Origin of the sequence: Methylophaga lonarensis MPL (assembly GCF_000349205.1) — a bacterium.
Lineage (GTDB): Bacteria > Pseudomonadota > Gammaproteobacteria > Nitrosococcales > Methylophagaceae > Methylophaga > Methylophaga lonarensis.
Genome location: NZ_APHR01000048.1, coordinates 1 through 41,346, shown reverse-complemented (window position 1 = coordinate 41,346; position 41,346 = coordinate 1). Strand labels below are relative to the sequence as shown.

At 49.7% G+C, this 41,346-nt stretch carries 37 protein-coding genes and 2 pseudogenes; 21 read left to right on the top strand and 18 right to left on the bottom strand.

The annotated features are described in order from the left end of the window. Positions 1–75: 75 nt before the first annotated feature. Complete coding sequence (locus tag MPL1_RS09090; RefSeq protein ID WP_009726832.1) at positions 76–453, bottom strand: PQQ-binding-like beta-propeller repeat protein; 378 nt, start codon at positions 451–453, stop codon at positions 76–78. A 210-nt stretch (positions 454–663) separates the two neighbouring features. Then, complete coding sequence (gene gltX, locus MPL1_RS09085) at positions 664–2,067, bottom strand: glutamate--tRNA ligase (protein WP_009726831.1); 1,404 nt, start codon at positions 2,065–2,067, stop codon at positions 664–666. Between the two features lie 77 nt (positions 2,068–2,144). Between gltX and MPL1_RS09080 the strand changes: the two genes are divergently transcribed. Both MPL1_RS09080 and MPL1_RS09075 read left to right on the top strand, forming a co-directional pair. Continuing rightward, complete coding sequence (locus MPL1_RS09080; RefSeq protein WP_161604018.1) at positions 2,145–3,080, top strand: quinoprotein relay system zinc metallohydrolase 2; 936 nt, start codon at positions 2,145–2,147, stop codon at positions 3,078–3,080. A gap of 13 nt (positions 3,081–3,093) precedes the next feature. Continuing rightward, positions 3,094–3,891 carry a quinoprotein dehydrogenase-associated SoxYZ-like carrier gene (locus MPL1_RS09075; protein ID WP_009726829.1) on the top strand — a complete coding sequence of 266 codons (798 nt, stop codon included), beginning with the start codon at positions 3,094–3,096 and terminating at the stop codon, positions 3,889–3,891. A 67-nt stretch (positions 3,892–3,958) separates the two neighbouring features. Here the strand turns inward: MPL1_RS09075 and MPL1_RS09070 are convergent, their stop codons facing one another. Beyond that, the gene (locus MPL1_RS09070) at positions 3,959–4,321 is read right to left on the bottom strand and encodes a hypothetical protein (RefSeq protein ID WP_009726828.1); all 363 of its coding nucleotides are present in this window, start codon (positions 4,319–4,321) and stop codon (positions 3,959–3,961) included. A gap of 227 nt (positions 4,322–4,548) precedes the next feature. On the opposite strand from MPL1_RS09070, the gene MPL1_RS09065 reads away from it, so the two are divergent. From MPL1_RS09065 to htpX, 5 genes are read left to right on the top strand one after another with little or no spacing between them, the layout of a single operon-like run. After that, on the top strand, positions 4,549–5,412 hold the full coding sequence (locus tag MPL1_RS09065) for an NAD(P)-dependent methylenetetrahydromethanopterin dehydrogenase (RefSeq protein WP_009726827.1): 864 nt from the start codon (positions 4,549–4,551) through the stop codon (positions 5,410–5,412). 6 nt (positions 5,413–5,418) lie between these two features. Then, the gene (locus MPL1_RS09060) at positions 5,419–6,462 is read left to right on the top strand and encodes a beta-ribofuranosylaminobenzene 5'-phosphate synthase family protein (RefSeq protein ID WP_161604017.1); all 1,044 of its coding nucleotides are present in this window, start codon (positions 5,419–5,421) and stop codon (positions 6,460–6,462) included. A 43-nt stretch (positions 6,463–6,505) separates the two neighbouring features. Next, entirely contained in the window at positions 6,506–7,414 is a 909-nt protein-coding gene (locus MPL1_RS09055; RefSeq protein WP_009726825.1) for an NAD(P)-dependent methylenetetrahydromethanopterin dehydrogenase, read from the top strand. Positions 7,415–7,418: 4 nt separating this feature from the next. Continuing rightward, positions 7,419–8,543 (top strand): ATP-grasp domain-containing protein, encoded by a 1,125-nt coding sequence (locus MPL1_RS09050; RefSeq protein WP_009726824.1) that lies wholly within the window; start codon positions 7,419–7,421, stop codon positions 8,541–8,543. A 42-nt stretch (positions 8,544–8,585) separates the two neighbouring features. Next, entirely contained in the window at positions 8,586–9,464 is an 879-nt protein-coding gene (gene htpX, locus MPL1_RS09045) for a protease HtpX (RefSeq protein ID WP_009726823.1), read from the top strand. 50 nt (positions 9,465–9,514) lie between these two features. On the opposite strand, the gene MPL1_RS09040 is transcribed toward htpX, so the two are convergent. From MPL1_RS09040 to glyQ, 5 genes are all read right to left on the bottom strand, one after another. After that, the gene (locus MPL1_RS09040; protein WP_009726822.1) at positions 9,515–11,599 is read right to left on the bottom strand and encodes an EAL domain-containing response regulator; all 2,085 of its coding nucleotides are present in this window, start codon (positions 11,597–11,599) and stop codon (positions 9,515–9,517) included. 1 nt (position 11,600) lies between these two features. Further along, positions 11,601–12,341: a lysophospholipid acyltransferase family protein gene (locus MPL1_RS09035; protein WP_235045565.1), complete on the bottom strand. Its 741-nt coding sequence runs from the start codon at positions 12,339–12,341 to the stop codon at positions 11,601–11,603. A gap of 5 nt (positions 12,342–12,346) precedes the next feature. Then, positions 12,347–12,886, bottom strand: a complete 540-nt coding sequence (gene gmhB / locus MPL1_RS09030; protein WP_009726820.1) for a D-glycero-beta-D-manno-heptose 1,7-bisphosphate 7-phosphatase — start codon at positions 12,884–12,886, stop codon at positions 12,347–12,349. A gap of 75 nt (positions 12,887–12,961) precedes the next feature. Continuing rightward, the gene (glyS, locus tag MPL1_RS09025) at positions 12,962–15,040 is read right to left on the bottom strand and encodes a glycine--tRNA ligase subunit beta (RefSeq protein WP_009726819.1); all 2,079 of its coding nucleotides are present in this window, start codon (positions 15,038–15,040) and stop codon (positions 12,962–12,964) included. Further along, entirely contained in the window at positions 15,037–15,975 is a 939-nt protein-coding gene (glyQ, locus tag MPL1_RS09020; protein WP_009726818.1) for a glycine--tRNA ligase subunit alpha, read from the bottom strand. The genes glyS and glyQ overlap by 4 nt, the downstream gene beginning before the upstream one ends. Positions 15,976–16,132: 157 nt before the next feature. On the opposite strand from glyQ, the gene gshB reads away from it, so the two are divergent. Genes gshB through MPL1_RS09005 form a run of 3 tightly spaced genes read left to right on the top strand, consistent with a single transcriptional unit; the run spans position 16,133 to position 19,178 of the window. Beyond that, a complete protein-coding gene (gene gshB, locus MPL1_RS09015; protein WP_009726817.1) occupies positions 16,133–17,077 on the top strand; it encodes a glutathione synthase in 945 nt (314 codons plus the stop codon). After that, complete coding sequence (locus MPL1_RS09010) at positions 17,074–18,120, top strand: FAD:protein FMN transferase (protein ID WP_009726816.1); 1,047 nt, start codon at positions 17,074–17,076, stop codon at positions 18,118–18,120. The genes gshB and MPL1_RS09010 overlap by 4 nt, the downstream gene beginning before the upstream one ends. Before the next feature lie 14 nt (positions 18,121–18,134). Beyond that, the gene (locus tag MPL1_RS09005) at positions 18,135–19,178 is read left to right on the top strand and encodes an energy transducer TonB (protein WP_009726815.1); all 1,044 of its coding nucleotides are present in this window, start codon (positions 18,135–18,137) and stop codon (positions 19,176–19,178) included. 22 nt (positions 19,179–19,200) lie between these two features. Here the strand turns inward: MPL1_RS09005 and MPL1_RS09000 are convergent, their stop codons facing one another. Further along, the gene (locus MPL1_RS09000; protein WP_009726814.1) at positions 19,201–19,815 is read right to left on the bottom strand and encodes a CYTH domain-containing protein; all 615 of its coding nucleotides are present in this window, start codon (positions 19,813–19,815) and stop codon (positions 19,201–19,203) included. Further along, on the bottom strand, positions 19,815–22,643 hold the full coding sequence (gene uvrA / locus MPL1_RS08995) for an excinuclease ABC subunit UvrA (RefSeq protein WP_009726813.1): 2,829 nt from the start codon (positions 22,641–22,643) through the stop codon (positions 19,815–19,817). Before uvrA ends, MPL1_RS09000 begins: the two co-directional genes overlap by 1 nt. Positions 22,644–22,747: 104 nt before the next feature. Here uvrA and MPL1_RS08990 point away from each other — a divergent pair, with 104 nt between their 5' ends. The 3 genes from MPL1_RS08990 to ppnN all read left to right on the top strand — a co-directional run bounded on the left by MPL1_RS08990 (position 22,748) and on the right by ppnN (position 26,147). Beyond that, positions 22,748–24,106, top strand: coding sequence for an MFS transporter (locus MPL1_RS08990; RefSeq protein ID WP_009726812.1), 1,359 nt, complete (start codon positions 22,748–22,750; stop codon positions 24,104–24,106). 36 nt (positions 24,107–24,142) lie between these two features. After that, positions 24,143–24,625 carry a single-stranded DNA-binding protein gene (locus MPL1_RS08985; protein ID WP_009726811.1) on the top strand — a complete coding sequence of 161 codons (483 nt, stop codon included), beginning with the start codon at positions 24,143–24,145 and terminating at the stop codon, positions 24,623–24,625. A 157-nt stretch (positions 24,626–24,782) separates the two neighbouring features. After that, the gene (ppnN, locus tag MPL1_RS08980) at positions 24,783–26,147 is read left to right on the top strand and encodes a nucleotide 5'-monophosphate nucleosidase PpnN (RefSeq protein WP_009726810.1); all 1,365 of its coding nucleotides are present in this window, start codon (positions 24,783–24,785) and stop codon (positions 26,145–26,147) included. Between the two features lie 31 nt (positions 26,148–26,178). Here the strand turns inward: ppnN and MPL1_RS08975 are convergent, their stop codons facing one another. Together MPL1_RS08975 and MPL1_RS08970 are read right to left on the bottom strand one after the other, a co-directional pair. Continuing rightward, on the bottom strand, positions 26,179–26,772 hold the full coding sequence (locus MPL1_RS08975; protein ID WP_009726809.1) for a hypothetical protein: 594 nt from the start codon (positions 26,770–26,772) through the stop codon (positions 26,179–26,181). Then, on the bottom strand, positions 26,769–28,316 hold the full coding sequence (locus MPL1_RS08970) for an AmpG family muropeptide MFS transporter (RefSeq protein WP_009726808.1): 1,548 nt from the start codon (positions 28,314–28,316) through the stop codon (positions 26,769–26,771). The genes MPL1_RS08975 and MPL1_RS08970 overlap by 4 nt, the downstream gene beginning before the upstream one ends. A gap of 212 nt (positions 28,317–28,528) precedes the next feature. Here MPL1_RS08970 and dinB point away from each other — a divergent pair, with 212 nt between their 5' ends. Together dinB and MPL1_RS08960 are read left to right on the top strand one after the other, a co-directional pair. Further along, on the top strand, positions 28,529–29,620 hold the full coding sequence (gene dinB / locus MPL1_RS08965) for a DNA polymerase IV (RefSeq protein WP_009726807.1): 1,092 nt from the start codon (positions 28,529–28,531) through the stop codon (positions 29,618–29,620). A 129-nt stretch (positions 29,621–29,749) separates the two neighbouring features. Continuing rightward, the gene (locus MPL1_RS08960; RefSeq protein ID WP_009726806.1) at positions 29,750–30,625 is read left to right on the top strand and encodes a hypothetical protein; all 876 of its coding nucleotides are present in this window, start codon (positions 29,750–29,752) and stop codon (positions 30,623–30,625) included. A gap of 695 nt (positions 30,626–31,320) precedes the next feature. On the opposite strand, the gene MPL1_RS08955 is transcribed toward MPL1_RS08960, so the two are convergent. Beyond that, positions 31,321–31,668 (bottom strand): cupin domain-containing protein, encoded by a 348-nt coding sequence (locus tag MPL1_RS08955; protein WP_009726805.1) that lies wholly within the window; start codon positions 31,666–31,668, stop codon positions 31,321–31,323. A gap of 161 nt (positions 31,669–31,829) precedes the next feature. Here MPL1_RS08955 and recQ point away from each other — a divergent pair. After that, a pseudogene (gene recQ, locus MPL1_RS08950) lies at positions 31,830–33,955 on the top strand (DNA helicase RecQ). 376 nt (positions 33,956–34,331) lie between these two features. Here the strand turns inward: recQ and MPL1_RS08945 are convergent. Next, positions 34,332–35,105 carry an exodeoxyribonuclease III gene (locus MPL1_RS08945; RefSeq protein WP_009726804.1) on the bottom strand — a complete coding sequence of 258 codons (774 nt, stop codon included), beginning with the start codon at positions 35,103–35,105 and terminating at the stop codon, positions 34,332–34,334. Between the two features lie 108 nt (positions 35,106–35,213). Here MPL1_RS08945 and rpsT point away from each other — a divergent pair. Then, a pseudogene (rpsT, locus tag MPL1_RS08940) lies at positions 35,214–35,475 on the top strand (30S ribosomal protein S20). Positions 35,476–35,533: 58 nt separating this feature from the next. On the opposite strand, the gene proB reads toward rpsT, so the two are convergent. The 4 genes from proB to rplU form a co-directional block, all read right to left on the bottom strand. Next, complete coding sequence (gene proB / locus MPL1_RS08935; protein ID WP_009726802.1) at positions 35,534–36,664, bottom strand: glutamate 5-kinase; 1,131 nt, start codon at positions 36,662–36,664, stop codon at positions 35,534–35,536. 3 nt (positions 36,665–36,667) lie between these two features. Continuing rightward, positions 36,668–37,717 (bottom strand): Obg family GTPase CgtA, encoded by a 1,050-nt coding sequence (cgtA, locus tag MPL1_RS08930; RefSeq protein WP_009726801.1) that lies wholly within the window; start codon positions 37,715–37,717, stop codon positions 36,668–36,670. Positions 37,718–37,823: 106 nt separating this feature from the next. Then, positions 37,824–38,081, bottom strand: coding sequence for a 50S ribosomal protein L27 (gene rpmA, locus MPL1_RS08925; RefSeq protein WP_009726800.1), 258 nt, complete (start codon positions 38,079–38,081; stop codon positions 37,824–37,826). Positions 38,082–38,109: 28 nt separating this feature from the next. Beyond that, positions 38,110–38,421: a 50S ribosomal protein L21 gene (rplU, locus tag MPL1_RS08920; protein ID WP_009726799.1), complete on the bottom strand. Its 312-nt coding sequence runs from the start codon at positions 38,419–38,421 to the stop codon at positions 38,110–38,112. A gap of 160 nt (positions 38,422–38,581) precedes the next feature. On the opposite strand from rplU, the gene ispB reads away from it, so the two are divergent. The 4 genes from ispB to MPL1_RS08900 all read left to right on the top strand — a co-directional run. Next, on the top strand, positions 38,582–39,550 hold the full coding sequence (gene ispB, locus MPL1_RS08915) for an octaprenyl diphosphate synthase (RefSeq protein WP_009726798.1): 969 nt from the start codon (positions 38,582–38,584) through the stop codon (positions 39,548–39,550). Between the two features lie 129 nt (positions 39,551–39,679). After that, positions 39,680–40,756 (top strand): HD domain-containing phosphohydrolase, encoded by a 1,077-nt coding sequence (locus MPL1_RS08910; protein WP_009726797.1) that lies wholly within the window; start codon positions 39,680–39,682, stop codon positions 40,754–40,756. 45 nt (positions 40,757–40,801) lie between these two features. Beyond that, positions 40,802–41,104: a (2Fe-2S) ferredoxin domain-containing protein gene (locus MPL1_RS08905; protein WP_009726796.1), complete on the top strand. Its 303-nt coding sequence runs from the start codon at positions 40,802–40,804 to the stop codon at positions 41,102–41,104. After that, the coding region (locus tag MPL1_RS08900) for a squalene/phytoene synthase family protein (RefSeq protein WP_009726795.1) at positions 41,101–41,346 on the top strand (246 nt) is incomplete at its 3' end. The genes MPL1_RS08905 and MPL1_RS08900, both read left to right, overlap by 4 nt.

The following is a 41,346-nucleotide window of genomic DNA, read 5'->3' as shown; positions in this document are numbered from 1 at the left end:
CCAGAGCACCAGCGTGGTGTCAGCCTGGTTCAGGAAGATTTACTTTGACCGTATGACAGACCACGGTAAACAGTGTCACAGCACATAACTGGCACAGTTTCGTCGTAGTTTTGGTTTGGCTTCATATTTCCACTTGATTGCGCCGTAGTTGTTCAGGTCCAGGGCGTAAACGATGTTCGGGAAAGGAGTGTGAACATACATGGTGCCGTCGATAACCAGAGCGTTACCTTCGTGACCACGCAATACACCAGTTGAGAACGACCAAGCCATTTTCAGGTCGGCAACATTGTCTTTGGTGATTTGAGCCAGACGGCTGTAACGCGTATTGGCATAGTCACCAGCAGGCATTACCCAGTTGTTTTCGTTTTGTTGCATTACCAGCAACTCGTCAGCGGCGACCATGCTTGGTACAGCCATTGACATCATTGCTAATGAGAGAGTTTTCAGCTTCATAAAGTTATCCTCTATTGCTTTTTAGTTATGGTACGACACGATTTTGTTCAAAGTTGAACCTCATGCGTAGGCAAAACCATAATCCTGAAAAAAACGATAGTCAAGCATCTTGCTGATCTTTTTTGTGAGTTTTTCCATAATTTTTTCGGGAAAAAATTCCCGAATACGCAAGCACTTGATTTTATTACATTTTATTTGTTTTGGCTGATTTCAGGCACGATCTTTGATCCACTCTGTTGCTTTGCTGATCGCAGACAATGTGCGCTCACGACCATACAGTGCAAGCGTCTGATCCAGAGAAGGAGAGACCGTATTTCCTGTAATTGCAACGCGGATAGGCTGAGCAACCTTACCCATCCCAACATCAAACTGACTTGCACAATTTTTGATTTCCGCATGAATTGGTTCGGCAGTCCATGTTGGCAATGCTGCTAGCCGGGTATGAGCGTTTTCGAGTATCGGTAACGCCTCACTTGTCAGATTTTTGCTTGCCGCCTTCTCATCATAGTCAGAAATTATCTGATAGAAATATCGGCAATTTTCGGCCATCTCTTTCAAGGTTTTTGCTCGCTCCTGAAGCAGGACGATCACATCAGTGATAGCAGGACCTTGTGTTGGATCAATGCCCAGCTGGCCCAAATGCCAACTCAGATGTTTGGCGATATGTTCTGCAGAGCTGGACTTGATGTAATGCTGGTTTAACCAAAGCAGTTTCTCAGTGTTGAAGCTTGATGCCGCCCGGTTGACATCCTCGATATCGAACAACTGAATCATTTCATCCAGCGAGAAGATCTCCTGATCGCCATGGGACCACCCCAATCTTATGAGATAGTTCAACAATGCCTCTGGAAGAAATCCTTCATCCCGATAGCTCATCACACTGACGGCCCCGTGTCGTTTGGATAATCGGGCACCATCGTCACCAAGTATCATTGGCACATGAGCAAACATGGGTGGAGTCGCGCCCAATGCTTTGAAAATATTAATTTGCCTCGGTGAGTTGTTGAGATGATCGTCACCACGAATCACATGGGTCATTCCCATGTCCATATCATCAACCACCACTGTCAGATTGTAGGTGGGCGTGCCATCAGGTCGGGCAATGACCAAATCATCAAGTTCTGAATTGTTGAAACTGACATCACCGCGAATCATGTCTTTGACCACCACTTGGCCTGTGGTCGGATTTTTGAAACGAATCACCGGCTGAATATCTGCAGGAATATCCTGACGATGACGACAGCGCCCATCGTATCTGGGCTTTTCCTTGTTCTGGCGCTGTTGCTCACGCATGACTTCCAGCTCGTCCTTGGAGCAGTAGCAATAATAGGCATCGCCCTGTTCGAGCAGTTGCTGAATTACCGCTTTGTATCGGTCAAAACGCTGCGTCTGATAAAAAGGCCCCTCGTCATAGTCAAGGCCAAGCCAGGTCATGCCTTCCAGGATGGCATTCACTGATTCAATTGAAGATCGCTCTAAATCGGTATCTTCAATTCTCAATACAAATTGTCCTCCATGCTTGCGAGCATAGAGCCATGAAAACAGCGCCGTCCGGGCACCTCCAACGTGCAAATAACCGGTTGGACTGGGGGCAAAGCGGGTACGAATTGTCATTAATATTTCTCAACTAGAATCAGCCAGCAAACTGCGATATTGTAACAGCATCGCCCCCGACAACGATGTTGGCCATTGTGAACAAGACATATTTCTTTACCCTGCTGTTACTGATTCCTGCACTGCATGGCTGTGCCGAAACAGAAGCAACTGACTATCCCTTAACGGCTGCCGCTGAAGGAATCTATTTCCACCAGGGAGCTCATGAAGAAGCCACCCCAGACAACCACGGCGCCATCGCCAACATTGGATTTATCGTGGGTGAATCATGTGTTGCTGTTGTGGATACCGGCGGCAGTTATCTTGAAGGACAACAACTGCGTAACGCCATTCGCAACATCACAGAAACCCCGATCTGCTATGTCATCAACACGCATGTTCATCCTGATCATGTGTTTGGTAATGCCGCATTTCTGGAAGACAATCCGGTCTTCATCGCACACCAGAGAGCACCTGCTGCTCTAGCCGGAAGACAGCCTTTTTACGAGGAAAGCTTTCAAGAGTTATTGGGCGATGCCTGGCAGGGAACAGAATTTATTCCAGCAAGCAAGCTAGTCAATATTGACCAGCCGCTTGAACTGGATCTCGGGGGCAGAATCATCAAGCTTGAGTCTTATCCCACTGCGCATACCGACCATGATCTGACAGTGCTGGATAAAAAAACCCGCACACTCTGGACTGGAGACTTACTTTTTGTGGATCGCACGCCGGCACTGGATGGCAGCATTAATGGCTGGTTGGATGCGATGCAACACTTGCTGAAAATAGATGTCGAAGTCATGATTCCTGGCCACGGACCTATCAGTTATCAGGGTGACAAAACAGCGCTTGAATCGCAGATACGCTATTTTGAAGCGATACGAGAGGGAGTCAGATCAATCATCAACGATCTTGGCACAATTGAAGAGGCCATTCGTGAGGTCGCGGTTGATGAGGCAGACAACTGGTTAATGTTTGAAGAATATCACCGACGCAACGTCACAGCCGCTTTTGTCGAACTGGAGTGGGAGTAGAGAGGAAACCATCATGAAACGCACACTAAAAGCCCTGCCTTTGTTCGGTCTCTTGCTGATGACTGTTGCAGCACCACTCAAGGCTGAGACCAGCGATACACCTGAATGGCAGGCACTTAAAGTCACTCACTTTGGCGACCGTCCTATTAGAGAAAACGCCACAGACTTGTTGGAGCTGGAAGCCCCCTTCCGAGCTGAGGACGCGGCGATTGTACCTATCTCTATTCGCTCCAAGCAGCCTCAAACAGCAGACAACTACATACAGAACATCCATATCATTATCGATCGCAACCCGATGCCTTACTCGGCAAATTTTCACTTGAGCCCATCACTGGGCACTGTTGACATCGCTACCCGCGTTCGGGTCGATAGATACACGCATATTCGAGCAATTGCAGAGATGAATGATGGCTCGCTGCACATGGTGGCAGAGCATGTGAGAGCTTCAGGAGGCTGTAGTGCACCCGCAATGAAAGATGCCGAAGCGGCCATGGCCAGACTCGGACAAATGCAAATGCGCATGCGCCAACCCACCATTGGCCAACCGGTACAGGCACAGGTGATTATCAGTCATCCAAACTACAGCGGTCTCCAGTTTGATCAGCAAAGACGAACTTATATTCCACCCCACTTCGTCAGAACGATAGATATCACATTCAATGATGAAGCTTTAATCAAGCTCGAGGCAGGCATTTCTGTCAGCGAAGACCCCAGCGTGCGCTTTGTCTTTACGCCTGAAACGTCTGGTGTGCTGAAAGCCACTGCAGAAGACAGCAAGCAAGACATATTCACCACTGAGCAGCAAATTTAATCGACGTCTAACAGACATAAAAAAAGCCGCGATGCGGCTTTTTTTATGTCTGTTAATGAAACCCGAGTTACTGAGGACCGTTGTTCGGTCTCATCTTGCAGGTTTCATAAGAAGTCAGCAGCACTTTTTCAAATTTGCTGACAGCTTCTCGCGAATTTTGACGCACAGTTCGGCCTCGGTCTGCCACCATGTTGCGGTATTTGTAGGATGCCGCAGCATCATCAAACTCAACCTGGTTGTATTCTTTAGCGATTTCATCAATCACGCAAGAACACTTGTTTGTTGACTCATACAGATTCATGTGCGGGTTTGACTGTACACATTCCTGGACATACTGAACGCGTGTCATGGTGGAAAAATCGTTGGCTGCGGCAAGGCTTGGGATGGCGATCATTGCGGCGGCAAACAGGCTGGTACTCAGTTTATTCATTCATGCTCTCCCTTAATTATTATGAAGGTGTTTGTTCAGACCCGGACCTTTATAATTAGTTCCTAGGAATCCATATATAGTGTTACATGACATATCAGGGTCGATGCAAGTCCAAGCAGAAACCTGATGATAGTTAAATTTTCATCATCAGGTTGACTTGGGGTAACATTGAAGGCTTAACATTTAAATAATTGCCCAGACACTGTGGCGCGGGCTGGAGACACTCAATGAAAAAACTATTACTTCATCTTGACACCGATTTGGTTGCAAGCACCTTTGATCAAGCGGTTGCTTACGATGCAGGTGTTGACAACATTATCGCTCATGGTGGTGCAACGCGCGATAATGTCACCGCTCATGTCCACGGCATGATTTTTACTCGCGGTGGCAAAAACCTGAAAAATAGCGCAATTTTCATCGGTGGCTCCAATGTTCCTGCCAGCGACCTGGTAGGCCAGGCTGTCAAAAAAGCCTTCTTTGGCCCGGTACGCGTCTCGGTGATGCTGGATCCAAATGGCTCCAATACAACCGCTGCCGCCATTGCTCGCAAGGTGATGACCAACTACGACATTACTGGAAAGAACGTCGTCATTATGGGCGCAGGTCCCGTCGGTCAAAGAACAGCCTTGTATCTCATTAAAGAAGGTGCTGCCAAAGTCACACTCACCTGCCGCAGCATGGAGCGTAGTAAAGCGACTGTTGCTCAAATGAAAAAAGCCTACGACGTTGATGTTGTTCCGGGTGAAACTCGCAGTGATGAAGCGGTTCAGGCCTTACTCAAGGACGCTCACGTTGCAATTGCAGCGGGACCTGCAGGCGTTTGTATCGTGCCTAAATCAAGCTGGGCGAGCAGTAAAACACTTGAAGTCATTGCTGATGTGAATGCAGTCCCACCGCTGGGCGTTGAAGGTATTGAAGTGATGGATAATGGCGAACAGCGCGATGGTGTTCGTTTCTATGGTGCGATTGCCATCGGTAATTTCAAAATGAAAGTCCATCGTGGTGCGATTGCGTCGCTGTTTGATTCCAATGACCTGTTCCTGGACGAAACCACCATCTATGACATTGCCTGCAAAATCGATAACGCCTAATTGTTCGTGAACAGTCCTGTATTTGCCTGCCAAACAACCACACCAGCCTTGGTCAGAGTCAGATCCCCAGCGCGTTTACACCTGGGGTTTCTGGATCTTAATGGCGGACTTGGCAGAAAATTTGGCAGCATAGGAATGGCTATCGACAGCCATTACACAGAGCTGCAAGTCAGTCGTAGTGCTCAATCGACAATCAGTGGCCTGACAGAGTCAGCTCCCCAATACCCAAGATTACTGCAGATACAATCAGACTTCTTTGCCAGCCTTGGCCAACATATTGAGGCCAAAGATCAAACACTCAGCATCCACATCCATCAGTTAATCCCAGAACATGCCGGCTTGGGTTCCGGCACACAGCTGGCACTGAGTCTGGGACATGCGCTTTGCCAGTTGTATGGAATTGACGCCACCGCTGAAGCAATCGCCCAAGCACTTGGACGGGGCAAACGTTCAGGCATTGGCATTTCCAGCTTCGAACACGGTGGTTTTGTCATTGATGCAGGCATCGACTCTCGCTCATCATCAATGCCTCTGACGCTGATGCGACTGCCCTTCCCTTCAGATTGGACAGTGGTACTGATTTTTGACAACAGTCAACAAGGTGTTCACGGTTCTGTCGAACGATCTGCATTCAGTGATTTACCTGCCTTCCCACGCCATGCTGCCGAAACGATTTGTCACAGAACACTGATGCAGCTTGCACCTGCGCTGCTGAGCAATAATCTGGACGATTTCTCGGAAGCTGTCACCGAGATTCAACGGCTGATCGGCAGCCACTTTGCCCCGATTCAAGGAGGTCAGTATGCCAGTGCTCAAGTAGCAAAGCTGCTTGACTATGCCCACTCTCTCGGCTTTAGAGGAGTGGCACAAAGTTCATGGGGTCCAACTGGCTGCATATTCACTACCAATCCAAAATCAGCTCAGGCACTGATACAACAATTAACAGAGTACTCGGCAACTCGAGCGGATGAATTCAATCACTTGTCGTTTGTGGCTGCACAATGTGATACTTCTGGTGCAATGACAACAACGAAGCAACAAAACATATAAACGGCTAATCCTAATTTAGACTCACTCTTAGAGGGACTTTCACATGGCAAAACGCTCCATCATCCACATGCTCAATCCAATGAAGTACAACAGTCCATTTGATATCAATATGGCCTTGGATGCAGGCTATGACATCATCATGCCTTACAACAATGTCGAGCTGAGTGAGGTGCCTGGTTTAACTCAGGATGCGGTCTTTTCCCGAGGTCCGGCTGGGGTGAAAAAAACGGGAATGTTCATCGGTGGACGTGACATTGGTGTCGCCATGGATATGCTCGAAGCTGCCAAAAAGTCCATGGAACCGCCATTTCAGATCTCAGTATTTGCCGATCCAAGCGGCGCATTCACCACAGCCGCAGCTCTGGTGGCCTGCGTTGAGCGTGAACTGAAAAAACATTTCAATCAGGATTTCAATGGCCTGCGTGCCGTCGTTTTTGGTGGTACAGGTCCGGTTGGTCTGGCAACCGCAGTGATTGCTGCTCAGCAAGGTGCTGATACCACTATCGTCGACCATTTCTCCATCGACACCGCACTTGAGTACGCGAAAGAAGCCGAACAACGCTACGGCGTCAAACTGCGCGCGACCACCGCGGCATCTGACGCTGACAAAGCGCGTCTTTTGTCAACGGCAGATGTTGTTTTCTGTACCGCCAAAGCCGGCGTACAGGTACTGAATGCACCAGTACTTGCCGATGCAACACAATTGAAAGTCGCCGGTGATGTTAATGCTGTGGCACCACTGGGAATTGAAGGCGTCGAGTTGATGCACAACGGCGAGCCTCTGAAATTCGCCACACAATCGCCAAATGCCGTGGGTATTGGTGCATTGGCCATCGGTAACGTTAAATACAAGCTTCAGCAAGCACTGCTGAGGGAAACCCTGGAGAGTGACGAGGAGCCTGTGTTCCTTGATTTCCGGAATGCTTTTGAGGGTGCCCGCAAACTCGTCTAAGCCCATGCTACAGCAGTCTGAGCGTCCAGCAGCATCGACACTGCTGATTATTATTGCCCAGAGTGCTCGATTTCTGATTCAGTCTGCTGCCCGTCACGGCTATCGTGTCAGGGCAGCAGACTGTTTTGCAGATAGCGACAGTGTTCAACATTGCGAGCGATTTATCAGGCTTGAGCCGATTACAACTGTCAGCCCACAGCAACTTCACGAGACCATCGAGCTGCTCGCAGAGGGTCAAACGGCCTATCTGATCATTGGCACCGGAATTGAGTATCTATACCCCGCCCTGACAGATTTACCTGAACACATTCATTCGACAGCTAACTCAGCAGAAGTCTGCAGCCAGGTCTGTCAGCCGATGCCATGGTTTACACTACTGGACTCGCTGCAACTGCCCCACCCGGAAGTCACTTACCAGCCACAAAGCACTGGTCAGTGGCTACTGAAAGATGCAGCAGGATGGGGAGGTTCACACATCAGCGCTGAGCAATCTATCAGCGACAAGTCACACTATTTGCAGCGGCACGTGCATGGCATCAGCTATTCAGCGCTGTTTGTCATAGATGCACAATATCAACCACGGTTATTGATGTTCAATCGACAGATTTGCGTTGATGCGGATAACGGTGATTTCCGTCTGCAAACACTGTATAACCATCCCGAGTTAGCCACACACCAGCAGCAGGCGGTGATGGATGCCATCATGCAAATTCAGCAACGACTGAATTTACGCGGTTTGAACAGCCTGGATTTCATGGTCAGTGACACAGGACAGCTGCTGTTACTAGAGTTAAACCCAAGACCCAGCGCCTCCTGCCAGCTGTTGCCAGAAACCGTGGACTGGCTGCATTGGCAGATAGCAGCACCACAGAATTTACCAGACATCAAAATGTCATATCGTTTGCTGTATCATTTTTTTGCTGAGCAAATGCTGACAATACCGCACGACCTCAATTGGCCTGCAGACTTTTGTGATCTTCCTGCACCAGGCACCATCCATGCAGAAGGAGATCCTGTCTGCAGTCTGTGCATTGAAGCACCAGATACAATCCAGCGCTTTGAAAGACTGGAGCAACAATGCGAGTTTTTCCGCAAAAAAGTTGCCCTGCGCTTGAAAAACCTGACCTGATTACCCATATTTGTTGTCGATTTAATTCAGAGGAAATTGTTTATGCAACGAATCATGCTATTCCTGGCGACCAACATCGCCATCCTGGTGGTCTTGAGTATCACCATGCGTTTGCTGGGGATCGAGAGCTTGCTGGATGAAACCGGCACAAATCTCAACCTGAACTCACTACTGGTTTTTGCAGCAGTGATTGGGTTTACAGGTTCGTTTATTTCACTGGCCATTTCCAAGTGGACCGCTAAACGTCTGACCGGTGCACAAGTCATCGAAACACCTCGAAACGAAACCGAACGCTGGTTAGTTGAAACTGTTCGTAGACAAGCCCAGCAGGCCGGAATCGGCATGCCAGAAGTGGCCATCTACAATGCACCGGATCCCAACGCCTTTGCCACAGGAATGAAACGTAACAACGCACTGGTCGCTGTCAGTACTGGCCTGATGCAAACCATGACCCGTGACGAAGTTGAGGCGGTATTGGCACATGAAGTGAGCCATGTTGCCAACGGTGACATGGTGACAATGGCCCTGATTCAGGGGGTTGTGAATACCTTTGTGATTTTCCTGTCACGCGTTATCGGCCATCTGGTGGACAGGGTGGTATTTAAAACAGAACGCGGACATGGACCAGCCTTCTGGATCACCTCGATCATTGCTGAACTTGTTTTGGGCATTCTCGCCAGTATCATCGTGATGTGGTTCAGCCGCCAACGTGAATTTCGCGCTGATGCAGGGGCTGCACGACTGGTCGGTCCAAACAAGATGATTGCTGCGTTACAAAGGCTTGCTGGAACCGCCAACGAGCCATTGCCTGATCAACTGCATGCCTTTGGTATTTCAGGCGGTCGAGGTGGCTTGAGTGCATTGTTCATGACACACCCGAAGATTGAAGATCGCATCAACGCGCTGCGTAACTTCCGCTAACTCTTCAACGAAAAAACGGGCCAATGTGATTTTCACGCATTGGCCCGTTTTTACATTTCATCATCATCAAAATTGTAGTCGAGCTGATCTGAAGGTTCGTGAATATAGTAGCCTTGGGCATAATCCACACCCAACTGCCATAAGATAGCCAGACTGCTAGCGTCCGAGACAAACTCGGCAATACACTTCTTACCCGCTTGCCGGGTCATATCAATAATGGCTTTCACGGCGGCCTGATTTTCAGAGTCAGTCGCCATGTGCTGCACAAAAGTGCCGTTGATTTTCAGATAGTCCACATTCAGCACATTCAGGCTGTGTGAAAAATCAATGCCCGAGCCAAAGTGCTCCAGACCGAACTCACAACCAATTTCTTGTAACTTCTGGATAGTCGCTTTTGACTGTTCGAGATCCGTCAAAGCCGCGGTTTCACTGATTTCAAATATCAGGCTGTTACCATCCAGATTATTTGCTTTGAGTGACGTGGCCAGCCAGGCGACAAAATCCTTTTCATGCATTGATTGCTCAGTCAGCTTGATGAAAAACCGAGTGCGTGGATGTGATTGTCTGTGCTGGGCTAACACATTCAGGGCATTTCGAATGACCCACTTGTCGATCTCAGCCATCATCGGCTGAACATTCGGATCGTGAATAAATTTGCCCGGATAGACCAGACTATCTTCCCCCCCTTTCAGGCGGAGCAAAACTTCATAAAACTCCTGCGTCTGTCCATGCAGGCTGACAATCGGCTGATAATGCAAGACAAAGCCATCATTCTCAAGTGCTTCGCTAAGGCGGTCCGCCCATTGATTGTCTGCAGAAACTTGTGCCTGCTGTGTAATCGTATTTTCGTAGTGAATACACTGATCACCCCCGGCTTTCAGAGCATGTATGCAGGCACGATCTGCATTTTCAAGGACTACTTGTGCTGTTGGCGTATTCTCCGACACCCTGCTCAAACCAATACTGCATTTGACGTCGATTTTTTTGCCTTCGTTGAGAAACATGAAATCGGCAACGGTTTTTCGATAAATTTCTGCCCGGCTGTCGATCTGCTTTGCATCACTGCTGGGCACAACAATCGTGAACACCTGATCACCATAACGGCCAATGAGTTCATCTTCCTTTTGTACCTTCTTAAGCAGTTCCGCAATGCTTTTGAGAATAACGTCACTATTGGCGAGTCCAACCTGCTCCTTGATTGACTGAAAGTCATCAAGCACCAGATACATCAGAACCGCTTCCTTGTGACCTTCAGCGACTTCGAACACCAGCTTTTCGAATAGATTCATGAAGCCTGAACGACTGTAAAAGCCAGTCAAAAGATCATGCTCGCTCAACAGATCTGACTGACGCTCCATCAAATCAGTTGTGCTGTAATCACGAACTACCACCTGCGTACAGTCCTCACCTTCCACTCGGGCATGACTGAACTCGATTTCTGCCGCAAAAATTGAACCATCAGATTTGAGACACTGCACATTGACAAGCTCCGGCTCACTATCCGGTTGCTCTGAGAACTGACGAAATACGGCCTTAAACCTGGCATGGTCATCGAGAATGACCAGATCCAGTATCGGCAAACCATCAATATCCTCAGCCTCTTCATAGCCGAACAGTTTGAGGTAAGCACGATTTACATAGATATGCATGCCTTCATGCATGTAAGCTACGGCATCACGCGAACTTTCAAGCAATGCGCGTGAACGCTTCTCACTCTCGCGAAGCGCTCGCTCATTGCGGCGACACAAACGTCTCATGAACAGACTATCGAGCTCGCGGTTCACAGCAAATTGTAAGCGCGGAATATCACCGACAAGCACCAAATCATGAGCACCACATCCGAATAGTTCGGTTTCAACAGACTGTTTGTTAATTAATACGATGCAAGGTAAATCACGGCCGAGTCTAATCAAAAGACTGGTAATTTCTCTGGGTGAAACCCCAACAAGCTGATCGCGGCAAATCAGCATATCCCAGGACTGCTTGTTGACCGCACTTTCAACTTCATCAAGTGTTTCCACTCGAGACGCCCGAACAGCATGCCCGGCAATTCTCAGGGCATTGATAACGCTATCAGCTTCGCTCAACGAATCATCGACTATCAAAAGCCTCAAAATACCTTCTGCTCTTACCACATCAATGATCCTCTTGCGTCTTGTCCTTAACCTTGGGAGGCGCTCCTTCAAGGTTGGTCATCTGCTCTATCATCCAGTCCTGCAGTATTCGATTTACCTGAGTTGCTGTCTTGCCTTCAGTAATAATCGGTTTTCCAACCACCATATTTATCATGCCGGGGTATTTTATGAAACCATGTCGGGGCCAGACCTTACCCGCATCATGGGCAACCGGTACCGCGGGATAACCACTTTCAGTGGCCAGTCTCGCACCGCCAATGCCAAATCGCCCCATCTGCCCTACTGGCACCCGGGTGCCTTCTGGAAAAACCACGACACATTTACCCGAATCAAGTCGCTGCTTACCCTGATCAATGACTTGTTGAAGCGCTTTTTTGCCAGCCTTGCGATCGATGGCAATCGGATTCAGACAAGCCAGCCCCCAGCCGAAAAAAGGCAGCCACAACAACTCACGTTTCAGTACCCAGACTTGTGGTGGAAACACCGATTGCAGCGCAAGCGTTTCCCAACTCGATTGATGCTTGCAAAGAATAACACTGGGTCCATCAGGTACGTTCTCGAGACCCGTGACCCGGTATTCAATACGGCAGATTCTCGCTAACAGCCACAGATTCAACTGCGCCCATCGCGTCATGATTCTATAACGTGTTTTGAAGGGAAAAGGCCAAACAAAGATGGAAATAAATGAAAAAATGACCGCGGTGACGATATGCAATACCGCAAAAATGGCAGAGCGAACCATTAACATCACTGTTTGGCTTCTAACAAGGCATCCGCAACGGCCGCCAGATTTTTATAGACAGGAATTCCATCAGGAATGCCTTGCTTGAACGTTTTTCTACCTTTACCCGTCTTGACCAATATCGGTCTTGCGCCAACAGCTTGTGCGGCTTGTAAATCACGCAGGGAATCACCGACTGCAGGGACATTATCAAGACTAACGCGTAGCCGATGTGCCAGATCTTTGAGCATACCAGGCTCAGGTTTTCGACACTGACAATTATCATCAGGCCCGTGCGGACAAAACATCACGGCTTCGATTTTGCCACCTAGCTGTGCCAACATTCGACGCATTTTGCTATGAATGCGATTAAGCGTTTCGATATCCAGCAAGCCACGGGCAATTCCAGATTGATTGCTGACGACGACCACTCGATAGCCAGCCTGATTCAGTCTGGCTATCGCCTCAAGGCTGCCCTCAATAGGCTCCCACTCAGCGGGTGACTTGATAAAGTCCGATGAATCATGATTGATCACACCATCCCGGTCCAGAAGTATCAATGACATCGCTGCCTCCGTGTTATTAGCGAACTGAAAGTCAAGAACATGCCCGACATGTCAGTTTGAAGTGGTCGACCTGGATCAGGCTTGTAAGGATGAAATATCGGCGACACCCAAAAACAATGCTCGCAGACGGTTCAACAAAGCTAGCCTGTTACGGCGAATGGCTGGATCATCGGCCATCACCATCACTTCATCAAAGAAGCTGTCGATAGTCGTGCGCAGTGTCGCCAGCAAACTCAATGAAGCCGCATAGTCGGCATTCACCATCAATGGCGTCAAAGCTTCAGTCACATCTGTCAGTTTTGCCGCCAGCGCTTTTTCTGCTTCATCTTGCAGTAAAGTTACATCGACCGCAATGTCATCACTGTGGTCATTATTCTTACGGAGAATATTACCAATACGCTTGTTGGCAGCGGCCAGTGCTTCAGCTTCTGGCAAGCCTCTGAAATCGGCAACCGCCCGCAGTCTTTGCATAAAGTCGAGTGGACGAACCGGTTGAACCGCCAGCACCGCTTCGTATTCATCTGGCCGGAAGCCCTGTTCAATCACATAGGCCCGCAAACGCTCGTAGCAATACTGCATCACCGCTTGACTGCTGTTAGACTCAGTCAGCACCTTTTGCAAATTAGTCTCGGCGTACTGCAACATTTTCAGCAGATCAATATCCAATTCTCGTTCGATGATAATCCGCAACATTCCCAACGCCGCACGACGCAGGGCAAAGGGGTCCTTGACGCCACTGGGGGGCTGACCAATCCCAAACAAGCCGACCAGGGTATCCAGTTTTTCAGCAATTGCCAGAATCTGGCCGGTACGCGTTTCCGGTAACTTATCGCCGGCAAATCTGGGTAAATACTGCTCATCAATCGCTTCGGCCAACTCAGGGTTTTCGCCATCAAGTTGGGCGTAGTAGCGTCCCATGATGCCTTGTAATTCAGGAAATTCGCCGACCATCTCGGTCACCAGATCACACTTGGCCAACTCAGCGGCTCGTCCGGCCAGCGCAGCATCGGCACCCAACCATTTAGCCAATTGCTCAGCCAGCTTGGCAACACGTTGTGATTTGTCATACAGGCTGCCCAACTGGTGCTGAAACACAATAGTCTTCAATTGCTCAGCGCGTGCGGCCAATGGTGACTTGCGGTCGGTATCCCAGAAAAATGCTGCATCACTAAGTCTCGGCAAAATCACTCGCTCGTTGCCGGCAACCACTTGAGCAGGATCACGACTCTCGATATTACTGACCGTAATGAAGTTAGGCAGCAATTGACCATCTGCAGCACGCACCGCGAAATACTTCTGATGCCCTTCCATAGATGAGATCAGTGCCTCAGCGGGCAAAGCCAGAAATTTCGGATCAAAACTTCCTGACAGGGCACATGGCCATTCAACCAGTCCAGTCACTTCATCCAACAGATCTGGATTAATGACCGCTTCGCCACCTAGTTGTCTTGCCAGCTCCATCACCTGACCACGAATCGCTTCACGACGCGCAGTCATGTCCACCATGACATGTCCTTCGGTTTGCAACTGTGGCGCATAGGTGGCGGGTGTGGCGATACAAATTTTGTCTGGATGATGGAAGCGATGGCCCAGCGTGTCACGGCCTGATGTGACGCCTAACAGCTGGCAAGGTACGACTTCTTCACCAAACAACACGACCAGCCAATGAACAGGTCTAACAAATTCACCGGGCAATGCCCCCCAGCGCATTCGTTTGGCAATTGGCAGCAGGTGCAATGCCTGCTCAATCATGCCCGGCAACAGGTTAGCCGTGGCTTCGCCAGCCTGCAGCTGTCTAAATACCAGCCATGCGCCTTTGTCTGTTTCGGTGGTTTCCAGATCATCAACACTGACGCCACAGGATCCTGCAAAACCTACAAGCGCTTTAGTCGGGTTACCTTCTTCATCAAAAGCAGCCGTCACCGCCGGACCACGCCGCTCGATCTGACGGTCTGCTTGACTCACTTGCAGCGATTCCACCACCAGCGCCAGTCGACGTGGACTGGCATAGGGTTTGATCTGCGCAAACTCAAGTCCAGCCTGAATCAATTGTGCTGAAAAATGCTCGGCAAAGGCCGCTGACAATTTTGCCAGCGAGGTTGGCGGTAACTCTTCGGTGCCCAGCTCGATCAATAAATCACGTGTATCGCTCATGCCTGGACCTCCGATTTTTCAGCATTAAGCATCGGAAAACCAAGCGATTCACGGCGATCGTAGTATGCCTGAGCAACAGCTCGTGCCAGAGTTCTGACTCGCAAGATAAAGCGTTGTCTTTCAGTGACTGAGATAGCCTTGCGAGCATCCAGCAAATTAAACGTATGTGATGCTTTTAAAACAAGTTCATACGCAGGTAACGGCAAGCCAGCAGCAATCATTCGCTCACTTTCTTTTTCACAGTTATCAAACATCAAAAACAATTGTTCCACATTGGCTTGTTCAAAATTGTAGGCTGACATTTCCACTTCATTCTGATGAAACACATCGCCGTAGGTCACTTTACCCAAAGGGCCATCCGCCCATACCAGGTCGTAAACACTGCTTACGCCCTGCAAATACATTGCAATACGCTCCAGACCATAGGTGATTTCACCGGTCACTGGCTGACACTCCAGGCCACCGACCTGCTGGAAATAGGTGAACTGTGTCACCTCCATACCATTCAGCCAGACTTCCCAGCCCAAGCCCCAGGCACCCAGCGTCGGCGACTCCCAGTTGTCTTCAACAAATCGGACATCGTGCACTGAAGTATCCAGCCCGAGCATTTTCAACGAACCAAGATATAGCTCCTGAATATTGAGTGGTGACGGCTTGATCACTACCTGAAATTGGTAGTAATGCTGCAGGCGGTTCGGATTATCGCCATAACGACCATCTGTTGGTCGACGCGAGGGTTGTACATAGGCGGCGCTCCATGGCTCCGGACCAATCGCCCGCAGGAATGTTGCCGGGTGAAATGTCCCTGCTCCCACTTCCATATCGTACGGTTGAAGCAAGACACAACCCTGCTCAGCCCAATACTGCTGAAGTCGCAAGATAAGTTCCTGAAAAGTTTTCGGCGTTTCAGCCACTGGCAGCGTTGCTGTTGTCATGAGTTTCGGGCCACATAGTCCTGAAAAAAATGCTGTCGATTATAGCTCATACCGATGCGCTGTTGCATGATCTCAAATACAGCAAAGCCCTTGGGATTCTCCGGCATCGTGGCCGGAATCAGGTACAATTCACCCACTTCGACGTTCAGGAATCAGCATGAGCAAGACACTTGGCATCGTGATGGATCCAATCAGTGCCATCAATATCAAAAAGGACAGCAGTTTCGCCATGCTGCTGGCTGCGCAGGCCAGGGGCTGGAATTTGCGCTATATGGAGCAACAGGATTTATTCTTAAACGATGGTGAGGTATTCGCTGAAATACGCAGCCTTAGCGTCAAAGAAGATGCGCACAATTGGTATCAGCTTGGTGAACCTGAAACCCTGCCGCTCAAGTCACTGGATGTCATCCTGATGCGCAAGGATCCGCCATTTGACATGGAGTACATCTACAGCACCTATCTGCTGGAGCAGGCCCAAGCCGCTGGTGTCAGAGTTATCAATAACCCGCAGAGCCTGCGAGATGCCAATGAAAAACTGTTCACGGCCTGGTTCCCTCAATGCTGCCCTCCTACACTGGTCACCCGCCAGAAACACCTGATTCGGCAATTTCAGCAACAACAGGGAAATATTATCGTCAAACCACTGGATGGGATGGGCGGCGCCTCAATATTTCGCATCGATCAAGGCGACCCCAACTTTTCAGTGATTGTCGAAACCTTGACAGAACACGGTACACAATCAGTGATGGCACAAAAGTACCTGCCTGAAATTCGCGATGGCGACAAACGCATCCTGATGATCAATGGTGAGCCGGTGCCCTATGCACTTGCCCGAATCCCCGCCGCAGGCGAGACAAGAGGCAACCTTGCGGCTGGTGGCAGTGCCGAAGGCAGACCTTTAACCGAACGTGATCGATGGATTTGCCAGCAAGTCGGCCCCACCTTGCGGCAGAAAGGACTGTTTTTTGTCGGGCTGGATGTCATTGGCGACTATCTGACCGAAATTAATGTCACCAGTCCCACCTGTATTCGTGAGCTGGATAAATACTTTAACCTCAACATCGCTGATGATCTGATAACTGCAATTGAGAAGACACAATGACCCCAAGACTCAAGGCCCTCCTGACTGCACTTTTACTGACCGCTCTGCTGAGTGGCTGTGGCGAACCTGAGCGTGCGCTGCAAGCCAAATTTCTGGCTTTTGGTACAGAAATAGATGTCAGCCTTTACGGTGTCAGCACCGAGAAAGCGGCTGAGACTATCGAGATACTCGAAGCATCATTCACAAGTGTGAATAACACCTGGCACGCCTGGCGGCCCAGCATACTGATGGATATCAATGAAGCCATCGCCAATGGTGAAAGCATTGAAATTAGTGATGATGTGGCCGAGCTGATTACAAAAGCCACGCAGCTGGCCAATGCCAGCGAACATCTTTTCAACCCCGCTGCAGGCAACTTGTTTGCGTTGTGGGGCTACCACTCGGACAACTGGCAAGAATCGCGTCCACCACCGCCTCAGGCTGACATTGATGTGTTACTGGCAGCCGCGCCTACCATGAATGATGTGCAGATCAGTGACAATGTACTGCGCAGCGATAATTCACAGGTCAAAATCGGCTTTGGTGGTTTTGCCAAAGGTTATGCCGTGGATGCAGCGATTGAAGCCCTGCAGGACATGGGTATCGAAAATGCCATCGTCAACATGGGTGGCGATTTACGAGCCATTGGCAAGCATGGTGATCGTCCCTGGATGATCGGCATCCGCCACCCCCGACACAGTGGCGTGCTGGCCTCAGTCGCTGTGATGCATAACGAAAGCGTTTTCAGTTCCGGCGATTACGAACGTTTCTTTGTCTACGAGGGTAAACGTTATAGCCATATTCTGGATCCACGCACTGGCTATCCGGCTGATCAGGCAATGTCCGCCACTGTATTGCATGATGATGCACTGGTCGCAGATGCGGCAGCGACAGCCCTGTTTGTTGCAGGAGAGGACTGGCCGAGAATTGCTGCAGAAATGGGACTGACCCATGTTATGCTGATGCTGGCAAATGGAGAGTTGCAAATGAGCCCGCAGATGGCCAAGCGTGCCCGGTTGATAGATACCACAGCAACGCCCGTGATTCGTGAAATTGAAGACTGAACCCACCTTCAAACATGGCAAAAACAACCGCATCTGATCGGCTGCTCTTTACACTGATTTTCTCAGTGATCCTGCATCTGATTCTGGTGCTTGGGGTCAGCTTCAATGTGTTTTCACCACCAACCAACACGCCGGTGAATCAGCTTGAAATTACCCTGGTTCAACAAAAAACCGAGGTAGCGCCTGAAGAAGCACATTTTCTGGCTCAGGCCACCAGTGAAGGTGGCGGAGAGACTGACCAGCGTTCACCGGAGCCAACGCCTGACCTGCCGGTGCCGATTGCTGAAGACCGACCCACTTCTGCACTCACCGAAATCTCACCTGAGCCAATTCCAGAGCCCGAACCTGAACCCGAAGTCGCTCCGGAACCTGAGCCTGTGGTAGAGCAAATTGTCGAGCCGCTGCCAGAACCTGAAGTCGAACAAGTTGAGCCCACTGAAGCTGCCGAGCAAATCATCGAAACGCCGACTGAAATTCAGCAACCTGTTGAAACAGTGACCCAGGAAACCTCAGAGCGCCAGGTAGAGCAGGCTCAAGCCACTGATGTCACCGAAGTTCAGGAAGAAGTTGAAGTCGTTGAAACCGTAGAACCTGTCAGCCGTCCATCGGCAGCAGAATTAATGGCCAGAGCACGCAATGAGATCAGCACCTTGCAGAGTGATCTTGATGCCAGCACACGAGCGCTCAGTGAACGTCCTCGCAAGCGCCGAATTTCTGCGGCAACACAGGAATACGCCGCAGCCGCCTATATGCGTGCCTGGGAAATGAAAGTGGAGCGGATAGGTAATCTGAATTATCCGCAAGAAGCCCGCCAGCAGGGCATCAACGGCAGTCTGATGTTATCTGTGGATATCAAGCCTGATGGCAGCGTTCCGGAAGATGGCATTGTAGTGTCACGCTCTTCCGGGCACGAAATACTGGATCAGGCGGCCATTCGAATTGTCCGGCTCGGCGCCCCTTATGCTGAAGTCCCCGAAAGTGTGCTGCAGGGCAATGATATGCTGACCATCATCCGAACCTGGCGATTTGAGAGTCAGCGGGGCTTAATGGCTCGCTAAGGCTTTTAGATCAATCTGGAAGTCAGTGCTGCTGAGAACGACTCAACAGCGCATATCCAAGTGCCGCCTTGCTCTGATCATGCCTAACAAGTGGTAAGTGTTCACTTAGCGTATCAGCCAGCGAGTCCAGCACTGCCACGTCACCCTCGAGTAATTCAAGCTCAACTTCGTGGATAGCAGCCTGCAAATGCCCCGCTGTCACTACGCCCCGGTCATATGCCATTTCAACCTTGGCGTTGTGCCAGTTGAATTGCCAACTGAAACGCACAAAGTCGGTAGTGAATATGGGCTGGACTTGTTGCCAAAATGAAGCGTCGTCTATCAGTGCGGCTAAAGGTGTCTGGCGCAACTGCTGCAAATCAAACTGCGCACCGTCCACCGGCACCTCCCATTCCTGCCGCTGATGCAAACCATTCACCGCCTGCCCGGCAGTCTTGACCGTCTGTAACCATTGTCCGGACTTGAAGCGTAATCTTAAACCAACACCTTGTTTGAGCAGTTGCAGATCGGCGCTATCAAAATATCGATTTTCAATTTTTTGCTCTAATGGCGGTGAGCTAAGCTGCAAAATCTCGGCAAGCTGCTCAGGCTCCAAGGCTTGCGACTGGGTAACCAGCAGCTTGATTTCCTGTTCCATCAATCACCCTTTCGGAGCAGAGGGGCCAGATAACGACCGGTGTGCGATGCTTCTGATTCAGCAACCTGCTCCGGTGTGCCTACTGCAACGACCTGACCGCCACCAGCGCCACCTTCTGGCCCCATATCAATGATCCAGTCAGCGGTCTTGATCACATCCAGATTGTGTTCGATAACCACAATGGTATTGCCACGGTCGCGCAGGTGATGCAGTACTTTCAGCAATTGTTCGATATCGTAAAAATGCAGGCCGGTGGTCGGCTCATCAAGAATGTACAAGGTTTTTCCTGTATCACGCTTGGACAGTTCCTTGGCCAGCTTGACCCGCTGCGCTTCACCACCCGAGAGTGTCGTCGCATTCTGACCCAGTTTGATGTAGCTCAGACCAACGTCCATCAGTGTCTGCAGTTTTTTGGCGACCACCGGGATATTTTCAAAAAACTGACAGGCATCCTCAATCGTCATATCCAACACTTCAGTGATGGTTTTACCCTTGTAGCGAATATCCAGAGTTTCGCGGTTATAACGCTGTCCTTTACACACATCACAAGGCACATAAATATCCGGCAGAAAGTGCATTTCAACCTTGATAAGACCATCGCCCTGACAGGCCTCACAACGCCCGCCCTTGACGTTAAAACTAAATCGCCCTGGCCCATAACCTCGCGAGCGTGCTTCCGGTGTACCGGCAAACAGCTCACGAATCGGCGTGAACAAGCCGGTATAGGTGGCAGGGTTAGATCGAGGTGTTCGACCAATCGGACTCTGATTGATGGCCACGACCTTGTCGAGCTGTTCCAAACCGAGAATGTCGCTGTGAGGTGCCGGTTCTTCTGATGCACCGTTTAGCGTTTTTGAGGTCAGCTTGAGTAAAGTTTCGTTGATCAGTGTTGATTTACCACTGCCCGATACCCCGGTGACGCAAGTCATCAGACCGATAGGAATATCAATATCGACATGTTGCAGATTGTTGCCACAAGCCCCGCGAAGGCCGATAACCTTTCCTGCATGAAAGCTTTCACGCTGCGTGGGAATGGCAATTTTTCTGCGTCCGGACAGATACTGACCGGTCAGTGAATGCTCACTGCTCATGATTTCTTCAGGTGTGCCCTGCGCCACAATGCTGCCACCATGCACGCCAGCTCCGGGCCCGATATCCAATACGTAATCAGCACTGCGGATGGCATCTTCATCATGCTCAACCACAATCACGGTATTGCCCAGATCGCGCAGTCGGTTCAGCGTGTCCAGCAGACGATCATTATCTCGCTGGTGCAAGCCGATAGAGGGTTCATCAAGAATGTACATGACACCAACCAGACCGGCACCAATCTGACTGGCCAGCCGGATACGCTGTGCCTCACCGCCTGATAATGTTTCCGCACTTCTCGCCAGGTTAAGGTAATCCAGCCCCACATTCACCAGAAAGCTCAAGCGGGCGGAAATCTCGCTGATAATCTTTGCGGCAATCTCGCCACGCTGTCCGTTCAAGGTCAGTGTTTCAAAAAAGCGTTTGCATTCACCAATCGGCAATTGCGTCACTTCAGGCAGGTTTGACTGATTGATGAATACATTGCGTGCAGCTTCATTGAGCCTTGCACCTTGGCAGTCAGGACATGCCCTGATGGAGTGAAATTTAGCCAGTTCTTCACGCACACTGCCTGATTCTGTCTCCTGATAGCGGCGCTGCAAATTGGGAATGATGCCCTCAAAGCGGTGTTTACGTGTCACTCGATTGCCACGATCACTCAGATAGCTGAAATCAATTTCTGTTTTGCCACTGCCATAAAGAATGACCTGTCTGATCTGCTCTGAAAGCTGCTCGAATGGTTGCTCCAGGTCAAACTGGTAGTGCTGTGCCAGAGACTGCAGCATCTGGTAGTAATAAGCATTGCGACGATCCCAGCCACGAATGGCCCCCGCTGCCAGACTCAATTCCGGATGCGCCACTACACGCGCAGGATCCACAAACTGTTTGATACCCAAGCCGTCACAGGTCGGACAGGCGCCAGCCGGATTGTTAAAGGAAAACATGCGCGGTTCAAGTTCGGCAATCGAATAGCCGCACTCAGGACAGGCAAATCTTGCCGAGAACAACATCTGCTGCGATTCATCATCCATTGACACCACTTTGGCGACACCATCTGACAATTTCAGCGCTGTCTCAAAGGATTCGGCCAGTCGCTGTTGCAGGTCTGCTCGCACCTTGAAGCGGTCAACCACCGCTTCTATTGTGTGTTTTTTGCGCAGTTCAAGATCCGGCACGGCATCCAGCTCGATGACCTCATTATTGACTCGGGCACGCACAAAACCCTGAGCCCGGAGCTGCTCCAGCACATCGCGATGTTCGCCCTTGCGATCCTGTACCACCGGCGCAAGCAGCATCATTCGGCTGCCTTCTGGTTGACTCAACACCGCATCCACCATCTGGCTGACTGTTTGTGCCGCCAGCGGCAAATGATGCTCGGGACAGCGAGGTTCACCCGCCCGGGCAAACAGTAAACGCAGGTAATCGTAAATCTCGGTAATGGTGCCAACCGTCGAGCGCGGATTGTGTGAAGTGGACTTTTGTTCGATGGAAATTGCCGGAGAAAGTCCCTCAATGTGGTCGACATCCGGCTTTTCCATCATAGACAGGAATTGCCGAGCGTAGGCTGACAGCGATTCCACATAGCGACGCTGACCTTCGGCATAGAGCGTATCAAAGGCCAGCGATGATTTTCCTGAACCTGACAAGCCGGTAATGACAATGAGTGAATCTCTGGGTAAGTCCAGATCAATGTTCTTCAGATTATGTGTGCGGGCTCCGCGAATGCTGATGTGCTTCATCCCGTGAACATTGATATTTTTCATTGTGATTCCGTAGTAAAATCAAACGGATCAATATACTCTGTCCCCCTATCATGACGCAAAGACAAGCATCGTCCGACGCAATGACTGCACTGGAGAAGCGCAGTATTTCCGGACTCTCCCTCATTTTTGCCCTGCGAATGCTGGGCCTTTTTATGATCCTGCCGGTATTTTCAGTCGCCGCAGATCAATACAGCGGCAGCACACCGCTGCTGGTCGGGCTTGCTATTGGCGCTTACGGCCTGACCCAGGCCATGCTGCAAATCCCTTTCGGCATGTTGTCAGACCGCATCGGTCGCAAAAAAGTCATCGCTTTTGGTCTGCTGTTATTTGCGATGGGCAGTGTTATTGCCGCTATGGCAGATTCCATCTTTACCGTGATTCTCGGACGACTGCTGCAAGGTAGTGGCGCCATTGCTGCTGCGGTCATGGCACTTACCGCAGATCTGACACGAGACGATCATCGCACCAAGGCCATGGCCGGTATCGGCATCAGCATCGGCCTGTCATTCACCGTTGCGCTGGCTTCTGGTGCGGCACTTGAGCACTGGCTGGGACTGGCCGGAATTTTCTGGCTGACCGCGCTGTTGGCGATGCTGGGCATTGCCGTCTTGTATTTTTGGGTGCCCAACCCGCAACGTTGCATCGTGCATCGTGATGTCGAACCGATGCCAAAACAGTTTCGCAAAGTGCTCGGCAATATCGAATTAATGCGGCTGGCGCTGAGCATCAGTACGCTGCATTTTCTGCTGACTTTGTCATTTTTTGCCTTGCCGATGGCGCTGCATCACTACGCTGGGGTCGAGAGAAGTCAGCATGCATTGCTGTATTTACCGATCATGCTGATCGCCTTTGTTTGCATGGTGCCATTCATTCTGTTGGCCGAAAAACAACGCAAGATGAAAATGGTGTTTTTGGGCGCCATCGTCGCACTGGGTATCGCTCAGCTGTCCTGGGCCATTCTGCCCAGCACCGCTTTTGTGATATTGACCGGGTTATGGCTGTTTTTCACGGCATTTAATGTGCTGGAAGCCAGCTTGCCATCGATGATGTCCAAAATCAGTCCGCTGGATTGCAAAGGCACCGCCATGGGTGTTTATTCAACCGGACAATTCCTCGGCGCTTTTCTCGGTGGCGCATTGGGCGGATTGATATACAGCTACCTGAATATTCACGCTGTTTTTGCTTTTGGTGCAATCGTCACATTGTTCTGGTGGTGGCTGGTCAAACCCATGCAGGCCCCTCGCCACCTGAACAGCCGGATTCTACACATTGAGCCCCTCAATCAAGCCAACGCCCCCAGGATTATGGCTGAGATCAACGCCATCCCCGGTGTGATTGAGACTATGGTGGTGATTGACGAAGGCGTTGCCTACGTGAAATTCTCTCCCGATGACACCGATACCGATGCTCTGGATGCGTTCAGTGTTCAGAGCACGTAGAATATTCTTTTTGTATGACCAGCAGAGGAACACATCATGTCCGTCAATAAAGTCATTCTGGTAGGGAGACTAGGGGCCGAACCGGAAAGTCGTGCATTTCCAAACGGTGGCTCGATCTGTAATTTACGCATCGCCACGTCTGAAACCTGGCGTGACAAGCAAACCGGTGAGCGTCAGGAACGCACAGAATGGCACCGTGTTGTCTTGAGAAACAAACTGGGTGAAATTGCCCAGCAATATCTGCATAAAGGTTCGCAGGTCTATATTGAAGGTCGTATCCAAACCCGCAAATGGCAAAATCAGCAAGGGCAGGATCAATACACCACCGAAATTGTTGGCACTGAAATGACCATGCTGGATAGTCGCGGTGCGGGCAGCGGTGGTGGCAGTCAGGACAACTTTGATCAAAGGTCCTCTACCCCGAGAAACAGCTCACCACAACCCGCTTCGGCATCCGCAGGCCCGGACTATGGCAGTGGCGGTAGCGATGACTACTACGACGACGACATTCCGTTTTAATTTGACACAAGCAATGCCATTGCTCAGTACACCAGACAAGCCTCTGTTACCAGAGGCTTTTTTGTCAGCAAAATTCAGCCGTTGAAACCCGGTTAAACTCAGTCACAGTCAATCATCAAAGTCTCTCAGAAAGACTCCATACAGCGACAGGAAATTCATGAACAAGATTCAGCACACGGCCATTCGTCCCCTCAGAACACTTAATCTGTTATCCCGCGAAGAAATTCTCAGGCTCAGTCATTCACGTGAGGATCTGCACCGCCTGTTTCGTGATTGTGCGCTGGCTATTCTTAATACCGACAGCCAGCAGGATGATGCCGAGGAAATTTTCAAACAGTTTGCCGACTTTGATATCAAACTGATTCCTCAGGCCCGGGGCATTATGCTGGAGTTACACAACGCGCCAGCTCAATCGTTTGTCGATGGCAAAATCATTCGCGGTATTCAGGAACATATTTCGTCAGCGCTGCGAGATATTCTCTATACCGACTTCAAGATCCTGGCATTTCAGTCCGAACTTGCCAGCTCGGCACAGCTGACCGATATCGTTTTTCACATTTTGCGTAATGCCGGTGTCATCAAACCCAATATCACACCGAATCTGGTCGTTTGCTGGGGCGGTCACTCAATACCGCGCGAAGAATATGACTATGCCAAACACGTCGGCTATGAACTGGGCTTACGCGGACTGGATATCATTACCGGCTGTGGCATCGGCGCAATGAAAGGCCCGATGAAGGGAGCGGCCGTTGGTCATGCCAAACAACAAATCAAGGATGGTCGATATATCGGTATTACCGAACCCGGCATCATCGCCTCGGAATCACCCAATGCCATCGTCAACGAACTGGTGATCATGCCTGATATCGAAAAACGCCTGGAAGCCTTTGTCAGATTAGGCCATAGCATTATTGTCTTTCCTGGCGGAGTTGGCACCGTTGAAGAAATTTTCTACCTGCTGAGCATTCTGCTGCACCCGGATAACTCTCAGGGACTGCCACTGGTATTTGCCGGGCCGGAAAGCTGTCGGGAATACTTCAATATTCTCGACAAGTTTCTGCGTCAATGCCTCGGCGACGAGATCAGTGAGTTCTACGAAATCATTATTGGCCAGCCTGACAAGGTGGCCAAAACCATGCGTGATGCCGTGGATAATGTGCACCAATATCGACATGAAACCCAGGATGCCTACTACTTTAATTGGCAGTTGCATATCGATCCGATGCTGCAACATCCGTTCTCACCGACGCATGAGAATATGGCAGCATTGAGACTGGATCGCGATATGCCAAAACATGAACTGGCCAGTCAGCTTCGCGCCGCTTTTTCCGGCATTGTGGCTGGCAACGTCAAAACCTTTGGCATTCGTGAAGTAGCCGAGCATGGCCCATATCAGATCAATGGCGATCCACAGTTGCTGTCAGCTATTGATGATTTATTAAGGATTTTTGTGCGCGAACAACGCATGAAGCTGGGTCAGGGTGAAAAGGAATACAAACCCTGTTACCAGTTGGCAAACTGACCTGCAGGTTCAGTCCCGAATCGCTGAATGCTTAGTGACCGGCCACAATATTCAGGCCGGTCACATACACCAGTTCACAGGCACCATGACCCGTATCCTCGCGGGTCAATGAGCTTTTCCAGTGCCAGCCATCTGCGGCATCGACCCGAATCAATTTACCTTGCAAGGCAATGACTTGCCCTGGCTGAATCTGTTTCAAGGTCTGCAAAACAGCATTATCTGCCGGGACCAAGTGCATATTGGCACTTTGTCTCTCAATCGCTCGTCGCGGAATCGGAAAATTCTGGGTTCGCCAACGGTACCATCGACCTGATTGACTGATCTCAATGTGCTCAAGCACCGCTTCATCAGACATTTGCCCCCAACCAAGGGCCAGATCATAAGGCGACAGATCGCTTTCTCTACCAATACGGTAACGCTTTTTTGCCAGTACTTTTGCTTCAAGACTGAATGTGGCAAGTGGCGTCACCATGTAACCCTTCAGGCCAAACGGCTGCGCCTGCTGCATCAGTTGTTGCACAGGTTCGGCAGCAGCCTTCACCCCTGGACCAAGAATGACTTCTGCTTCAGGTCGACACTGCCAGACAAGCAGGCCAACCATAAGCAGCGTCAGCCAGATTTTCACTGAGCGACTGCTTGCAAACGGAAGCGCTTGGCGGCCATGGCGATCAGCAGCAACACCGGCACACCCAATAAAGCGGTCAATAAAAAGAACTGTTCATAGCCCATGGTTTCGACCATCGAACCTGAATATCCGCCCAATATCTTCGGCAACAAGGTCATCAATGAGCTGAAAATGGCATATTGAACTGCGGTGAAGGAAATATTGGTCAGGCTGGACAAAAAGGCGATAAACGCAGCACTGGCAAGACCAGCAGAAAGGTTGTCAGCCGAAATCACAATGTACAACATGACAATGTCATAGCCTGTTTGCGCCAACAGCATAAACAGCAGATTGGTCGCCGCCGACAAGACTGCACCCAGAAACAAAATTCGCATCACGCCATAACGCATCGACAGAATACCGCCCAAAAATCCACCGGCAATCGTCATAAACAGACCAAAGGTTTTGACCACCGTGGCAATCTCGTTTTTGCTGTAGCCCATGTCCTGATAAAACACATTGGAAATGACGCCAAGCACGATGTCTGAAATCCGATAAAGCCCGACCAGCGCCAATAACAACAAAGCCATGGAAAGCCCATAACGGCTGAAAAAGTCACGCACCGGGTCAACATAGCTACGCACCACCAAATCCGCATCGACCACCGGCGTACGTATCAACACTACCGAGATCAAAACCGCCACAGACAGGCCGCCAAGCATTCGCAGAAACTCAACAATCACTGCCGCCAGTTCGTAGTTATAGACATGGGCCGAAAGCACTGCTTTAGCCTGCGCGGCATAATCAGCACTGAAATAAAACACTGCCACAAAACCGGCCACGGCCAGCGCGAAGGTTAACAGCAATCCCATGTAATGCTGAGCCGGCGAGTCATATACCGCATGGTTAAGCTTGGGTTCACGACACAACAAGGTGGTGACCACGCCAATCAACATGGTCATCGCCATCAGTTGATAGGTATTTTGCCAAGCCTGATATTGGTAATCGCCAAAAGAAGTGCCAAAGTGACTGGCCAGAAACAATGCGCCTGCGCCTGCGATCAGCATGCCGATTCGATAGCCGGCAATATAGGTCGCCGACATCAGCCCTTGCAGTTCTGGATCGGCAGATTCGATGCGATAGGCGTCAATCACCACATCCTGGGTCGCCGAGGAAAACCCCAGCAGCACGGCGGCAATGGCCATCAAGGTCAAAGTATTTTGCTGAGGATCGATGAATGACATCAACAAAATGGAAGCAATGATCATCAACTGCGACAGCAACATCCAGCTTCGTCGTCGGCCAAGCAGCTTGCTAAGCCACGGAAGCGGCAAGACATCCACCAAAGGTGCCCAGACAAACTTGAATGAATAGCCTAAGGCTGCCCAGCTGAAATACGTCACCGCACTGCGATCAACGCCAGCTTCACGCAGCCACAAGCTGAGTGAAGAAAAAATCAGCAGTAACGGAAGTCCAGCCGCGATACCCAGAAACAACATGGTCACGACTTGAGGTGTCAGAAAAGCCCTCAGGCTCTCCTGCCAGGAACGAATACTTGCAATCAAACTAAACTCACCGATGTGATTGAATTGGTCAGGGTCTGTTGAACATCTGTCAGCAGCTTACCCGGACACCCGAGATCAACAGGCCCTAAAGTAACATTGACGCTTGCCGCAATCCACTCTGAAATCCATGCAAGGTAATCAAGGGCACTCTCGCAGTGACATTGTGCACGGCGAGTGTGAGAAAATAACGAGAAACATTCGCACTGAGAATCATGGCCAAACAACGCAAAATCATTCATGTCGATATGGACGCTTTTTTTGCGTCGGTTGAGCAACGTGATTTTCCTGAACTCAGGGGCAAACCGCTGATTGTCGGTGGCCAGCCGGATAGCCGAGGTGTGGTGGCAGCCTGTAGTTATGAAGCACGCAAATTCGGCATTCATTCAGCGATGGCCTGTTCTCGCGCTTACCGGCTGTGCCCACAGGCCGTTTTTGTTCGGCCCCGCTTTGAAGCCTACCGTGAAGTCTCACAACAAATTCGTGAAATCTTCTGGCGCTATGCCTCACAGGTCGAACCATTGTCGCTCGATGAAGCGTATCTGGATGTCACCTACACCGAAGCCTTTAATGGATCTGCCACCTTAATCGCCAAAGCCATTAAACAGGAAATCCTCGCAGAAACCGGACTCACCGCCTCTGCCGGTGTCTCCTACAATAAATTTCTCGCCAAAATTGCCTCCGATATGGATAAACCCAACGGCTTGTATCTGATCCGCCCGGAACAAGGTGAACAGTTTGTCAGCACACTGCCCATCGGCAAATTTCACGGTATCGGCCCGGCCACCGAAGCCAAGATGAAAAAGCTCGGCATCCATACCGGCCATGATTTACGACAAAAATCGCTGGTTGAACTCACTGAACATTTTGGCAAATCCGGCCAGTATTATTTCAACATCGCCCGCGCGATTGATGAACGTCCGGTACGCAGTCAACGCATCCGCAAGTCACTGGGCAAGGAAACTACCTTTGCTGAGGATATTCTGTCTGTACCCGAGCTCACCCAGATTCTTCTCGAGCTGGCCGAGCAGGTACTGGAAAGCCTGTCGAAACATCAATTAAAGGGAAAAACCGTCACCGTCAAAGTGAAATATGCCAATTTTCAGCAAGTCACCCGGTCACAAACTTTAGATCACAGTATTGGCTTTGCTGATTTGCAGGAATGGATTCCAGCGCTGCTGGCAAGAACTGAAGCAGGGCATCAACCGGTTAGACTGGTGGGGTTAAGTTTGAGTGGGTTTGAGGCGCCGGTGGTTGATGATAACGGGCAGGCGCAGTTGGATTTAACATTTAATCATGTATTTTAGACCAACAAACCTGTTACTTTTGTGATGAAAATAAGTTCGATGTTGTTAATTCATTGAGTATGTGAAAGATATCTTTAGGACAAATTCGCATACAAGACGATATTAAAAATTAAAGCATGGGGCGTACACATGGCCAGAACTTCAGAAACCGGGATTTTACTTTACGCTCAAGGTGACGCTTTTTCAGATGGCTCCTTTGATCTTCGATCTTTTGAACTTGTTATCACTAACTACAGGATGATCGTAGATCATTTGCTGCCACTTGCTATTGGTCAGAAGACACTTACTGATCGCGTAAAAAATGATGTTAAGTACAAAGTTGAAGTAAATGAGGGTTCAGTTGAAATAATTCTTAACTTTATTTTGGAAAACCACGAACTATTGATTGCTGCAGCCGTTTCTGATGGTGGCAACCAGCTAGCATCGGTAATTTCAAAGCTGATTAATGGTGTCGTGGACCTTAGAAGAGCTCTTACTACTATTCTTCAAGCTGGTCTCAAACCAACCATCCATATTGATCAAAGTATTCACCTAGATAAAAGCGTCACTTACGATATAAAAACAGGAAATATCAACCTGACCAATCCTCAGTTTATTATCGGTGCAGACTCTACAAAGTCAGCTTTAGACAGGTTAATAAATGGTATTGATGGCAGCAATATCTCAGAGATTGATTTAAATCATCAAAAACTGCGAACGAAGCTAACAACAAAAGATCGTGAAATTACGGGATCACAAAAAGAGGAACTTGCGACACAAATTGAGGTTGTTGGAAGACTAGATATGGCTGCAATAACATCTCACCGAGCACATATTATTACTGGTAACAGTAGATACCCGGTAACTTGGGATGAAAGTCTTAGACCAAAAATCAAACAGTTTTTTGATACCGAAGGCATTGTATTCAAGGTTCGACCAGTGATTGATCATCGTCAATTCAAAGATGAGCCTATAGGTTTTCACGTTTTGGATTGTTGGTCACCTCAAACTCAAATGCACGTTTAGTTTTGAGCTTACAAATCCAACATAGCTCATAGGCTGGGTTGAGGCACGAAACCCAACGGTCTGGAATATACTCCCAAGCCCATTCGCTGCCGCTGGGCGTTCATTTTCTTTGTTTGCCCAAAGAAAACGAACCAAAAGAAAGGGCACCCCTTGTGCTGGCCTGCGGCTTCCCGATAAAAATGACTATCTCAGGGAAATCGAAAAAACTCGCTGCGCTCAAACATTCCGATTTCTGATCCTGAGAGAGCCATTTTTATCGGCAGCACAAAAGGGGGGGGGGTGTCGCGAACCTCAGAGGCTTTCCCTAGCGCCCTAATGCGAAGCCGAGCATCGCAGAGCAGTTTGGATCAAACATGACGAGTGTCTGAGCGCAGCGACAAATTTGTCTGGAACAAATTTGGACGCCGTAGGCGCCCGCAGGGTGAGTGACATGGATGTCACGAATCAATTTTCGTCATGTTCCAAACTGATCGAGAAGCGCAGGGAACCCGCAGGGCGAGCATGGGCTGTCTTTTTGTTTGGTTCGTTTATTTTGGACAAGCAAAATAAATGAACTCGCCCGAGAGGGCGAAACCCTCAAAGCTCAAACATCTTCCGTTGTTGGGTTTCGTACCTCAACCCAACCTAGACGCCACAAGATTCCCGCCTACGCGGGAATGACGGGTTTCAGCGGCAATAACGGGCTTTAATTTGAATTAGCCCTTTGATTTCAAGCGGTTTTTCAAAATCTTGAAGCGACTAAGCGCACATTTCACAAAATTACCGTCTTGATGTTTAAAACGCTTTTTCAATGGCTGTTTCACTTCCCAGGTGCCTTTATAGCCATTGGGGAATACCACCAAATCGCCAGCTTTGAATGTTGTTGCCGAGCCACCATCATTAGGCGTCATCACACATTCACCCTCAACGATATAAGCGACTTCTGTAGTGACAAATGCCCATGGGAATACCGACACTTCTTTTTGCCAGGTAGGCCAGTGCTCAACGCCCAGTTTTTTTAATGTGGCTTCGCTGGGATTGCTGTCGACTGTAATTTCTTTCATGTTGCTTCCTGTGTTGATGAGATTGCCAAAGCGCACGCTTGGCGAAAACAGTGACTATTTTGCCTGTATCTGAGCCATAAGCCGAATTTATCGGTGAATGCGGCTGTTCGATGCGTGGCAATTTGCCATAATGAGTTTTTGATTAATTGGTGCGATGACACATGGATACCGTCGGAAAACCTGCACAGGAAGTGCTGCAAAATGTTTTTGGTTACAACGATTTCAGGCATAACCAGCAAACCATTGTTGAGCAGGTAATCGCCGGCGGTGATGCCTTGGTATTGATGCCGACCGGCGGTGGTAAATCCTTGTGCTATCAGATCCCGGCATTGATTCGTCCCGGCACGGGTATTGTGGTCTCGCCGTTGATTGCCTTGATGCAGGATCAGGTCATGGCGATGCAGCAACTGGGGGTCAAGGCTGCCTTTTTGAACTCAACACTGTCCGCTACACAGGCCAGCGCAATCGAGACGCAACTGCAATCCGGTGAGCTGGATCTGCTGTATATCGCGCCGGAACGCTTGTTAAATGAACGCACGCTTTCGATACTTTCGCGCAGCAATATCGCTTTATTTGCCATTGATGAAGCGCATTGTGTGTCGCAATGGGGCCATGATTTCCGTCCCGAGTATCAGCAACTGCGCATCTTGCATGAGCGCTTTCCAACTATTCCGCGCATTGCACTGACGGCCACTGCCGACAAGCGCACCCGCGTTGAAATCATCGAGCAACTGAATCTGCATCAAGCCAGCGTCTATCTGAACAGTTTTGACCGCAGCAATATTTTTTACGCCATTGCAGAGTCCGGTCAGGCCAAACAACAACTTTGGCAGTTTATTGAAAGCCAGCATGCCCATGATGCCGGCATTGTCTATTGCCTGTCGCGCAAGAAAGTGGAAGCAATTGCCGACTGGCTGAGCGAACAGGGTCGAGTGGCGCTGCCCTATCACGCGGGTTTATCAACCGAACTGCGGGCACAGCATCAACAGCGATTTTTACGTGAGGAAGGCGTCATTATTGTGGCGACCATTGCCTTTGGCATGGGCATTGATAAACCGATGTGCGTTTTGTCGCGCATTTGAACTTGCCCAAAAATATTGAGGCCTATTATCAGGAAACCGGCCGCGCCGGGCGTGATGGCTTACCGGCCAATGCCTGGATGGCCTATGGCCTGCAGGATGTCATTACCCTGCGTCAGTTTATGCAGGATTCTGACGCGCCCGACCTGATTAAGCGGGTTGAACATCACAAGCTGGATGCGATGCTGGGTTTATGTGAATCCATCCATTGTCGGCGGCATGCCTTGCTTGCCTATTTTGATGAAGACTCCGCGCAGAAATGTGGCAATTGTGATAACTGCCTGAATCCGCCGGAAAATTTTGATGCCACGGAAATCGCCCAGAAGGCCTTGTCGTGTGTCTATCGCACCGAACAACGCTTTGGTGTGAACTATTTAATTGATGTGCTGATCGGTAGTGATGATGAACGCATCAAAAACAATCAGCATGAGAAATTAAGCACTTATGGCATTGGCGCAGAACTGACCGCAACCCAATGGCGCGGCATTTTTCGTCAACTGATCGCCATGGGTTATCTGGATATTGATATTACCCGCTATGGCGCGTTGCGCCTGACCGAAAAATGTCGGGCAGTTTTACGTGGCGAACAAAAGCTGCTGTTGCGCAAACAGCAGGCCAAACAAACGCTAAGTAAAAAGGATAAAAAACAAGCTGCAGTGCGACCACAGGATCAGGCGCTATGGGAAGCATTACGCCAGCTACGTGCCGATATCGCCAAGCAAAACGGTGTGCCGCCGTTTGTGATTTTTCATGACACCACTTTGCAGGAAATGTGTTTGGCCCGGCCTCAAGATATGCAAGCGATGGCGCGTATTTCCGGCATTGGCACTCAAAAGCTGGAGCGTTATGGTCAGCAGTTTTTGGATATCGTTCAACAACATCCGTTATCGGAGTTATTGAATAACGGCTTGCGTGACACCGTCAATCAAACCCTGATTTTGCACGAACAAGGCTTAAAGCCCGAGCAGATTGCCAAGCAGCGCGAACTCAAGGTCAGCACGGTATACAGCCATCTATCTGATGGCATTGAAGCTGGTTTGCTGGATGTGACCAAAGTGCTGGATCTGGAAGACAGTCAAATCAATGAAATCATCAGCACCATTGAATCGCTGGGTGACGAGGCCGACAGCCTGAAAGCAATTTTTCAGGCATTGGATGAAGCCTATGACTACGGCGTGATTCGCTGCGTTGTCGCATCGATTTATTAGTCTAGTCGACTGTAGACTTACGAAGTACAGACCAAACCTAGCACAAGTGCACCCTGCTCCCCGTTTATTGCCGCCAAAAACCAGCCTTGTTTTATGGGTTAAGTGGTCGAGTGTTTGAGCGCAGCGACAAATTTGTCTGGAACAAATTTGGACGCCGAAGGTGCCCGAAGGGTGAGTGGCATGGATGCCACGAATCAATTTTCGACCACGCCATAAAACAAGGCTGGTTTTTGGAATCAAGCAATATCGGGTGCCCTTTTCTTTGGTTCGTTTCTTTTGGGCACGCAAAAGAAATGAACGCCCAGCGGCAGCGATAAAACCAAACCTTACACTTCAGTTACCTCAGCTCAAGCTACACTTCAAGCCGTTTGATTTCTTAAGCCGACAACTCGTAATCCACGGTCAATGGTGCATGATCAGAAAAGCGTTCATCGCGATAAATCTCGGTCGCCTTCACCTTACCCTTGAGGCCTGGGCTGAGCACATGATAGTCAATACGCCAACCGACATTATTGGCCCAGGCCTGACCACGGTTGGACCACCAGGTGTACTCGTGTTCTGCTTGAGGCAGTTCACGGAATGCGTCAACAAAATGCATCTCGTCAAATAACTTATCCAGCCAGGCGCGCTCTTCCGGCAAAAACCCGGAGTTTTTCTGATTGCCTTTCCAGTTACGAATATCCTCGTTTTTATGAGCAATATTCCAGTCACCGCAAATAACGTAGTCCCGGCCGGAATCGACCATTTCCTGCATCTTGTTCTCAAAAAACGCCATACATCGGTATTTGGCTTGTTGACGTTCCTCGCTGGAAGAGCCTGATGGCAAATATAAAGACACCACACTCAATTGGCCAAAACGCGCTTCGATATAACGCCCTTCTGCATCAAATTCTTCATTGCCCATACCCACAATGACTTCATCAGGCGCTTGACGACTGTAGATGGCAACGCCGCTGTAGCCCTTCTTTTCAGCATCGTGATAAAAACAGTGATAGCCGGTCGGGTGATAAATGGGATCATCCAGTTGCGGCAGTTGCGCCTTGGTTTCCTGGATGCAGACGACATCGGCATTCTGCTTGGCCAACCAATCAAAAAAACCTTTACGTGCTGCGGCACGAATTCCGTTAACATTTACTGTGATGATGCGCATGATGTTCCCAATATTGAAAATTTCTTCATATTAACATTTACAAAGCGATTCAAAATACGGATAATATCGGGTTCAATGTACAGATAGCTGAATTTTAGGAGAAGCACTTTGGCAAACTCAGCACAAGCAAAAAAAACGCGCTCGTCAAGCGGAAGTTCACCGTCAGCGCAATGCCAGTCAACGTTCTGCAATGCGCACTAAAATCAAAGCGCTCAGAAAAGCGATTGTAGCCGGCGACAAAGAACAAGCTGTTGTTGCCTTCCAAGCTGCTGTCCCAGTTCTGGATCGCATGGCGCGTAAAGGCATCATTCACAAAAACACAGCAGCTCGCGGCAAAAGCCGTTTGAACAACGCTGTTCGTGCAATGTAAGCGAACAACAGTAAAATTAAAAAAACCGGCTCAGCGCCGGTTTTTTTATGTCTGAATTTCAGCCAGTCACCACCAGATTATCGCGATGGATCAATTCTGGCTCGTCAATATATCCCAATAGACTCTCAATCGCCTGGCTCGATTGACCTTTGATAACGGCTGCTTCTTTAGCACTGTAATTCACCAGGCCACGGGCAATCTCGTGACCTTCCTGATCAGTACAAATCACCAGTTCTCCGCGAGTAAAATCACCCAGCACTTGCTTGACGCCAACAGGAAGTACACTGCGTCCTTGCTGACGAATCACTGCCACCGCACCATCGTCCAGGACCAGTTGACCTTTTGGCATCAAATGTCCTGCCAACCATTGCTGACGTGCTTTGATTGGTTTGTTGTCAGGCCATAGTAAAGTGCCGACACCATTGCCTGCGGCCAACATGCGCAGATTGTCCGGATGCTTGCCAGAGACAATCACGGTCATTGCACCACTACGCGCAGCGCGACGCGCTGCCAGCAACTTGGTGGTCATGCCTCCTCGTCCAAGTTCTCCTTTACTGCCACCGGCCATGGCATCCAATGCTGGATTGCTGGCTGCAGATGCGGCGATCAAACGGGCGTTAGGGTTGATTCTTGGATCCGCATCAAACAGGCCGTCCTGATCGGTGAGAATCACTAATACCTCGGCTTCAACCAGATTGGCAGTCATTGCCGCGAGTGTGTCGTTATCACCAAAACGAATTTCTTCGGTGGCAATGGCATCGTTCTCATTCACTACTGGCAAAATGCCTAGAGACAATAATGTTTGCAGAGCACTGCGCGCGTTGAGATGTCTTTCACGATTGGAAAGATCAGAGTGCGTCAATAATATCTGGGCCGTGTGAATTCCATGCTGTCCACACTCGGTTGCATAGGCATGAATGAGCCCCATCTGACCGACACTGGCCGCAGCTTGCAAATGATGCAGCGTGTGCGGTCTTTTGCGCCAGCCCAACTGCTGCATGCCTGCCGCAACAGAGCCCGAAGTGACCAGCACGATCTCCTTGCCTTGTGCTCTTAAGGCAGCAATCTCACCACTAAGCCAGCGAATCCGCTCCAGATCCAGGCCTTCACCAACGCGCGTCAGTAAGGCACTGCCGATCTTGATAACCCAGCGTTTGGTAGTAACGAGCTGCTGATGTGGGTTGGACAATGTTTATTCCTCAACAGATTCAACCGAATCAGGATCAGTTTCCCTAGAAGCTTCCAGATATTCCATGACCGCCTCACACAGCTGAGCACAGCCTTCGCCAGTCATGCCACTGATCTGATACACAGGCCCTTGCCAGTCAAGCCTGGACAGCATGTCTTGCCTGAGTTCATCACGAATATCTTCTGGCACCAGATCCATCTTATTCAACACCAGCCACTGTGGCTGACTACCCAGCTCACGGCTATAGCGTTCCAGCTCACGGTTGATAATTTCAACACTTTCGACCGGATCCTGCTCAACATCCACAGGTGCCATATCAACAAGGTGAAGCAATAGACGGGTTCTGCTGAGATGGCGTAAAAACTGAATGCCGAGACCCGCACCTTCTGCTGCACCTTCAACAAGTCCGGGAATATCCGCAATCACAAAACTGCGAACATCTTTCATGGTGACCACGCCAAGATTTGGGTACAGGGTGGTAAATGGATAGTCTGCCACTTTTGGCTGCGCGGCAGAAACCTGACTGATGAAGGTCGATTTGCCAGCATTAGGCAAACCCAACAAACCAACGTCTGCCAACAGCTTCATTTCAAGTCTGAGTGTACGCTCTTCGCCAGGTGTTCCATCAGAGGTTTGACGTGGCGCCCGGTTAATACTGGATTTATATCTGGCGTTGCCCAGCCCGTGCCAACCACCTTTGGCCACCATCAGTTTCTGACCGTGTTTGGTCAGATCGCCAATCAGCTCATCGGTATCGTCATCCCAGGCCTCAGTGCCAATTGGCACTTTGATCACCAGATCTTCACCACGGGCACCACTGCACAGACGGCCACGGCCGTGCTCGCCTCGTTGGGCTTTAAAGTTACGCTGGTATCGAAAATCAATCAGCGTATTCACCTGAGAGTCAGCAATCAGGTAGACATCGCCACCATCGCCGCCATCGCCGCCATCAGGACCACCAAAGGGGATAAACTTTTCGCGGCGAAAACTCAGGCAACCATTACCGCCGGCACCTGCGCTGACTTTGATAACCGCTTCATCAACAAATTTCATTTTGTGCCAACCAGTAAATCAATTCCGGAGTATAAACTCCACATACAAAAAACCCCGCATCAGCGGGGCTTTTAGCTGTTTGCCCCAGATGGGCGAACAATTCGTTTTATTCAGCAACAACGCTTACGTAAGTACGGTTGTTTGGGCCTTTGGTTTCGAACAAAACCTTGCCAGTTGCTGTTGCAAACAGTGTGTGGTCACGACCAACACCAACATTGGTACCAGCATGGTAACGGGTACCACGTTGACGAACCAGGATGTTGCCGCCCAGAACTGCTTCACCGCCGAAACGTTTTACGCCCAGGCGTTTGGATTCTGAATCACGACCGTTTCGGGTACTACCACCAGCTTTCTTGTGAGCCATTAGATATTTCCTCTTACTTCAGAGAGTCTCAGGCAGTAATGCCTGTGATTTCGATTTCTGTAAACGCCTGACGGTGTCCCATCTGCTTGCGATGGTGCTTACGACGGCGGAACTTGATGATTTTAACTTTATCGGCACGACCATTCGCTGCAACTTTTGCAGTGACTTTGGCGCCTTCAAGATAAGGAGCACCGACTTTGATATCGTCTCCTTCACCAACCATCAGAACCTTGTCCAGCTCAACCGTATCACCGGCTTCAGCAGACAATTTTTCAATACGGAGCTTTTCGCCCTCTTTGACTCGGTACTGTTTACCGCCCGTCGCGACAATAGCGTACATCGCTGTCTCCAAAAAAAGTTATTGTGGACAATCCAACAAAAGACCGGCAATTGTAGTCTGTTTCCAAACAGAGATCAAATCCGTATTTAAATATTTGCGAATGATCGTCCTGCGTGAGAAAGTACGCGTTTTCATAACATTATAGGCAGTTTCTCTCGCTGTGGATATTCAATCCATTTACGCTCTGATTCAGGATGATATGCAAGCGGTTGACCAGATGATCCAGCAACGGCTGCAGTCTGAAGTTGTGCTGATTAATCAACTGGGTCATTACATTATCAATAGTGGCGGAAAACGTTTACGTCCGGCTATCGCGATTCTGAGTGCTCATGCCTGCGGTTACCAGGGCAGCCAACACATCAATCTTGCGACGATTATCGAATTTATTCACACCGCGACCTTGCTGCATGACGATGTGGTGGATAACTCCGATATGCGCCGCGGTCAGCAGACTGCCAACAATCTGTGGGGTAATGAAGCCAGCGTGCTGGTCGGCGATTTTCTCTACACCCGCTCGTTTGAGATGATGGTGGAGTTGCAATCCATGCAGGTGATGCAAATTCTGTCACACACCACCAACATTATCGCAGAGGGTGAAGTACTGCAGCTGCTCAATTGCCATGATGCAGACACTACGGAATCCCGCTATCTTCAGGTGATTCACCACAAAACCGCCAAGCTGTTTGAGGCTGCTGGACAGCTCGGTGCGGTCATCAGCAACAGTCGTCCAGAAGTTGAACAGGCCATGGCCAGTTATGCCATGCACCTGGGCAGTGCTTTTCAGTTGATCGATGATCTGTTGGATTACAGCGCATCCAGCGACGTTATTGGTAAAAACATTGGCGATGATCTGGCCGAAGGCAAACCAACACTGCCGCTGATATATGCCATGCGAAATGGCAACCGCGAGCAGGCACAACTGATTCGAACCGCTATCGAACAAGGCCAGCGCGACCAGATCGACAGTATCGTTGAGATTATCGAATCAACGGGTGCTATCAAATACACCGCTACCATTGCCCGACAGGAAGCTTCAGCGGCACAAGCCGCACTCAACGCTTTACCGTCTTCTGAATACACAGAGGCACTCTCAGCACTTGCCGATTTTGCTGTCGAACGTGCTTATTAAGTCGGCCAGTGTCGGCCGACGGTTTAGATAGACATTTGCACCAAAAAGGTTCCATAATTGAGTCGCAGCCTGACGTCAATGAGTGCATCTGCTCAACGCCCCACAACACCAAATTCTGTAAGGTCTGCCATGATCGACACCCAAGCGATTCTTGATGCCAATATTCTGATCGTCGATGACCAGGCGGTAAACACCCAGCTTTTGGAAAAAATCCTGCGCCAGGCAGGTTATCGCAACATCTTCACCTGCACCGATCCAACCCAGGTCACTGAACGTTACTTCGAGCATCAGACTGACTTGCTGCTGTTGGATATCCGGATGCCGGTGATGGATGGTTATCAGGTGATGCAGGCTCTCCAGCAAGCCGTGATCGATGACTATCTACCGGTGCTGGTCCTCACTGCCGAATTGACCAGTGAAGCCAGAGGGCGCGCACTCAGTTCTGGTGCCAAGGACTTCATCACCAAACCTTTTGATCAGCTTGAAGTACTGCAACGCATCAAAAATCTGCTTGAGGTTCGTCTGCTACACAAACAGGTACTTGATCACAACCTGAAACTGGAACTCGAAGTTCGCAAACGTACCGAAGAACTGGAACAAAGCCGCTTGGAAATTATTGCCCGACTAGGACGCGCAGCTGAATACAAGGATAACGAAACCGGTAATCATATCTTGCGAATGAGCCACTTTGCCGGGCTATTGGCCAAGGCTGCAAATCTGGGTGAAAAATTCTCTGCCAGTATTGAGCTTGCCGCACCGATGCACGATATCGGAAAAATCGGCATTCCTGATTACATTCTGCTCAAGCCGGGAAAACTTGATGACGATGAATGGGAAATCATGAAAACCCACGTAGATATTGGTGCCGATCTTTTGGCTGGCACCGATGTTCCGTTACTAAGCATGGCCAGAAATATAGCACTGACCCATCACGAAAAATGGGATGGCTCAGGCTATCCTCGCGGTCTCAAGGCTGAGGAAATCCCTATCGAGGGCAGAATCTGCGCGATTTGTGATGTGTTTGATGCCTTGACATCCGAGCGACCCTACAAACGGGCATGGCCAATTGAAGATGCGCTTCAGTATTTACGCCAACAGGCTGGCTCGCACTTTGATCCGGATCTGATTCCCCTGTTTGAAAAGATTCTCGACGAAGTACTGACTTTCCGAGCACAACACATGGATGAGTTTGACGCACGGAACTGATTGCAGGCTTTTTAGTTTTTCACGGGTCGGTTATTCTTAGCCGCTATGACTGACTTCTATCGCTATCATCTGTTTTTTTGTACTCATCTGCGTGATGACGGCACGCCCTGCTGTCAGGCAAATAACGCTCAGCAGTTGCGTGACTATGCCAAGCAACGGGTCAAGGATCTGAAACTGAAAAAAGTACGGGTCAACAACGCAGGCTGTCTCAACCGTTGCGCGCTTGGTCCAGTCATGGTGATTTACCCCGAAGGAACCTGGTATCAATATCAGAACGAAAACGATATTGACGAAATCATCGAAAGCCACTTGCTCAACGGCAAAGTGGTTGAAAGACTGAAACGATGACGCCTGAACAGTATTGCCGAGACAAAGCCGCCAAGAGCGGTTCCAGCTTTTATTACAGCTTCCTGTTTTTGCCTGAACCTCGGCGCAAGGCCATCATGGCTTTGTATGCTTTCTGTCGGGAAGTAGACGACGCTGTCGATGAAATCAGTGATCCGCAAGTCGCCGCCAGCACCTTGGAGTGGTGGCGTAATGAAATCATCAWCWCAACACCTTCCAAAAACCGTCCGGAACACCCTGTTGGG

Bases quoted from the DNA above. Each gene is read 5' to 3' on its own strand.
- MPL1_RS08905 (WP_009726796.1), top strand. From the start codon at position 40,802: ATGACTGACTTCTATCGCTATCATCTGTTTTTTTGTACTCATCTGCGT.
- MPL1_RS08990 (WP_009726812.1), top strand. From the start codon at position 22,748: ATGACTGCACTGGAGAAGCGCAGTATTTCCGGACTCTCCCTCATTTTT.
- MPL1_RS08955 (WP_009726805.1), bottom strand. From the start codon at position 31,668: ATGAAAGAAATTACAGTCGACAGCAATCCCAGCGAAGCCACATTAAAA.
- uvrA (WP_009726813.1), bottom strand. From the start codon at position 22,643: ATGAAGCACATCAGCATTCGCGGAGCCCGCACACATAATCTGAAGAAC.
- MPL1_RS09075 (WP_009726829.1), top strand. From the start codon at position 3,094: ATGAAACGCACACTAAAAGCCCTGCCTTTGTTCGGTCTCTTGCTGATG.
- MPL1_RS09000 (WP_009726814.1), bottom strand. From the start codon at position 19,815: ATGGAACAGGAAATCAAGCTGCTGGTTACCCAGTCGCAAGCCTTGGAG.
- MPL1_RS09070 (WP_009726828.1), bottom strand. From the start codon at position 4,321: ATGAATAAACTGAGTACCAGCCTGTTTGCCGCCGCAATGATCGCCATC.
- MPL1_RS09090 (WP_009726832.1), bottom strand. From the start codon at position 453: ATGAAGCTGAAAACTCTCTCATTAGCAATGATGTCAATGGCTGTACCA.
- MPL1_RS08960 (WP_009726806.1), top strand. From the start codon at position 29,750: ATGGCCAGAACTTCAGAAACCGGGATTTTACTTTACGCTCAAGGTGAC.
- MPL1_RS09050 (WP_009726824.1), top strand. From the start codon at position 7,419: ATGCTACAGCAGTCTGAGCGTCCAGCAGCATCGACACTGCTGATTATT.
- gmhB (WP_009726820.1), bottom strand. From the start codon at position 12,886: ATGTCATTGATACTTCTGGACCGGGATGGTGTGATCAATCATGATTCA.
- dinB (WP_009726807.1), top strand. From the start codon at position 28,529: ATGGCCAAACAACGCAAAATCATTCATGTCGATATGGACGCTTTTTTT.
- MPL1_RS08985 (WP_009726811.1), top strand. From the start codon at position 24,143: ATGTCCGTCAATAAAGTCATTCTGGTAGGGAGACTAGGGGCCGAACCG.
- glyS (WP_009726819.1), bottom strand. From the start codon at position 15,040: ATGAGCGATACACGTGATTTATTGATCGAGCTGGGCACCGAAGAGTTA.
- MPL1_RS09065 (WP_009726827.1), top strand. From the start codon at position 4,549: ATGAAAAAACTATTACTTCATCTTGACACCGATTTGGTTGCAAGCACC.
- MPL1_RS09055 (WP_009726825.1), top strand. From the start codon at position 6,506: ATGGCAAAACGCTCCATCATCCACATGCTCAATCCAATGAAGTACAAC.
- rpmA (WP_009726800.1), bottom strand. From the start codon at position 38,081: ATGGCTCACAAGAAAGCTGGTGGTAGTACCCGAAACGGTCGTGATTCA.
- rplU (WP_009726799.1), bottom strand. From the start codon at position 38,421: ATGTACGCTATTGTCGCGACGGGCGGTAAACAGTACCGAGTCAAAGAG.
- MPL1_RS08910 (WP_009726797.1), top strand. From the start codon at position 39,680: ATGATCGACACCCAAGCGATTCTTGATGCCAATATTCTGATCGTCGAT.
- MPL1_RS09035 (WP_235045565.1), bottom strand. From the start codon at position 12,341: ATGGTTCGCTCTGCCATTTTTGCGGTATTGCATATCGTCACCGCGGTC.
- gshB (WP_009726817.1), top strand. From the start codon at position 16,133: ATGAGCAAGACACTTGGCATCGTGATGGATCCAATCAGTGCCATCAAT.
- ppnN (WP_009726810.1), top strand. From the start codon at position 24,783: ATGAACAAGATTCAGCACACGGCCATTCGTCCCCTCAGAACACTTAAT.
- MPL1_RS09005 (WP_009726815.1), top strand. From the start codon at position 18,135: ATGGCAAAAACAACCGCATCTGATCGGCTGCTCTTTACACTGATTTTC.
- htpX (WP_009726823.1), top strand. From the start codon at position 8,586: ATGCAACGAATCATGCTATTCCTGGCGACCAACATCGCCATCCTGGTG.
- glyQ (WP_009726818.1), bottom strand. From the start codon at position 15,975: ATGACAACAGCAACGCTGCCAGTGGCTGAAACGCCGAAAACTTTTCAG.
- cgtA (WP_009726801.1), bottom strand. From the start codon at position 37,717: ATGAAATTTGTTGATGAAGCGGTTATCAAAGTCAGCGCAGGTGCCGGC.
- gltX (WP_009726831.1), bottom strand. From the start codon at position 2,067: ATGACAATTCGTACCCGCTTTGCCCCCAGTCCAACCGGTTATTTGCAC.
- MPL1_RS09010 (WP_009726816.1), top strand. From the start codon at position 17,074: ATGACCCCAAGACTCAAGGCCCTCCTGACTGCACTTTTACTGACCGCT.
- MPL1_RS08945 (WP_009726804.1), bottom strand. From the start codon at position 35,105: ATGCGCATCATCACAGTAAATGTTAACGGAATTCGTGCCGCAGCACGT.